Annotated in this window: 54 protein-coding genes and 2 tRNA genes (1 of these 56 cut by a window edge); 36 read left to right on the top strand and 20 right to left on the bottom strand. The window is 62.7% G+C overall.

Annotated features, from left to right (window positions below; genetic code table 11):
• Together CSQ92_RS10790 and CSQ92_RS10785 are read right to left on the bottom strand one after the other, a co-directional pair.
• On the bottom strand, positions 1 to 48 hold the 5' portion of the coding sequence (locus CSQ92_RS10790; RefSeq protein WP_092605777.1) for a hypothetical protein. 294 nt of this gene lie to the left of the window's left edge; 48 of the gene's 342 nt are visible here — the first part of the coding sequence; the start codon lies at positions 46 to 48; its stop codon lies beyond the left edge, outside the window.
• A 216-nt stretch (positions 49 to 264) separates the two neighbouring features.
• On the bottom strand, positions 265 to 573 hold the full coding sequence (locus CSQ92_RS10785; RefSeq protein ID WP_034783132.1) for a hypothetical protein: 309 nt from the start codon (positions 571 to 573) through the stop codon (positions 265 to 267).
• A gap of 213 nt (positions 574 to 786) precedes the next feature.
• Here CSQ92_RS10785 and ligD point away from each other — a divergent pair, with 213 nt between their 5' ends.
• Positions 787 to 3285 (top strand): DNA ligase D, encoded by a 2499-nt coding sequence (gene ligD, locus CSQ92_RS10780; protein WP_099394102.1) that lies wholly within the window; start codon positions 787 to 789, stop codon positions 3283 to 3285.
• Here the strand turns inward: ligD and CSQ92_RS10775 are convergent.
• The 3 genes from CSQ92_RS10775 to CSQ92_RS10765 form a co-directional block, all read right to left on the bottom strand.
• Positions 3269 to 5590, bottom strand: a complete 2322-nt coding sequence (locus CSQ92_RS10775; RefSeq protein ID WP_180276989.1) for a PAS domain S-box protein — start codon at positions 5588 to 5590, stop codon at positions 3269 to 3271. The two genes, ligD and CSQ92_RS10775, sit on opposite strands and share 17 nt — an antisense overlap.
• 105 nt (positions 5591 to 5695) lie before the next feature.
• Positions 5696 to 6571, bottom strand: coding sequence for a non-homologous end joining protein Ku (ku, locus tag CSQ92_RS10770; RefSeq protein ID WP_099394101.1), 876 nt, complete (start codon positions 6569 to 6571; stop codon positions 5696 to 5698).
• Positions 6572 to 6574: 3 nt separating this feature from the next.
• Positions 6575 to 7552, bottom strand: coding sequence for an SDR family oxidoreductase (locus CSQ92_RS10765; RefSeq protein WP_099394100.1), 978 nt, complete (start codon positions 7550 to 7552; stop codon positions 6575 to 6577).
• A 127-nt stretch (positions 7553 to 7679) separates the two neighbouring features.
• Here CSQ92_RS10765 and CSQ92_RS10760 point away from each other — a divergent pair, with 127 nt between their 5' ends.
• The 6 genes from CSQ92_RS10760 to CSQ92_RS28715 all read left to right on the top strand — a co-directional run bounded on the left by CSQ92_RS10760 (position 7680) and on the right by CSQ92_RS28715 (position 11150).
• Positions 7680 to 8249, top strand: coding sequence for a TetR/AcrR family transcriptional regulator (locus CSQ92_RS10760; RefSeq protein WP_099394669.1), 570 nt, complete (start codon positions 7680 to 7682; stop codon positions 8247 to 8249).
• Positions 8250 to 8316: 67 nt separating this feature from the next.
• Positions 8317 to 9957, top strand: a complete 1641-nt coding sequence (locus CSQ92_RS10755; protein WP_099394099.1) for a SulP family inorganic anion transporter — start codon at positions 8317 to 8319, stop codon at positions 9955 to 9957.
• Positions 9954 to 10343, top strand: coding sequence for an Imm1 family immunity protein (locus tag CSQ92_RS10750; protein WP_099394098.1), 390 nt, complete (start codon positions 9954 to 9956; stop codon positions 10341 to 10343). The genes CSQ92_RS10755 and CSQ92_RS10750 overlap by 4 nt, the downstream gene beginning before the upstream one ends.
• Before the next feature lies 1 nt (position 10344).
• Positions 10345 to 10617, top strand: a complete 273-nt coding sequence (locus tag CSQ92_RS10745; protein ID WP_099394097.1) for a hypothetical protein — start codon at positions 10345 to 10347, stop codon at positions 10615 to 10617.
• Positions 10607 to 10984, top strand: a complete 378-nt coding sequence (locus tag CSQ92_RS10740) for a DUF2750 domain-containing protein (RefSeq protein WP_099394096.1) — start codon at positions 10607 to 10609, stop codon at positions 10982 to 10984. Before CSQ92_RS10745 ends, CSQ92_RS10740 begins: the two co-directional genes overlap by 11 nt.
• Complete coding sequence (locus CSQ92_RS28715) at positions 10962 to 11150, top strand: hypothetical protein (RefSeq protein WP_143450341.1); 189 nt, start codon at positions 10962 to 10964, stop codon at positions 11148 to 11150. The genes CSQ92_RS10740 and CSQ92_RS28715 overlap by 23 nt, the downstream gene beginning before the upstream one ends.
• A 4-nt stretch (positions 11151 to 11154) precedes the next feature.
• On the opposite strand, the gene CSQ92_RS10735 is transcribed toward CSQ92_RS28715, so the two are convergent.
• The gene (locus CSQ92_RS10735; RefSeq protein ID WP_099394095.1) at positions 11155 to 11631 is read right to left on the bottom strand and encodes a GNAT family N-acetyltransferase; all 477 of its coding nucleotides are present in this window, start codon (positions 11629 to 11631) and stop codon (positions 11155 to 11157) included.
• Between the two features lie 287 nt (positions 11632 to 11918).
• Between CSQ92_RS10735 and CSQ92_RS10730 the strand changes: the two genes are divergently transcribed.
• The 11 genes from CSQ92_RS10730 to CSQ92_RS10680 all read left to right on the top strand — a co-directional run bounded on the left by CSQ92_RS10730 (position 11919) and on the right by CSQ92_RS10680 (position 25360).
• Positions 11919 to 14999, top strand: coding sequence for a sensor histidine kinase (locus tag CSQ92_RS10730; protein WP_099394094.1), 3081 nt, complete (start codon positions 11919 to 11921; stop codon positions 14997 to 14999).
• Positions 14996 to 17161, top strand: a complete 2166-nt coding sequence (locus CSQ92_RS10725; protein ID WP_099394093.1) for a sensor histidine kinase — start codon at positions 14996 to 14998, stop codon at positions 17159 to 17161. The genes CSQ92_RS10730 and CSQ92_RS10725 overlap by 4 nt, the downstream gene beginning before the upstream one ends.
• A 175-nt stretch (positions 17162 to 17336) precedes the next feature.
• Entirely contained in the window at positions 17337 to 19547 is a 2211-nt protein-coding gene (locus tag CSQ92_RS10720) for an EAL domain-containing response regulator (protein ID WP_099394092.1), read from the top strand.
• 130 nt (positions 19548 to 19677) lie between these two features.
• Positions 19678 to 20544 carry an urease accessory protein UreD gene (locus CSQ92_RS10715; protein ID WP_099394091.1) on the top strand — a complete coding sequence of 289 codons (867 nt, stop codon included), beginning with the start codon at positions 19678 to 19680 and terminating at the stop codon, positions 20542 to 20544.
• Positions 20545 to 20569: 25 nt separating this feature from the next.
• Positions 20570 to 20872 carry an urease subunit gamma gene (locus CSQ92_RS10710; protein WP_034751936.1) on the top strand — a complete coding sequence of 101 codons (303 nt, stop codon included), beginning with the start codon at positions 20570 to 20572 and terminating at the stop codon, positions 20870 to 20872.
• A 29-nt stretch (positions 20873 to 20901) separates the two neighbouring features.
• Positions 20902 to 21231, top strand: coding sequence for an urease subunit beta (locus CSQ92_RS10705; protein ID WP_092605741.1), 330 nt, complete (start codon positions 20902 to 20904; stop codon positions 21229 to 21231).
• 1 nt (position 21232) lies between these two features.
• A complete protein-coding gene (gene ureC, locus CSQ92_RS10700) occupies positions 21233 to 22933 on the top strand; it encodes an urease subunit alpha (RefSeq protein WP_099394090.1) in 1701 nt (566 codons plus the stop codon).
• 13 nt (positions 22934 to 22946) lie between these two features.
• Positions 22947 to 23462, top strand: coding sequence for an urease accessory protein UreE (ureE, locus tag CSQ92_RS10695; protein WP_099394089.1), 516 nt, complete (start codon positions 22947 to 22949; stop codon positions 23460 to 23462).
• Positions 23462 to 24142, top strand: coding sequence for an urease accessory protein UreF (locus tag CSQ92_RS10690; protein WP_099394668.1), 681 nt, complete (start codon positions 23462 to 23464; stop codon positions 24140 to 24142). Before ureE ends, CSQ92_RS10690 begins: the two co-directional genes overlap by 1 nt.
• A 22-nt stretch (positions 24143 to 24164) precedes the next feature.
• Entirely contained in the window at positions 24165 to 24803 is a 639-nt protein-coding gene (gene ureG / locus CSQ92_RS10685; protein ID WP_034783159.1) for an urease accessory protein UreG, read from the top strand.
• Positions 24800 to 25360, top strand: a complete 561-nt coding sequence (locus CSQ92_RS10680) for a HupE/UreJ family protein (protein WP_257219185.1) — start codon at positions 24800 to 24802, stop codon at positions 25358 to 25360. Before ureG ends, CSQ92_RS10680 begins: the two co-directional genes overlap by 4 nt.
• Here CSQ92_RS10680 and CSQ92_RS10675 read toward each other — a convergent pair.
• Positions 25357 to 25968 (bottom strand): 1-acyl-sn-glycerol-3-phosphate acyltransferase, encoded by a 612-nt coding sequence (locus CSQ92_RS10675; RefSeq protein WP_099394087.1) that lies wholly within the window; start codon positions 25966 to 25968, stop codon positions 25357 to 25359. The genes CSQ92_RS10680 and CSQ92_RS10675 overlap by 4 nt on opposite strands.
• Before the next feature lie 250 nt (positions 25969 to 26218).
• Here CSQ92_RS10675 and CSQ92_RS10670 point away from each other — a divergent pair, with 250 nt between their 5' ends.
• The gene (locus CSQ92_RS10670) at positions 26219 to 26440 is read left to right on the top strand and encodes a hypothetical protein (protein ID WP_034783165.1); all 222 of its coding nucleotides are present in this window, start codon (positions 26219 to 26221) and stop codon (positions 26438 to 26440) included.
• Positions 26441 to 26588: 148 nt separating this feature from the next.
• On the opposite strand, the gene CSQ92_RS10665 is transcribed toward CSQ92_RS10670, so the two are convergent.
• The 5 genes from CSQ92_RS10665 to CSQ92_RS10645 all read right to left on the bottom strand — a co-directional run bounded on the left by CSQ92_RS10665 (position 26589) and on the right by CSQ92_RS10645 (position 30513).
• Entirely contained in the window at positions 26589 to 27653 is a 1065-nt protein-coding gene (locus CSQ92_RS10665; protein ID WP_099394086.1) for an alkene reductase, read from the bottom strand.
• A gap of 68 nt (positions 27654 to 27721) precedes the next feature.
• Positions 27722 to 28018, bottom strand: a complete 297-nt coding sequence (locus tag CSQ92_RS10660; RefSeq protein WP_092605729.1) for an ArsR/SmtB family transcription factor — start codon at positions 28016 to 28018, stop codon at positions 27722 to 27724.
• A 140-nt stretch (positions 28019 to 28158) separates the two neighbouring features.
• Positions 28159 to 29331, bottom strand: a complete 1173-nt coding sequence (locus CSQ92_RS10655; protein ID WP_099394085.1) for a helix-turn-helix transcriptional regulator — start codon at positions 29329 to 29331, stop codon at positions 28159 to 28161.
• A 74-nt stretch (positions 29332 to 29405) separates the two neighbouring features.
• Entirely contained in the window at positions 29406 to 29987 is a 582-nt protein-coding gene (locus CSQ92_RS10650) for a hypothetical protein (RefSeq protein WP_099394084.1), read from the bottom strand.
• A 163-nt stretch (positions 29988 to 30150) separates the two neighbouring features.
• A complete protein-coding gene (locus tag CSQ92_RS10645; protein WP_035819959.1) occupies positions 30151 to 30513 on the bottom strand; it encodes a DUF1304 domain-containing protein in 363 nt (120 codons plus the stop codon).
• A gap of 208 nt (positions 30514 to 30721) precedes the next feature.
• On the opposite strand from CSQ92_RS10645, the gene sugE reads away from it, so the two are divergent.
• Both sugE and CSQ92_RS10635 read left to right on the top strand, forming a co-directional pair.
• The gene (sugE, locus tag CSQ92_RS10640; RefSeq protein ID WP_099394083.1) at positions 30722 to 31042 is read left to right on the top strand and encodes a quaternary ammonium compound efflux SMR transporter SugE; all 321 of its coding nucleotides are present in this window, start codon (positions 30722 to 30724) and stop codon (positions 31040 to 31042) included.
• A 23-nt stretch (positions 31043 to 31065) separates the two neighbouring features.
• Complete coding sequence (locus CSQ92_RS10635; RefSeq protein ID WP_070280339.1) at positions 31066 to 31395, top strand: SMR family transporter; 330 nt, start codon at positions 31066 to 31068, stop codon at positions 31393 to 31395.
• On the opposite strand, the gene CSQ92_RS10630 is transcribed toward CSQ92_RS10635, so the two are convergent.
• The gene (locus tag CSQ92_RS10630) at positions 31396 to 32358 is read right to left on the bottom strand and encodes a succinylglutamate desuccinylase/aspartoacylase domain-containing protein (RefSeq protein WP_080753417.1); all 963 of its coding nucleotides are present in this window, start codon (positions 32356 to 32358) and stop codon (positions 31396 to 31398) included.
• A gap of 138 nt (positions 32359 to 32496) precedes the next feature.
• Between CSQ92_RS10630 and CSQ92_RS10625 the strand changes: the two genes are divergently transcribed.
• On the top strand, positions 32497 to 33609 hold the full coding sequence (locus CSQ92_RS10625; RefSeq protein ID WP_180276988.1) for an acyltransferase family protein: 1113 nt from the start codon (positions 32497 to 32499) through the stop codon (positions 33607 to 33609).
• A gap of 3 nt (positions 33610 to 33612) precedes the next feature.
• Here CSQ92_RS10625 and CSQ92_RS10620 read toward each other — a convergent pair whose 3' ends face one another.
• Positions 33613 to 34077 carry a hypothetical protein gene (locus tag CSQ92_RS10620; protein WP_099394082.1) on the bottom strand — a complete coding sequence of 155 codons (465 nt, stop codon included), beginning with the start codon at positions 34075 to 34077 and terminating at the stop codon, positions 33613 to 33615.
• Between the two features lie 137 nt (positions 34078 to 34214).
• Here CSQ92_RS10620 and CSQ92_RS10615 point away from each other — a divergent pair.
• The 12 genes from CSQ92_RS10615 to CSQ92_RS10560 all read left to right on the top strand — a co-directional run bounded on the left by CSQ92_RS10615 (position 34215) and on the right by CSQ92_RS10560 (position 45078).
• Positions 34215 to 34291 (top strand) — tRNA-Val (locus tag CSQ92_RS10615).
• Between the two features lie 81 nt (positions 34292 to 34372).
• Positions 34373 to 34449 (top strand) — tRNA-Val (locus CSQ92_RS10610).
• A 210-nt stretch (positions 34450 to 34659) separates the two neighbouring features.
• Positions 34660 to 36567, top strand: a complete 1908-nt coding sequence (thrS, locus tag CSQ92_RS10605) for a threonine--tRNA ligase (protein ID WP_070280420.1) — start codon at positions 34660 to 34662, stop codon at positions 36565 to 36567.
• Between the two features lie 12 nt (positions 36568 to 36579).
• On the top strand, positions 36580 to 37140 hold the full coding sequence (infC, locus tag CSQ92_RS10600; RefSeq protein ID WP_205711303.1) for a translation initiation factor IF-3: 561 nt from the start codon (positions 36580 to 36582) through the stop codon (positions 37138 to 37140).
• Between the two features lie 227 nt (positions 37141 to 37367).
• A complete protein-coding gene (gene rpmI, locus CSQ92_RS10595) occupies positions 37368 to 37565 on the top strand; it encodes a 50S ribosomal protein L35 (protein ID WP_038493025.1) in 198 nt (65 codons plus the stop codon).
• 26 nt (positions 37566 to 37591) lie between these two features.
• Positions 37592 to 37951: a 50S ribosomal protein L20 gene (gene rplT, locus CSQ92_RS10590; protein WP_010399214.1), complete on the top strand. Its 360-nt coding sequence runs from the start codon at positions 37592 to 37594 to the stop codon at positions 37949 to 37951.
• 270 nt (positions 37952 to 38221) lie between these two features.
• Positions 38222 to 39238, top strand: a complete 1017-nt coding sequence (gene pheS, locus CSQ92_RS10585) for a phenylalanine--tRNA ligase subunit alpha (RefSeq protein ID WP_034751917.1) — start codon at positions 38222 to 38224, stop codon at positions 39236 to 39238.
• 78 nt (positions 39239 to 39316) lie between these two features.
• On the top strand, positions 39317 to 41743 hold the full coding sequence (gene pheT, locus CSQ92_RS10580) for a phenylalanine--tRNA ligase subunit beta (protein WP_099394081.1): 2427 nt from the start codon (positions 39317 to 39319) through the stop codon (positions 41741 to 41743).
• Positions 41744 to 41912: 169 nt separating this feature from the next.
• Entirely contained in the window at positions 41913 to 42260 is a 348-nt protein-coding gene (locus tag CSQ92_RS10575; protein ID WP_010399205.1) for an integration host factor subunit alpha, read from the top strand.
• A gap of 10 nt (positions 42261 to 42270) precedes the next feature.
• Positions 42271 to 42675 carry a MerR family transcriptional regulator gene (locus CSQ92_RS10570; RefSeq protein ID WP_034783182.1) on the top strand — a complete coding sequence of 135 codons (405 nt, stop codon included), beginning with the start codon at positions 42271 to 42273 and terminating at the stop codon, positions 42673 to 42675.
• 210 nt (positions 42676 to 42885) lie between these two features.
• On the top strand, positions 42886 to 43518 hold the full coding sequence (locus tag CSQ92_RS10565; RefSeq protein WP_034783185.1) for a response regulator: 633 nt from the start codon (positions 42886 to 42888) through the stop codon (positions 43516 to 43518).
• Positions 43519 to 43662: 144 nt separating this feature from the next.
• Positions 43663 to 45078, top strand: coding sequence for a sensor histidine kinase (locus CSQ92_RS10560; protein WP_034783186.1), 1416 nt, complete (start codon positions 43663 to 43665; stop codon positions 45076 to 45078).
• A gap of 83 nt (positions 45079 to 45161) precedes the next feature.
• Here CSQ92_RS10560 and CSQ92_RS10555 read toward each other — a convergent pair whose 3' ends face one another.
• A complete protein-coding gene (locus CSQ92_RS10555) occupies positions 45162 to 45971 on the bottom strand; it encodes a Crp/Fnr family transcriptional regulator (RefSeq protein ID WP_034783188.1) in 810 nt (269 codons plus the stop codon).
• A gap of 225 nt (positions 45972 to 46196) precedes the next feature.
• Entirely contained in the window at positions 46197 to 48254 is a 2058-nt protein-coding gene (locus tag CSQ92_RS29570) for a methyl-accepting chemotaxis protein (RefSeq protein ID WP_099394080.1), read from the bottom strand.
• A 174-nt stretch (positions 48255 to 48428) separates the two neighbouring features.
• Here CSQ92_RS29570 and CSQ92_RS10545 point away from each other — a divergent pair, with 174 nt between their 5' ends.
• Positions 48429 to 50108, top strand: a complete 1680-nt coding sequence (locus CSQ92_RS10545) for a peptide chain release factor 3 (RefSeq protein ID WP_099394665.1) — start codon at positions 48429 to 48431, stop codon at positions 50106 to 50108.
• Positions 50109 to 50226: 118 nt separating this feature from the next.
• Here the strand turns inward: CSQ92_RS10545 and CSQ92_RS10540 are convergent, their stop codons facing one another.
• Complete coding sequence (locus CSQ92_RS10540) at positions 50227 to 52119, bottom strand: putative bifunctional diguanylate cyclase/phosphodiesterase (protein ID WP_099394079.1); 1893 nt, start codon at positions 52117 to 52119, stop codon at positions 50227 to 50229.
• Between the two features lie 740 nt (positions 52120 to 52859).
• Here CSQ92_RS10540 and rnk point away from each other — a divergent pair.
• On the top strand, positions 52860 to 53267 hold the full coding sequence (rnk, locus tag CSQ92_RS10535) for a nucleoside diphosphate kinase regulator (RefSeq protein ID WP_162835757.1): 408 nt from the start codon (positions 52860 to 52862) through the stop codon (positions 53265 to 53267).
• Between the two features lie 65 nt (positions 53268 to 53332).
• On the opposite strand, the gene CSQ92_RS10530 is transcribed toward rnk, so the two are convergent.
• The 3 genes from CSQ92_RS10530 to CSQ92_RS10520 form a co-directional block, all read right to left on the bottom strand.
• Positions 53333 to 54361 (bottom strand): transporter, encoded by a 1029-nt coding sequence (locus tag CSQ92_RS10530; protein WP_170846295.1) that lies wholly within the window; start codon positions 54359 to 54361, stop codon positions 53333 to 53335.
• A gap of 116 nt (positions 54362 to 54477) precedes the next feature.
• Complete coding sequence (locus CSQ92_RS29565; RefSeq protein ID WP_306532424.1) at positions 54478 to 55176, bottom strand: YXWGXW repeat-containing protein; 699 nt, start codon at positions 55174 to 55176, stop codon at positions 54478 to 54480.
• 199 nt (positions 55177 to 55375) lie between these two features.
• On the bottom strand, positions 55376 to 55612 hold the full coding sequence (locus CSQ92_RS10520; RefSeq protein WP_099394078.1) for a hypothetical protein: 237 nt from the start codon (positions 55610 to 55612) through the stop codon (positions 55376 to 55378).
• Between the last annotated feature and the right edge of the window lie 150 nt (positions 55613 to 55762).

Raw genomic sequence — 55762 nt, 5'->3', positions numbered from 1 at the left:
TGCGGTAGCGAACAGGCCGGCGATCAGGGTAACAATTGCTTTTTTCATGGTGCAGTCCTCGGTGGTGGTTTGTCTGGTGTGCCGGGATGATTCCCGTGTCACTGAGCAGAAAACGCGGCCCGGAAGGTAATGGTTGACCTGGTTTACACTTTCTTACAATCAGGTGATTTGAGCGACGTTAATTGAAGAAGAAGGCGCGAAAATGCAAAAAGACAGCCGAAGCTGTCTTTTTGCATGGTGCCTCCCGCCATGGCGGGATGGCGATTACTTCGCTGCTGCGGTCGCTTCAGCTTTGTCTTCGGCGGCTTTTGCCTTGGCCTTGGTGGCTTTGTGATGGGCTTTGGCCTTGGTGGCTTTGGCGTCGGCCTTGGCGCTGGCCACATCGGCTTTCGCATCGGCGGCGACGGCGGCTTCTTTCGCATCGGCTTTCACGACGGCCTTGGTTTCCTTGGCTTCCGCTTTTGCCACTTCCTTGGTGTGCTTGGCTTCGGCCTTGGCAGGCACGGCTGGCGTTTGAGCAAAGGCTGCGGTAGCGAACAAGCCGGCGATCAGAGTAGCGATTACTTTTTTCATGGTGCAGTTCCTCGAGAAGTGGGGTTGTAGTTCAGGAGATGCATTTCCCCTGTCACTGAGGCAAAAACGCGCCGTACGGCAATAGCGTTGACAGCGATTCGGGCTAATTACAAACACTTACATTTGCCGGGGCAGGTACTCTGTTAGCTGGCGTACGGCGCCAGGGACGGCAGCGGCCTAGACTCGATGCCATCGTCACCACATGGGTCCGCCATGAAAGCCGCCTTGAAAACCTATCAAGCCAAGCGCAATTTCGCCGCCACGCCCGAGCCTGCGGATGGCGGCGAGGAAGCGGGCGAGGCGCTCACCTTCGTCATCCAGAAGCACTGGGCCAGTCGTTTGCACTATGACTTTCGCCTGGAACTGGACGGCACGATGAAAAGCTGGGCCGTGCCGAAAGGACCCAGCTACGACCCGCGCGACAAGCGCATGGCGGTGCAGGTGGAAGACCATCCGATTGCGTATGCCGGTTTTGAAGGCACGATCCCCGAAAAGCAGTATGGCGCGGGCAAGGTCATCATCTGGGACAAGGGGACGTGGCAAGCCCAGCCGGCCACGCCTGATGCGCGCAAGGCGCTGGCGGCCGGCGAACTGAAATTGACCCTGCATGGCCACAAGATGCATGGCAACTGGGTGCTGGTGCGCATGAAAGGCAAGGGCGATAAACGCAGCGCAAAGCAGCCTGCCTGGCTGCTGATCAAGGAAAAGGACGCATTTGCCCGGCCGGCACTGGAATTTTCTGTCGTGGACGAGTTTCCCGACAGCGTCAAGAACAAGGCCATGCCCAAGCGCAAGAAGAGCGCGGACCGCTCCGCAGCGCCGGATGCCGAATTGCCCGCCACCCTGTCGCCGCAGCTGGCTACCCTGGTCGATGCGCCGCCGCCAGACGCGCAGCAGTGGCTTTTCGAAGTGAAATTCGACGGTTACCGCATCCTCGCGCGTTGCGATGGCGAACGGATCAATTTGATCACGCGCAATGGCAATGACTGGACGGAAAAACTGCCGAAGCTGCGGCAGGCGCTGGAACAGTTGAGTTTGCCGCCGGGCTGGTATGACGGTGAAATCGTCGTCAACGACGCCAGCGGCCACCCGGATTTTGGCGCCTTGCAGCGCGCGTTCGATGCGGAAACGACCAGCGAGATCGTGTATTACCTGTTCGACGTGGCGTTTTTCGATGGCCACGATCTGCGGGGCCAGCCTGTCGAGGCGCGCAGGGCGTTGCTGGAACAACTGCTGCAGAGCTTGCCCGCATCGCCCCTGGTGCGCTTCAGCGCCGCGCTCGACGCGACGCCGCAGCAGATACTGGCCCACGCCTGCCGGCTGGGGCTGGAAGGCGTGATCGGCAAGCGGCGCGGTTCGCCCTACGTCACGCGGCGCTCGGGCGACTGGATCAAGCTCAAATGCGGGCTGCGCCAGGAATTCGTCATCGGCGGCTATACGGCGCCGCAGGGCGCGCGCGAAGGCATCGGTTCTCTGTTGCTGGGCGTGCATGATGACCAGGGCAGGCTGCTCTATGCGGGCAATGTGGGCAGCGGCTTCGGCGATGCCAGCCTGCGCGAATTGCGGCGCCGGCTTGACACCCTGGCAGCCGGGACGAGTCCGTTCGCGGGCAAGGCGGGCGGCGTGCGCCAGCCCATCTGGGTCAAGCCGCAACTGGTGGCCGAAGTGAGCTTTGCGCAATGGACCAGCGGTGGCGCCGTGCGCCATGCCGTGTTTCACGGCTTGCGCGAGGATAAACAGCCAGCCGCCATCGTGCGCGAGCGGGCGCAGCGAATCGACAGGGAGAAGACGATGCAGAGCAAATCCACGCCGGACGGCGTCTTGCCGGCCAGTTTCAAGGTCAGCCATGCGGACCGGGTGATCGACCGGGACAGTGGCGCGACGAAGATCGACCTGGTGCGCTACTACGCGCTGGTGGGCAAGCTGATGCTCGTGCACTTGCGCGGGCGGCCCGTGTCGCTGGTGCGCGCGCCGGCCGGCGTGGGCGGCGAGCTGTTTTTCCAGAAGCATGCGGACACGTCCAGCATGCCCGGCGTCAAACAGCTCGATCCCGGCCTCGATCCGGAGCATGCCGCCATGCTGGAAGTGGCCAGCACACAGGGCTTATTGTCTGCGGCGCAGTGGAATGTGGTGGAATTTCACACGCAAAACGCCCTGGCCAGCGCCTACGACACGCCGAACCGCCTGGTGTTCGACCTGGATCCGGGCAAGGGCGTGGCCTGGCCCGCCATCCACGAGGCGGCCGTATTGCTGCGTGCCTTCCTGACGGAGCTGGGACTGCCCGCCTGGTTGAAAACCAGCGGCGGCAAGGGCTTGCATGTGGTCGTGCCGATCCGCCCGAAACACGATTGGGATACGGTCAAGGTGTTTTCGCAAGCCATCGTGGCGCATATGGCGCAGCTCATTCCGCAGCGCTTCGTCCTGAAAAGCGGCCCCGCCAACCGCGTCGGCAAGATTTTCATCGATTATTTGCGCAATGGCCGGGGCGCCACCACCGTATGCGCGTGGTCTGCCCGCACGCGGTCGGGGCTGGGCATTTCCGTGCCGCTGGCCTGGGATGAACTCGACAAACTGAAGGCGGGCGATCAGTGGAACGTGGGTAATGTCCACAGCCGTCTCGACGTGGGCAACGCGCCATGGGACGGCTACGCGCGCAGTGCGAAGGGCATCGATGCGGCGATGAAAAAGCTGGCCTTTACTCCTCCGGCTTGAACGGCAGGATGGCGCGCGCCAGCTGCAGTGCTTCCTCGATCGCCGCGTTGAGCAGGGTGATCTCGACGGGCTTGGTCAGGTAGCGAAAAAAACCTGCGGCCAGGCCATGCCGGATATCGCCCTTCATGGCGTTGGCCGTCAAGGCGATGACGGGGATGTGCGCCGTGCGCGTATCGTTGCGCAGGATGCGCTGCGCCTGGTTGCCATTCATGCCGGGCAAATTGATATCCATCAAGATCACGTCGGGGCGGCGTTCCAGCGCCAGCGCGATACCCTGGCGGGCGTCGGTGGCCGAGATCATGCGCAGATGGGGCAGGAAGCTGACGATATCTTCCACCAGCCGCAGGCTGGCCGGATTGTCTTCCACGTACAGCAGCAGGGCCTGGCCGCCGGCATCGTCCCGGACGTCGCAGGCGGGCTCGGGCAGGTATTCCGGCTGCCGGTTGGCGGGCGGGGCGGTCATGGTGTCGAGTTCGATCCAGAACACGCTGCCCACGCCGACGCAGCTGTGCACGCCCATGCTGCCGCCCATCAGCTCAACCAGGCGCTTGGTGACGACCAGGCCGATGCCAGTGCCTTCCTCGCTGCCTGCCTCCTGTCCCAGGCGGTTGAACGGCTGGAACAGCTCGGCCATCTGTGCGTCGTCCAGTCCCTTGCCCGTGTCGCGGATGGCGATGCGCACGCGCTGCGCCCCGGGCTGCGACACTTCCAGCTCCACCTTGCCAGCCGGGCGGTTGTACTTGATGGCGTTTGACAGCAGGTTCAGCAGCACTTGCTTGAGGCGCGTATGGTCGGCCCTGAGCGTCAGCGCCTCGCAGGCTGGGAACACCAGGTGAATCTGGCGCTGCTGCGCCTGGTCTTCCACCATCACGCGCACTTCATCGAGCAGCACGGGCAGCGCCACCGGCTCGATCGACAGGCTCAGGCTGCCTGATTCGATCTTCGCCAGGTCGAGGATTTCATTGATCAGGGTGAGCAGGTGGCGGCCCGAGGTGACGATGTTTTGCACGAAAGCGCGTTTTTGCAGCACGGTCGCGGGCAGGGCTTCATTGGCCAGCAGCTGGGCAAAGCCGAGGATGGCGTTCAGCGGCGTGCGCAATTCATGCGACATGCTGGTGAGAAAGCGGTCCTTCGCCTGGCTGGCCCGTTCCAGTTCGATTTTCTGTTCGTTCAGCGTGCGCTCGATGCGCTTGCGCTCCGTGATGTCGCGGATGGCCGACGAGACCAGCACGCCTTCCTCCGTTTCCAGCGGCGACAGGCTGATTTCGACGGGAAATTCGGTGCCATCGCGGCGCAAGCCATACAGTTCCAGGCCCGCGCCCATGGAGCGGGCGCGCGGCGCCGCGGAAAAGGACTGGCGGTGATGCGGATGATCGTGTGCATAGCGGGCCGGGATCAGCACTTCCACATTGCGCCCGAGCAACTCCGCGCGCGAGTAACCGAACAGGCGTTCCGTTTGCGAGTTGACGAGCACGATCTCGCCATCGCCGTTGACGATGACGATGGCGTCCGGCGCCGATTCGAGCAAGCCGCGGAACTTTTGCTCGGCCCGGCGGCGGTCGCTGACGTCGCGGATGGCGCTGATGACGAAGGTGCCGATCTCCGTCTGGATCGGCGACAGGCTGATTTCCACTGGGAACTCGACGTTGTCCTTGCGTAAGCCCAGCAATTCCAGGTCGGCGCCCATGGTGCGCGTACGGGGCTGGTCGAAATAGCGCGCGCGGTGCCCCACGTGCGCATGGCGCAGGCGTTGCGGCAGCAGGCTATCGATTTGCCTGCCGCTCAATTCGCCTTCCGCATAGCCGAACAGGCGCTGCGCCTGCTGGTTGGCCAGCACGATGGCGCCCGTGGCATTGACCATGATGACGCTGTCCGGCGTGGACTCGAACAGCACGCGGTAGCGCACGTCGACGAACTGGGCGTCGCGCGCCGCCTTCAGCAAGGTCGTGTCCTTCATGGTGGAAATCAGGTAGCGCTGGCCATCCGGCGCCGCGTGGGCGGCCTGGCATGCCACGTCGACGTAGATGAGCTCGCCATCTTTGCGCCGCCGCAGCGATTCGCGGTCGTAGCTGCCGTGCAGGGTCAGCTGCTCGGCGATCAGCGGGCCAGCTTCGGCCTGTCCCGGCAAGGAGATCAGTTCCCACAGCGTGCGGCCCAGCGCTTCGTCGCTGGCATAGCCGAAAATGCGCTGCGCCCCCGCCGTCCAGCGCACGACGACATGCTCTTCGTTCGTGATGACAACGCCGCCAGGGGCGTTGCTGAGGATAAGCTGATCGAACTCGGCATCCATTTTTTCCGCACGCATGACAGGGCTTGCCGGGTGGCAGGCCTGTGCATAACGTAGCGAGAAGCCGGATCAAAGTCAATGCATTTATATGATGGCAGAGTCTCGCTAAGCGGGTGGGGTGGTTCAGGCCGCCTTGCGCCTGGCGGGCGGCGACTTGCGGGCGGCGGACGAGGCCGCGCGCTTGCGGGCCGGCGCGGCGGACGCTTTCTTGCCCAGGCTTTGCTGCAGCAGGGCGACCAGGTCGATCACGTTGTTGCCGTGCTCTTCTGCTGGCTCGGGCGCGGGCGGCGTGATGGTCTTGGTCTGCCTGGCCTTGACTTTTTTCTTGACCAGCGCCAGCACGTCTTCGCGGTAGCTGTCGTGGTATTGCCCGGGTTCCCACGCTTCGCTCATGCCTTCCACCAGCGACAGGGCCATCTTGAGTTCCTTGTCGGAAATGCCAGCCGATTTCAGGGTGCTGCCGGGCAAGTCCAGGTCGTCTGTGGGGCGGATTTCATCGGCGTAGCGCAGGGTGTTGAGGACGATGGCGTCGCCCACGCACACGAGTGCGCACAAATGCTGCTTGGTGCGCATGACCACGCTGGCGATACCCACTTTGTTCGCCTTGCGCAAGGTTTCGCGCAGCAGCGCATAGACTTTTTCGCCACCCTTGGCGGGCAGCAAATAATACGGGTGCTCGTAAAAGGTCAGCGGCACCTCAAGCGCATCGACAAAGGTCAGTATGTCGATGGTTTGCGTGGCTTTCACATTGGCTTGCCTTAAATCTTCCTCGGACAGCACCACGTACTCATCCGTCTTGTATTCATAGCCCTTGATGATGTCGTCCCACTCGACTTCCTTGCCCGTCTTCTTGTTGTAGCGCTTGTAGCCGATGGGTGAAAAGTCGCGCCGGTCCAGCATGGACAAGTCCAGTTCATGGTCGAGGCTGGCTGAAATCAGCTCGACGGGAATGTGCACAAGGCCGAAGCTGATGGCGCCTTTCCACAGTGCGCGCGCCATCGCCTAGTCCCCCACGCTGCCGGTGATGGGCAGGACGATGCCGCTGATATAGCTGGAACAGGCGGGCGAGGCCAGGAAGACGTAGGCGGGCGACAGCTCTTCCGGCTGGGCCGGGCGGCGCATGTCCGTGTCCTGGCCAAATTTCTGGATGTCTTCGGGCGACTTGTCGGCCGGGTTGAGAGGCGTCCAGACGGGCCCGGGCGCGATGGCGTTCACGCGTATGCCCTTGTCCAGCAAGTTGCCGGCCAGCGCCATCGTAAACGCATGGATGGCACCCTTGGTGGTGGAATAGTCGAGCAAGTGCTTCGAGCCTTGCAAACCCGTCACGGAGCCCGTGTTGATGATGGACGCGCCCCGCTGCAAGTGGGGCAGGACGGCCTTGGCCATATGAAAGTAGCCGTAGACATTGGTTTTCATGGTGAGGTCGAAGCGTTCCTCGCTCAGGTCCAGCAAGGATTCCGCATGTTCCTGGAAGGCTGCGTTGTTGACCAGCACGTCGATGTGCGTGAACTTGTCCAGCACCTGGCTGACGGCTTGTTGGCAAAAGCCCTGGTCGCGCACGTCGCCGGCAATCAGGAGGCAGCTCTGGCCTTCCGCTTCCACGTAGCGCTTGGTTTCGTGGGCGTCCGCGTGTTCGTTCAGGTAAATGATGGCGACATCCGCCCCTTCGCGCGCGTACAGCACGGCCACGGCGCGGCCGATGCCCGAATCGCCGCCCGTGATGATGGCGACCATGCCGGCCAGCTTGCCGCTGCCGCAGTAGTCGGGCGCCAGGAAGCGGGGTTTCAATGCCATCTGTGTTTCAAGGCCGGGCTTGTCCAGGTGCTGGGCGGGCAGGGGAGGCGTCGGCTGGTTGCGGTGGCCTGTCTGCACGGGAGGCTTGCTGTCCCGTTTGTCTGGCTTGGCGGCATCACGGCCATCCTGCTCCTGCTGTATGCTGCGCTGCAAGTTACCGGCGGACTGGTCCTTGTTCTCGTTCATGCTGGCCTCCCTGGAAACGAAGGTCCAGTATCGGCGCGGCAACCGCATCCAACGGTGCGCTTGCTAACAGAGTGGCGCAAACAGGCGTAAAGTTATATGATGGTTGACATAAATGTGGGAGGGCAGCATGAAGGTAAGCAGGGAACAGGCGGCGCTGAACCGCGAGCGCATCGTGGAGGTGGCGGCCAGGTTGTTCCGCGAAAAGGGCTATGACGGCATCGGCGTGGCTGATTTGATGAAGAACGCGGGCCTGACGCATGGCGGCTTCTATGGCCATTTCGCGTCCAAGGAAGACTTGATGATCGAGGCGTGCCAGCATGCCCTGGAGAAATCGCTGGCAGGCTGGCAAGCGAAGGTCGCCAGCGACCCGCAGCGGGCGTTGCCGGCCATTATCGACAATTATTTGACCACCCGGCACCGCGACCAGCCCGGCGGTGGTTGCCCTGCGGCGGCCATGGGCGTCGACGTGGCGCGCATGTCGCCCGGCGCGCGTCCCGCGTTTACGGCGGCCACGCAGCAGCAGTTCGCCTTGCTGCAGGGATTGCTGCCCGACGGCGTCCCGGAAGAGCGGCGCCAGCAGGCGATAGCCACGTTTGCCGCCATGGTGGGGGCCATGGTGCTGGCCCGTTCCGTCGATGACGAAGCCCTGTCGGTGGAAATCCTCGATGCCGTGAAGGCGCAATTGCTGCAAGAGTGAACGCGTTCCCCCTGTCAGCCGGCCTCGTCGCATGATAGGCTTCGGTTTTCAGATTTAGGGATCATCCATGCTGCTCTGGCTCAGGCAATACCGGCGTCCTCTGTTGGCCGGAGACATCACTGCCGGTATCGTTGTCGCCATGATGATGGTGCCGCAAGGCATGGCTTATGCGCTGGTGGCCGGCTTGCCGCCCGTGGTGGGCATCTATGCCAGCATCTTGCCGCCCGTGCTGTACGCCCTGTTCGGCAGCAGCATGACGCAATCGGTGGGCCCCATGGCCATCGTATCCCTGATGACGGCCGCCGCCCTGGCGCCGCTGGCCGACCCCGGCTCCTCCTTGTATATCGTCCTGGCCGCCCAGCTGGCCTTCATCAGCGGCCTCGTCCTGTTGCTGTGCGGCGTGCTGCGCCTGGGCTTCATGGCCAGTTTCCTGTCGCGCCCCGTGATCAGCGGTTTCAGCAATGGCGCCGCGATCCTGATCATCTGGGGCCAGATCACGCCCTTGCTGGGTGCCACCTGGCCCCACTGGCATACGCCCAGCCTCGTGCTTGGACTGTCCGGCCTGTTGTTCCTGTGGCTGGCCAAGCGTTATCTGTCGCGCCTGCTGCAGCGTTGTGGCCTGAACCAGGTGGCGGCCGACGTGGGCGCGCGTCTGGCGCCGATGGCGCTGGTGCTGGCCGGCATCGCGCTGGTCGCCTATGGCGGCCTGGAAGTGATGGGCGTGCAGACGACGGGTCACGTGCCCAGCGGCTTGCCGGGCCTGAACCTGGCTACCTCGAGCGCCCATTGGCGCACCCTGCTGTCGCCTGCGCTCCTGATCGCCTTCATCATCTTTTTGATGAGCATGTCCGCCGCCCAGACCCTGGCGCAAAAACGCGGTGAAAAGCTGCAGACCAACCGCGAACTGCTGGGGCTGGGCGCGGCCAATGTGGCCAGCGCGCTGTCGGGCGGCTTCCCCGTCACGGGCTCGATTTCCCGCTCGGCCGTCAATTTCCAGGCGGGCGCCAACACGCCCCTGGCCAGCATCATCACGGCCGGCCTGCTGGCGCTGGCGCTGGTGGCGCCCACGGGCTGGCTGGCCCTGCTGCCGCTGCCCGTTCTGGCGGCCACCATCATCTTTGCCGTCAGCAGCCTGCTGGACTGGGACACCTTGAAACTGTCGTGGCGCTACGACCGCAGCGATGCGCTGGCCCTGCTGGCGACGACGGCCGGCGTGCTGGTGCTGGGCGTGGAAGCAGGCGTGGTGATCGGCGTGCTGTTGTCGATGGGCACCCTGATCTGGCGCGCCAGCCGCCCGCACATCGCCGTGCTGGGGCGCATCCCGAATAGCGAACACTTCCGCAACGTGGAGCGCTATGAAGCGCAAACCTTGCCGGACGTCTTGCTGTTGCGCATCGATGCGGGCCTGTTCTTCGGCAACGTCGAAGCCGTGACGGAGCGCGTGGAAGACGAGTTGCGCGGCCACCCGACGGCCCGCCACCTGGTGCTGGTGCTGTCGGCAGTCAACCAGATCGACAGCACGGCCTTGCTGGGCTTGATCGAACTCAACAGCGCGCTGATCAAGCGCGGCATCAGCCTGAACCTGGCCGAAGTGAAAGGGCCCGTGATGGACCGCCTGCGCCAGAGCAGTCTATTGAAAGACCTGAGCGGCAAGCTGTACCTGAGCACGGCCCTGGCGACGGCCGATCTAAGTGGGGAAAAAGCATGACGATGGAACTGAATCTGCACGGCGAGCCGCGCGTGGTGGATAGCATCCTTGCGCTGGAGCAAGCGCTGCAAGAGGCGCGCGCGCTGGCGCAGTGCGAGCTGTGGCTGACCTTGGCCACGGACGCCGAGCAGGGGCCGGCCCTGTGCATGTTGCGCAATGGCGGCAATGCCTGGCTGATGTATCTGTCGGGCCAGGACGACCTGAGTTTTCACTCGCTGGGCGACGAGGAGGCAGACGGTGCCTGCAGCTATCTGCTGTCGAATGGCCAGGTGGACGAGTATCCCGAGGCATGGTGCGTGGAGGTGGAACAATGCCAGCGGGCATTTGCCGAGTTTTTCAGGACGGGCGGCGCGCGGCCGGCCGCCATCGCGTGGGAGGCGGATTGAGATGCCGCAAACCATCATCGCCGATATCGACCGGGACTTGCTGGCCGCGCTGGACGCCAGGGCAGGTTTGCTCACGCTGCGCGCCATCCTGCTGCGTTACAAGGCCAGCGGCGTGACGGCTGCGCAAGTGGCGGCCTTGCTGCAGGAATTGCGTTCAGCCACGCAGGAGGGGCCGCTGGAAGACGTGATACTGGACGCCCTCGACATGGTGACGGGCTGGTGCACGCCGCAGCTGCGGGTATGGGACGGGACAGGAGACGAGCATGCATCCTGACAAGTTCAAGCAGGTGGCGGGGCTGCCGTACGTCGAGCGCCATGCCTACTTTGTGCGCAAGGCAGCCGATACGCAAGAAGTGTGGGGCTTGTACCGCGATGGCTGGGCAACGGCGCAAGTCGACGGCAAGGTTGCCATCCCGTTCTGGCCGGAAGCCCCGTTTGCGCAGGCGTGCGCCAGCGGCGACTGGCAATATTTCCAGCCGCGCGCCATCGCGCTCGGCGATTTCCTGGCCAAGTGGCTGCCCGGTATGAACCAGAATGGCCAGCTGGCTTTCGTTTTCCCTGTGCCGCAAGGCAGCGCCAGCATCGCGGCGCCGGCTGATTTACTGAGGGATTTGCAACATGAATCAGAGCAATATGAATGAGGGCAAGGAACGCCTGGACGCCTGGTACGACGGCTCGGCCATCTGCCTGATCGCCGTCGGCGCACAAGGCGACCCGCTGGACCTGGGCGGCGACGAAGTACGCGCCCTGATCGCGAAGCTGCAGCACTGCCTGGCCGAGTCCGAAGCTGCTGCGACGGACGATTGACGGCTCAGGCGGCCGCCAACGCCTTTTCCATCGCCACGCTGGCCAGGCTGATGCCGCTCGGGTGCGCATATGCTTGCTCGCGCAAGGGAATAAACCCTGTGGCCCGGTAAAACGGCACGGCATTGAGCGATGCGGACAGGCGCAGACGCGCAATGCCGCGCCCGCGCGCCAGTTGCTCCAGCGCCGCCAGCAGGCGCTTGCCGATGCCGAATCCCGCATGCGCGGGATCGACAAAAACGGCGTCCACTTCCTGCTTGTCCGCATCGAGCATGGCGTAACCGGCAATGATCTCGCCCTGCATCGCCACGATGCCGCCACCCGCAGCCAGCATGGCGGCATACGTGTCCGGCACGGGCGAGGCCGTCCACACAGTAATTTGCTCCGCTGCATAGTGCGTAGCGCAACTGACGCGCACGGCCACCGTGCGCAGGGCCCACAGGGCGGCTATGTCGTCGGGCAGGGCGGGGCGAAGATGAATCATCGTTGAGTCCTGAGAAAAAGCGATGCTAGCGCAATGCCGCCACATGCACCAGCATGCTTTGCTGTTGCTGCGCTGGCTTATCTGGATCGATATAGCAGGAACCCGGCGGCGCACCCGGCACTACTGGATGGTGGACGTGGCGAGCGGATGTCTTGTCAAAAGATTGCCCTAAGGAATAGACTTGCCCCTGCAGTTGACGTTATCATGTTTTTGTAAGTATCGGTGGCTGAGCAGTCAGCGCATAGTTGAAACATGGTGACAGGCGGGAGTGAGCATGGGCATGGCGAATGATGCGTGATGTGCCTGGCGGCGGGATGGGCAGGGCAGCGGTGCGTCGCTGTGGCCGCGCATTGCTGCTGGCGTTCTGTGTCGCTGCAGCCCCGGCCGCCGTGCCGGCTGCGACGCCGGCCGCTGCGACGCCGGCCGCTGCGCCGCCGCACCAGGGCCAGCGCGTGCTGTTTCTCAACGCCTACGATTACGGCCGCGCCGGCGTGGAGTCGTACACGCGGACCTATGTGGCCGCCATGGCCGCCGCGGGCCTGGCCAGCGAAGACATCATGGTCGAGCACCTGAACCTGAATACCCAGGGCGACCCGGCGCTGCGCAACGAGATGCGTGATTTGTTGCTTTTAAGATACACCCAGATGATGGGCCGCAAGGCCGACCTGATCATCGCCATGCAGCAGCCTGCGCTCGATTTTTTATTGTCCGACCTGGCGCCGCTGGCGCGCGGCGTGCCCGTGCTGGCGATTAACACCTCGGGCAAGGCTTTGCCGGCCGGCAGCCCTGCATCCATCTGGCAGCAAAAGGCGAATGTCGATTTCCCCGGCACCCTGGCGCAAGCCATGGCGCTGTTCCCGGAGACCAAAACCATCGTCATGGCCGTCGGCGCCAGCGAGGCTGACCAGGCCTTGAAGCGCAACATGCAGCAGGCGGCGCAGGCGTGGCAGGGCAAGGTGGCCATGCGCTACCTCGATGACCTGACCCTGGAGCAGATGCGCGCGGCCGTGGCGCACCTGCCCGCCGATACCTTGCTGGTGGCGGGCAACGTCAACCGCGATGTGGCCGGCGCCATCGCCACGCCCGTGCAGTTTGCTGGTGAACTGGCGCGGCTGGCGAATGTGCCCGCGTTCGGCATGTACAACACGAACGTGGGCAAGGGGATCCTCGGCGGCTCCATCCTGCACATCGAAGGGGCCGCGCAGCAGGTGGCGCAGATGTCGCTGGCCGTGTTGGCCGGCAAGGCGCCTGCCGCGCCGGGCGCCTTGCTGCCGCCGGTCCGCCCGGTGCCCATGTATGACTGGGAACAGCTGCAGCGCTGGGATGCGGACTTCAGCCGGCTGCCGCCGCATACCCTGTTCTTCAACCGCCCGCCGCAGCTGTGGCACGAACACCGCGTCGCCGTGCTGTCGGCCGGCGCCGTGTTTCTCGCCATGGCATGCATGCTGAGCGCCTTGCTGCTGCAGCGCCGCCGCCTGCGCCGCGCCGAGAGCGATGCGCGCGAAAGCGAGCAGCGCTTCCGCATCCTCGTCGAGCATGCGCCCGAAGCCATCGTCGTGTATGACCTGGACCTGGACCGCTTCATCGACGCCAACAGCAGCGCGCAGCGCATGCTGGGGATGTCGCGCGAAGCGCTGCTGGCGCGCGGGCCGTTCGACCTGTATACCGGCGAGCAGCCCGATGGCCTGCCGCTGGGACTGATGATGGAAGAGCATCTGCGCCGCGCCATGCTCGGTGAGCCCATCCTGGTTGAACGCAATGTGCGGCGTGCCGACGGCAGCATCTTTCCCTGCGAAGTGCGGCTGGTGCGCTTGCCGATGGAAGGGCGGCGCCTGGTGCGCAGCGGCATCGTCGACATTTCCGAGCGCAAGCAAAGCGAGCAGGAGCTGCTCGGCTACCGCGACCATCTGGAAGAATTGGTGCAGCAGCGCACGGCGGCCCTGTCGGTGGCCGTCACCGAGGCCGAATCGGCGAACCGCGCGAAAAGCGTCTTCCTGGCCAACATGAGCCACGAATTGCGCACGCCCTTGAATTCCGTGATCGGCTTTTCGCAGATGATGGCCGATTCGAGCAGCATGTTCGAGGAAGAAAAGCATAACCTGGCCATCATCAACCGCGCCGGCCACCATTTGCTGACCTTGATCAACGATATCCTGGAATTGTCGAAAATCGAGGCGGGCCGCATGCAGCTGCAAGCGGGGCCCGTGGACTTGAATGGCTTGCTCGACGAGGTGCTCGAGATGGTGCGCATGCGCTCCGGCGACCAGGGCATCGCGCTGCGGCTCGAACGTGCCGGCGTGCCGCCGCTGGTGCGTCTCGATGGCGCCAAGCTGCGCCAGGTGCTGTTGAATTTGCTGTCGAACGCGCTCAAGTTCATCGAGCAGGGCAGCGTGACCCTGTCGCTGGCCTGCCAGGCGGACGGCGATGGACAGGTGGCGCTGGCGTTTGCCGTGCGCGATACGGGCAGCGGCATCGCGGAAGAGGATCTGGAGCGCATCTTTGAACCGTTCGTGCAGGCCGACAGCGCCGTGGCGCAGGCTGGCACGGGACTGGGGCTGACCATTTCGCGCGAATTCGTGCGTCTGATGGGCGGCGAGCTGCGCGTCGAATCGACCCTGGGGGCCGGGTCGCGCTTCAGTTTCGAGCTGCGCGCGCCGGTGCTGCAGCAGCCGGCCATCGCATCGCTGGCGCCGGGCCGCGTGGCGCGCCTGCCGCCGTCCCAGCGCGGGCGCATGGTGCTGCTGGTCGACGATGACGATAACTGCCGCAAGCTGCTGGCCGGCTTGCTGGCGCCGCTGGGCTTCCAGCTGCAGGAGGCGGCGGGCGGCGTGCAGGCGCAAGCCATGCTGGCGGCGCAGCGCTACGACATTGTGCTCAGCGACTGGCGCATGCCGGACATGGATGGCCTGGCGCTGACGCGCTGGCTGCGCGCGCAGTCGGCGCTGGTGCAGCCGCGCCTGGTGATCATGACCGCCTCCGCCTTCGAGGAGGAAAAACAGGAAGCGCTGGCGGCCGGCGCCGACGGTTTCCTGCGCAAGCCGATCGAGCAGGAGCACCTGTTCGCCATGCTGGAGCAGCAGCTGGGCGTGCGCTTCCAGCGTACTGCCGCCGCGCCGCCGCGCGTGCCGGTGGCTGTCTTTGACTTGCAGCAGGCGCTGGGCCAGCTGGGCGCTGCCGAGCGGCAGGCGCTGCTCGAATCCGTGCAAGCCCTCGATCTGCGCCGCAGCGCCATCGTGCTGGCCGGCGTGGCGACCAGCCTGCCGCAGCTGGCCGCGCATATCGCCGCCATGCTGGAACAGCATCAGTACCAGCCGCTGTGCGCCTTGCTGGCGCAGCTGGCGAGCGAGCCGCAGGGCGAGGACGCATGACTTTTCACTTGCCCAAAGACGCGCGCCTGGGCGGCGTCTCCATCGTGCTGGCCGTCAGCGTGGCGCTGACCTTTGTCGTTACCGCGCTGCTGCTGGTGTTTGCCGTGCTGTTTTACCAGTCCGAACGCGAGCAGCGCTGGCAGCAGCTGCATCGCAGCCTGGCCGTGAGCGCGGACCAGCTGGCCGTGGCCATCGAACTGCCATTGTGGAATCTCGATGAAAAGCAGATGCAGGCCATCATGCGCAGCATGCTGGGCAAGCGCGACCTGGTGGCCAGTTCCCTGACGCCGGGCATCGGCAAGGAGGCGCTGGTCTTGCGCCGCACTGCAAGCGGCGCCATCGACAGCTTTTCCTCGTTGTCCGCGGAGCCCGACTGGCTGGTGCAGCGGCGCCCCGTGACGATGGGCGGACAGGTCATCGGCAGCGTGGCCGTGTATGCGACGCCGGCGCTGCTGCACGCGCAGCTGCAGCAGCGCGCGCTGGGCATCGGCGCCATGATCGTGGCGCTCGACGTGATCCTGGTGGCCAGCGTCTGGCTGCTCATGTGGTGCCTGATGCTCAAGCCCCTGAAGGCGATCGGCCAGTATGCGGCCGGCATCAAGGCGGGGCAGGGCGAAGCATTCGGCACGCCGCCGAAAGCCTGGTTCCTGGGCGAACTGCGCACGCTGTACCGCTCCATCCGCGACATGGTGGCACTGCTCGACAGCCGCTACCGCGCCCTGCAGCGCAGCGAGGAGCGCGTGCAGATGGCCACCGGCGCGGCCAGCATCGGTATCTGGGACTGGAACGTCATCAACGATGCCTTGCAGTGGGATGAGCAGATGTACGCGCAGTTCAAGGCCGATGCGGACAGCAGGATGGCACCCGCGGCGATCTGGCGCGCGGCGCTGATGCCCGACGACGTGCCGGCCGCCAAGGAAGCCCTGCGTGCCGCGCTGGGAGCCGGCCAGGCGTTCACGCACGAGTACCGCATCCTGTGGCCCGATGGCGCCATCCGCTACATCAAGGCCGATGCCGTGATCTTCCGCGACGGGCAGGGCCAGCCCATGCGCCTGGTGGGCTCGAACTACGACATCACGGCGCACCGCGAGGCCGAACTGGAACTGCTGCGCCACCGCCATCACCTGGAAGAGCTGGTGGCCGAGCGCACGAGCGCCCTGTCGGTGGCCGTCAGCCAGGCGCAGGCGGCGAACCGCGCCAAGAGTACCTTCCTGGCGAACATGAGCCATGAACTGCGCACACCCTTGAATTCCGTGATCGGCTTTTCGCGCCTGATGGCCGCCTCGCCCAACATGCAGGACGATGAAAAGCGCAACCTGGCCATCATTCACCGCTCCGGCAATCATCTGCTTACCCTGATCAATGAAATCCTCGAACTGTCGAAGGGCGAGGCGGGACGCCTGCACGCGCAGACGGCCGTGGCGGCGCTGGCGCCCCTGTTGCAGGAAGTGATGGACATGCTGGGCATGCGCGCCGAGCAGCAGGGCCTGGCCCTGCGCCTCGATTGCGCGGACCTGCCGGCGGCCGTGGTGCTCGACGCGACGCGCTTGCGCCAGGTGCTGCTGAACCTGATGTCGAACGCCGTCAAATTTGCCGGCGGCGGCGAAGTGACCTTGCGCGTGCGCGCTGCGCGGCGCGATGGCGATCAATGGATGCTGTCGTTTGCCGTCAGCGACACGGGCATCGGCATCGCCCCGGAGGACCAGCAGCGCATTTTTGAACCCTTCGTGCAGGCCGACAGCGCGGGACCGAAGGATGGCACGGGCCTGGGCCTGGCCATTTCGCGCGAATTCGTGCAATTGATGAAAGGCGAACTGACAGTGGAATCGATGCCGGGGCAGGGCGCCACCTTCCGTTTCAGCATTCCCGCGCAGGCGGCGGAAGCGCCTGTGCAGGTGCCCGTGCCGCTGCCGGCGGCGCTGGTGCCCGAGGCGCCGCCGGCGCTGCGGGCGCGAGACTTGCAGTTGCTGCCAGGTGAAGAGCGAGCGGCCTTGCTGGTGGCGCTGCGCGAATTGAACTTGGCCAGGGTGGCGCTGCTGCTGGGTGACTTGCCGCCGGCGGCTGCGCCCGTGCTGGCGCCGCTGCAAGCCATGCTCGACCAGCATCAGTACCGCCAGCTGTGCGACTTGCTGGAGAGTGAGGGCGCGCTGGCGCACGCTTGAAAAGTGTGGGCTGACAACATCGGATTCAATGAAAAGACGGGCTAAGTGCCACCGATGGATGGTGCTAAATTGCAATAAAGATTATGATGATAGTACGTAGTTCATCGCAAAGAAATGTCTTGTCCAGCGCGGCAACGGATCGCCGCGCCTCATCCAAAGCTGAGAGAACTGCTACATGCACCGCGATTTTTCGGAAGTGAACTCGAAGGGCGAAGTACTGATCGTTGAAGATACGCCGGCTTCGCTGAAGCTGTTGAGCGATTTGCTGGGCGGCGCCGGCTATGCGGTGCGCCAGGCGCCGAACGGCGAACTGGCCCTGTGGACGGCCCAGGCGCGCCCGCCTGAGCTGATCCTGCTCGACGTGCGCATGCCGGGCCTCGACGGCTTTGAAGTGTGCCGCCGCCTGAAGGAAATACCGTCCCTGCGCCAGGTGCCGGTGATCTTCCTGTCGGCCCAGTACGATACGGACGACAAGGTGCGCGGCTTCGCGCTGGGCGCCGTCGATTTCATCGCCAAACCCTTCCAGGCCGAGGAAATCCTGGCCCGCACGGACGCCCACGTGCGCCTGGCGCGGGCGCAGCTGCAGCTGGCGCAGGAGCGCGCCAACCTGGAGCGGCGCGTGGCCGAACGCACTGCCGAACTGGAACAGGTGGCCAGCACGCTGGCGCGCGAAGTGCAGATCCGCCGCGCCAATGAAGAATTGCTGCGCTTGTCGGGCCAGGTCTTTGAAGCGACGCAGGACGCCATCCTGATCACCGATCCTGCCGGCGTCATCGTCACGGCCAATCCCGCCTTTACGCGCATCACCGGCTACGCGGCGCAGGAAGTGGTGGGCACGGACATCCTGCGCCTGCACGCCGAACACACGGGCGAGGCGGTGCTGCTGGCCCTGCGCCAGGGCTTGCGCAGCAGCGGCTGCTGGTCGGGCGAGGTGCAGACGCGGCGCAAGAGCGGCGACACCTATCCCTGCCTGCTCAGCGCCTCCACCGTGCACGGCCCCGATGGCGCTGTCGTCAACTACATCGGCGTCTTCCTCGACATCAGCGAGCGCAAGGCCGAGCAGCATCTGATCGATTTCCTTTCCTACCACGACGCGCTGACGGGCCTGCCGAACCGCGTGCTGCTGCGCGAGCGCTTCGAACAGGCGCGCGCGAACGCCCTGCGCGACAGCCAGCAAGTGGTGCTGATGTGCCTGGACCTGGACCGCTTCAAGAACATCAACGATTCGCACGGCCAGGCCGTGGGCGACAAGGCGCTGCAAGTGGTGGCGCGTTTCCTGTCCGGCTGCGTGCGCGAGGGCGACACGGTGGTGCGCCAGGGCGGCGACGAATTCCAGATCCTGCTGCAAGACGATGCCCTGCTGGGGCGCACCCTGGGGCTGGCGCAAACCATCCTGGCCGGCTTGCGCGAAGAACTCAGCGTCGATGGCGAGCGCCTGGCGCTGACCACCAGCATCGGCATCGCCATGTGCCCGGCCGACGGCGACAGCCTCGACGACGTGCTGCGCCACGCCGATACGGCCCTGGTGCGTGCCAAGGAAATGGGACGCGACCATTACGCCTTCTTCACGGAGCGCATGGGCAGCGATATCCGCGCCCGCCTGGCGATGCAGCAGCAGCTGCGCGGCGCCATTGGCCGCGATGAATTCGAAGTGCACTACCAGCCGCAGATGTGCTTGCGCACGGGCGCCTTGCTGGGCGCGGAAGCCTTGCTGCGCTGGGATAATCCGGTGCTGGGCAAGGTGCCGCCCGGCCTGTTCATCGCGCTGGCAGAGGAATACGGCTCCATCACGGCCATTGGCGAATGGGTGCTCGAAAGCGTGTGCGCGCAGATCCGCGCCTGGCACGACGCGGGCCTGGGCAGCATCAAGGTGGCCGTCAACCTGTCCGGCAAGCAGTTCGCGCAAGACCGCACGGTGCCGTTCGTCGAGGCGGCCTTGCGCAAATACGGCATCGCGCCCGCCTGCCTCGGCATCGAGATCACGGAAAGCACCGTCATGGGCGATCCGGACAAGGCCGTGGCGGCCCTCACGCGCCTGAAGGATATCGGCGTGGGCATTTCGCTCGACGACTTCGGCACCGGCTATTCCAGCCTGGGCTACCTGAAGCGCTTCCCCATCGACGTGCTGAAGATCGACAAATCGTTCGTCGACGATGTCACCACCAGCAGCAGCGATGCGGCCATCGCCCGTTCCGTCATCTCGCTGGCGCACAACCTGGACATGCGCGTCATCGCCGAGGGCGTGGAAACGCGCGAACAGGTCGACTTCCTGACGGAACACGGCTGCGACGAAATGCAGGGCTATTACTTCAGCCGCCCCCTGGCCGCAGAAGCCTTCACGGCCTTGCTGCGCGAACGGCGCACCCTGGCCGTGGCGGCGGCCTAAGCGCCGCGGTGCGGCCGATGCACCATGCCGGTGCGTTCGCTGCAGCGCGGTGCACGATTCTCACTTTTATTTCCCCTGACGCTGGCACATATCCTGCTTAGGTAATCGCTTATTTACGCGATTGCCCCGCATGCCAGACAGTACCCCTCCAGCCATGCTTTTGCAGGCCAGCGCGCACGGCGCCTGGCAGGCGCACTTGCGCCTGGGCTTTGCGCTGCACGATGGCGTCAGCCGCCTCGTCGAGCGTACGCACAGCGGCCCCCTGCGCGTGCAAAAGCCCCTGTATCCGGAGGGCGATCGCGTCTGCCACGCCATCATCATCCATCCGCCCGGCGGCGTGGTGGGCGGCGACCAGCTGGCCGTCGACGCCACGGTGGGCGAGGGTGCGCACGCCTTGCTCACGTCCCCGGGTGCCGCCAAGTGGTACCGCGCCAACGGCCATGTCTCGGGCCAGCACATCATGCTGCGCGCCGCCAGCGGCGCGGCCATCGAATGGCTGCCGCAGGAGAGCATTTTCTTCGACCAGGCTTGCGTGCGCCTGCGCCATGAAGTGGAACTGGCGGTCGACGCCAGCTACATCGGCTGCGACATCGTCTGCCTGGGCCGCAGCGCCTCGGGCGAAATGTTCAATACGGGCAGCATCAGCCAGCAGGTGCAGATCCGCCGTGGCGGCAAGCTGCTGTGGTGGGAGCAGGGCGTGCTGGCCGCCGGCGGCGCGCTGATGGTCAGCCCACTGGGCCTGGGAGGCCACACCGTGTGCGCCACCCTGATCGCCATCGGCACGCCGGTTTCTCCCGCCGTGCTGGCGGCCGTGCGCGAGATCGCCGTGCCGGACGGCGCCGCGTTTGGCGCCACGCACATGAAATCGCTGGTGGCGGTGCGCCTGCTGTGCGGCGACAGCGAGGCGGCGCGCCGCATCATGCTGGCCGCCTGGCAGCTGCTGCGTCCCGCCATGCTGGGGCGCGACGCCGTCGTGCCCCGCATCTGGAACACTTAATCAGGAAAGAAGCGCAAGGAAAACCATGGACCTGACTCCCCGCGAAAAAGACAAGCTGCTCATTTTTACGGCCGCGCTGCTGGCCGAACGGCGCCTGGCGCGCGGCTTGAAGTTGAATTATCCGGAAGCGGTGGCCCTGATCAGCGCGGCCATCATGGAAGGGGCGCGCGATGGCAAGTCGGTGGCGCAGCTGATGTCGGACGGTACGAAGATACTCTCGCGCGCCGACGTCATGGACGGCATCGCCGAGATGATCCCCGATATCCAGGTGGAGGCGACCTTCCCCGATGGCAGCAAGCTGGTCACCGTGCACCACCCGATACCTTAACCATACAAGCGACATTACAGGAGCCGGTCATGACCCCAGGCGAATACAAATTGGAAGAAGGCGAAATCAGCTTGAATGCGGGGCGCGCCACGGCCACCGTGGTAGTGGCCAACCGGGGCGACCGGCCGATCCAGGTGGGCTCGCATTTCCACTTTTTCGAAGTCAACCCGGCGTTGTCCTTCGAGCGCTGGCGCGCCTACGGCATGCGCCTCAATATCACTGCCGGTACGGCCGTGCGCTTCGAGCCGGGCCAGCAGCGCACGGTGGAACTGGTGGCGCTGGCGGGCGAGCGCAAGGTCTACGGCTTCAATGGCGCAGTGATGGGCGAACTGCAAGATACTCCACCGGGAAAGGATTGAGATGGCCAGCATTCCCCGCAGCGCATATGCCGAAATGTTCGGCCCCACCAAAGGGGACCGCATCCGCCTGGCCGACACGGAATTGTTCATCGAGGTCGAGCATGACTATGCGATCTACGGCGAAGAGGTGAAGTTCGGCGGCGGCAAGGTGATCCGCGACGGCATGGGCCAGTCGCAGCGCTGCGCGGCCGAGGTGATGGATACCGTCATCACGAATGCCGTCATCCTCGACCACTGGGGCATCGTGAAGGCCGATATCGGCTTGAAAAACGGGCTGATCTTCGGCATCGGCAAGGCAGGCAATCCGGACATCCAGCCCGGCGTGACCCTGGCTATTGGCGGCGCCACCGAGATCATCGCCGGCGAAGGCATGATCGTCACGGCCGGCGGCGTCGATACCCACATCCACTTCATCTGCCCGCAGCAGATCGAGGAAGCGCTGATGAGCGGCGTGACCACCATGCTGGGCGGCGGCACGGGACCGGCCGTGGGCACGGCCGCCACCACCTGCACGCCGGGGCCGTGGCACTTGCACGCCATGCTGGCGGCGGCCGACGCCTTCCCGATGAACCTGGGCTTCATGGGTAAAGGTAACGTCAGCCTGCCGCTGCCGCTGGAAGAGCAGGTGCGCGCGGGCGCCATCGGGCTGAAACTGCACGAAGACTGGGGCAGCACGCCGGCCGCCATCGACAACTGCCTTTCCGTCGCGGACCGCATGGATATCCAGGTGGCGCTGCACAGCGACACCCTCAACGAAGGCGGTTTTCTCGAACACACCTTGGCCGCCTTCAAGGACCGCACCATCCACACGTTTCACACGGAAGGGGCGGGCGGTGGCCATGCGCCCGACATCATCGCCGCCGTGGGCCAGGCCAACGTGCTGCCCTCGTCGACCAATCCCACGCGTCCCTTCACCGTCAACACGCTCGACGAGCACCTGGACATGCTGATGGTGTGCCACCACCTGGACCCGGCGATCGCCGAAGACGTGGCCTTTGCCGAGTCGCGCATCCGCCGCGAAACCATCGCCGCGGAAGACATCCTGCACGACATCGGCGCCATTTCCATGATGTCGTCCGATTCGCAAGCCATGGGGCGAGTCGGCGAAGTGATCATGCGCACCTGGCAGACGGCGCACAAGATGAAGGTGCAGCGGGGGCCGCTGGCGCCCGATACGGCGCGCAGCGACAATTTCCGCGCCAAGCGCTACATCGCCAAGTACACGATCAACCCGGCCATCACGCATGGGATATCGCACGTGGTGGGGTCCATCGAGGCGGGCAAGATCGCCGACATCGTGCTGTGGAAGCCGGCCTTCTTCGGCGTCAAGCCGTCGATGATTCTAAAAGGCGGCATGATCGCCGCCGCGCAGATGGGCGACCCGAACGCCTCGATTCCCACGCCGCAGCCCGTGCACTATCGCATGATGTTCGGCGCCTTCGGCGGCGGCCTGAAAAAGTCGTTTACGTTTGTCTCGCAGGCGGCCTACGACCTCGATATCGGCCACCAGCTGAAACTGAATAAATCCATCATCGCCGTGAAGAACATGCGCGGCTTGCGCAAGCACGACATGATCCACAACAGCGCCACGCCGCACATGGAAGTGGACCCGGAAACCTACGCCGTGCGCGCCGACGGCCAGCTGCTCGTGTGCGAGGCGGCCGCCGTGCTGCCGATGGCGCAGCGCTATTTTCTATTTTAAGCAGGAGACAATCATGCTCACATTGCATACCAAGCTGGCACCTGGCGATGAACGCGCGCCGTTTGCGCAACTGGTGCTGCCCTACGACCAGCGCGAAAAATGCCGGCTGCGCGCCGTGCTGTCGACTGGCGAGGACGTGGCCGTGTTTACCGTGCGCGGCACGGTGCTGCGCGACGGCGAGCGCATGACGGGGCCGGATGGCCAGGTGGTGCAGATCGTCGCCGCGCGCGAACCAACCTACCTGGTGCGCTGCGCGGATGCGCATACCCTGCTGCGCTGCGCTTTTCACCTGGGGAACCGCCACACGCAGGCGCAGGTGGGCGACGGCTTTTTGCGCATCCGCAAGGATGTCGTGCTGAAGGAGATGCTGGAAGGCTTGCAGGCGAGCGTGACGGAAGAAAGCGCGCCGTTCGAGCCGGAAGCGGGCGCGTATGGCGGCGGCCATGGCCACCACGACGGCCATGGCCAGCATTTGCTGGCGCCCGTGCCGCTGCGGCAGAAAATCCACCGCCCCGGTGACACTGCATGATGCAGGCGTCCGCCCTGCTGCATTTGCTGCAGTTCGCCAGTCCGGCCTTGCCGATTGGCGCCTACAGCTATTCGCAGGGACTGGAGGCGGCGCTCGAATCCGGCCTGGTAGTGGATGCGGCCACGGCGCGCGAGTGGATCGCCCAGCATCTGACGCACGTGGTGGCGCGTTGGGAAGCCCCGCTGTGCTGGCGCTTGATGCAAGCGTTCGAAGCGCAGGATTTGTGCGCCGTGCAGCGCTGGAGCGAGCGTTTCATCGCTTCGCGCGACACGGCGGAATTTCGCGCCGAAACCATCCAGATGGGCTATTCGCTGACCAAGTTGCTGGCCGAGCTGGGCGTGGCCGACGGCGTGCTGATCGACATGCTGCAGGGCCAGCCGGAGGTGGCCTTGCCCACGGCCTATGCCTGCGCCGTGGCGGCGCTGGCGATTCCGCGGGAGCAAGCGCTGCTGGCCATGCTGTTCGCGTGGGCGGAAAACCAGGTGCTCGTCTGCGTGAAATCCGTGCCGCTGGGACAGGTGGCGGGCCAGCGGCTATTGCTGTTGCTGCGGCCGGAGCTGGAAGCGGCGGCCCTCACGGCGCAGACGTTAGCAGACGACGAGATGGGCAACTGGGCGCCCGGCCTGTCGCTGCTGTCGATGCGGCACGAAGTGCAGTACAGCCGGCTGTACCGTTCCTGAAAATTTTATGAGAGAGCAAAAAATGACATCGATCACCTCCAATCCCCTGCGCGTGGGTATCGGCGGCCCCGTCGGATCGGGCAAGACGGCCCTGTGCGAAATGCTGTGCAAGGGCATGCGCGAACGCTACGACATGGCCGTCATCACGAATGACATCTACACCAAGGAAGACATGGAAATCCTGCTGCGCGCGGATGCCTTGCCGGCCGAGCGCCTGATGGGCGTGGAGACGGGCGGCTGCCCGCACACGGCCATCCGCGAAGACGCGTCCATCAACCTGGAAGCCATCGCGCGCATGCAGGCAGATTTTCCGAATCTCGACTTGATCCTGGTCGAATCGGGCGGGGACAATCTGGCCGCCACCTTCAGTCCGGAATTGTCGGACCTCACCATTTATGTGATCGACGTGGCCGGCGGCGAAAAAATTCCGCGCAAGGGCGGGCCCGGCATCACGCGTTCCGATTTGCTCATTATTAACAAGACGGACCTGGCGCCGTATGTTGGGGCCAATCTGGACATCATGGCGCAGGATGCCAAACGCATGCGCGGCGAGCGCCCCTTCGTGTTTACCAACCTGCGCAGCGGCGACGGCGTGCAGGTCGTCATTGATTTTATCCGCGAGCAAGGTTTGCTCGATCAACCAGGGAAGGAGCTGCAATGAGTGCAAGACTGATGAAGAATACGGCCGCCGTGGCGGCGCTGTGCCTGCTGGCCTTGCCCGCCATGGCCCACCCCGGCCATGGCGAGAGCGCCGGTTTCCTGGCCGGTTTCGCCCATCCGTTCACGGGCATCGACCATTTGCTGGCCATGCTGGGCGTGGGCATCTGGGGCGGCCAGCAGCGCCGCGGCTTGGCCCAGCCCGCCACTTTCCTCGGCATGATGCTGCTCGGTGCGCTGGCCGGCATGGCGGGCGTGGCGGTACCCGGGCTGGAAACAGGTATCGCCGCCACGGTGGCGCTGGTGGGACTGGCCATCGCGCTGGCGCTGGCCTTGCCGAACTGGCTGGGCATGGGATTGGTGGGCCTGTTTGCGCTGGCGCATGGCAATGCGCATGGCCAGGAATTGCCGGCCGCCTCGGCCGCGTGCGGCTTCCTGCTGGCTTCGGCCACCTTGCTGGGGGCGGGACGTTTCATCGGCCAGGTACTGGCCGAGCGCATGCTGCGCCTGGCCGGCGTGGCCATGACGGCCGTCGGCGTGGTGCTGATGGGAATGAATTAAGCGCCGGGGCGCTTCTCGGACAGCACGATGGGCGCCGCCTTTTCAGGATGCAAGCCCTGATGGCCCGCATACACGGCGGCGATGGCGGCCATGTCGGCGTCCTTGTCGCCCGTCAGATAGATATGGTCGACGACGCCCAGCACCTTGTTCGGATAGTCGATATACACCAGCAACAGCGGCACCTTGGCGGCCAGGGCCAGGTGATAAAAGCCGCTCTTCCAGTTCGGGCGGTAGCTGCGCGTCGCTTCCGGCGTGATGGCCAGCCAGTACCAGTCGGCGGCCAGCATGCGCTCAGCCTGGCGCTGGATCGTGCCGCTGGTGGTACTGCGGTCGACGGGTTCGCCGCCGAGGTAGCGCAGCACCTTGCCCATCGGGCCGCGGAACAGGGAATCCTTGGCCAGCCAGCGGAACGGCAGGGACAGCGCCCATTTGCCGAACAGGCCCACCATGAAATCCCAGTTGGACGTGTGCGGGTAGACGACGGCGATGCCGCGCGGTCCCGGCAGGGGACGGAAGCGCATGCGCCAGCCAAACAGGTGCAGCACGCGCAGCGCGCAGCGCTGGTGCCAGGTCGGCAAGTCGCCCGCTTTTACAAATAAATCGTCCATTGATACCCTTCAGTGACACTGTTCTTAATGGGATGGCGCTGGTGGCCATTTTCCTTGAAGCAAAAATTCTGCGCAGGCATTCTATACGGGGCTGGCGATGGCGACAAGCAGCCGAGGCCGCTATTCATGCGGTGTCGAGGCGGTTGCTGCCGCTATTTTAACGATGCTTGGTCACTGTGTCGGGCACTAAATGCGCACAATGTGGTCAAAACTTGACGCAGCGTTGATCCACCCGACATGGAGCCATGGCATGAAAAACAACATCGACGATGTAAATGGGGAGCATGTGCGAACGGACAAAGCGATGGCCGAGCTCGTCGAGCGGGGCGTCGCTTTTCATCACACCCTGGGACGGACGGTGGCGACAGCCTATTTGCGCGAGCACGCGGTACCGGTCGAGGTGATACGCCGGGTCTTCAGCAGCGTGCAGGCGCGTCGTCCGGCCCGGCCGGCACGGCGCCGATGGCGCTGACGATGGGGGAGCGGCGGCGTCATTAAAAAAGCGGCGAAAACGGCGGGCGCCGCGATCGTCACGCAGTGAGTTGCGTTGGTATCGTTGTGTCCGCCGCCAGTGGGGAGGAGCGGCGTATTGCCGCTCAGGGTGCTCTCAGGGGGGGCGTTCAGGCGTGTGCCGCCAGTGCCGGGTAGTCCGTGTAGCCGGCAGCGTCCGCTGCGTACAGGGTATCCGGGTTCAGGGGATTCAATGGCGCGTCGCTGTGCAGGCGGATGGGCAGGTCGGGGTTGGCGATGAACCACAGGCCAAAGGCCACGGCATCGGCTTCACCGTTGGCCAGCAGGGCTTCGGCCGCCGCCTTGTCCATTTTCTCATTGGCAATGTACACGCCGCCAAATTCCTGCTTCAGGTACGGGCCCAGGCGGTCGTCACCCAGCGCTTCGCGGGCGCAGATGAAGGCGATACCGCGCTTGCCCAGCTCGCGTGCCACATAGCCGAAGGTGGCGCGCGGGTCGGAATCTCCCATGTCGTGCGCATCGCGGCGCGGTGCCAGATGCATGCCGACCCGGTCGGCGCCCCACACGTCGATGCACGCGTCCGTCACTTCCAGCATCAAACGGGCGCGGTTTTCAACGGAGCCGCCATAGTTGTCGGTACGCAAGTTGGTGCTGTCTTGCAGGAACTGGTCGAGCAAATAACCATTCGCACCGTGGATTTCCACGCCGTCGAAACCGGCTTTTTTCGCATTCTCGGCGCCCAGGCGGTAGGCTGCCACGATGCCGGGGATCTCTTCCGTGTCCAGCGCGCGCGGCGTGACGAATTCCTGTTTCGGGCGCAGCAGGCTGACGTGGCCGGCCGGCTTGACGGCGCTGGGCGCCACGGGCAAGTCGCCATCGAGAAAGGCGGGGGCGGAAATGCGACCCACATGCCACAGTTGTAATACGATCAAGCCGCCTGCGTCATGCACGGCCTGGGTGATGTGTTTCCAGCCTTCCACCTGTTCTTCGGACCAGATGCCCGGCGTGTCGGCATAGCCCACGCCTTGGGGCGTGACGGCCGTCGCTTCCGAGATGATCATGCCGGCCGAAGCGCGCTGCGTGTAGTACTCGGTCATCAGGGCGTTGGGCACGCGGCCCGGGTTGCCGGCGCGCGAACGCGTCAGCGGCGCCATGATGATGCGGTTTTTCAGTTGCAAACTGCCAATGGTGATGGGGTCGAATAAAGTTGCCATGATTGTCATTTCCTTGTTGGGGCCGCTCGGGCGGCGTTGAGACGGAGTTATCGAGATGAAAGCTGTACTTACAAACCTTGCTGCATGTGATCGAGAAAGGCTTCGATGGTGGCTTCGTTGCGGCTGAAGAAACTCCATTGGCCAACCTTGGTTGCGGAAATCAGGCCCGCCTTCTGCAAGCTGGCCAGGTGCGCCGAGACCGTCGATTGCGACAGGTTCAGGCGGCGGTCGATCAGGCCGGCGCATACGCCCAGGTGCAGCGGGTGATCCTGCTCCTGGAAATACAGCTGCGGCTCTTTCAGCCATTGCAAAATCTGCCGGCGCACCGGATTGGCCAGCGCCTTGTGGATGGCGTCGATATCCATATTGTTTCTCCTGAATATACAATTCGCTTTTCAGCGATGTATATATCGTAGTTGTTCAATTCTAATATCGCTGTTTTACGATATAGCCATCTTACGATATAAATGAAAAGCGTGCTGGCGGCGCGCGTTTTTGAACGGATTCAGGCGGGAAGGGGATTGCGCTGCAGCACGGCCGGGCCCGTCAGCACGATGCGCACCAGATCCACCTGGCGCTGGGCGCCGGCCTTGGCGGTGGCGCTCTTGATCTGCGTGCGCGCCGTGTGGATGGAAATGCGCTGGCGTTCGGCGTATTCCTGCAAGGAATAGCCGTTGACGAGCGCTTCCGTCAGGCGCGCCTCGGCCACCGTCATGCCATAGAAATTGCGCAGGGTGGCGGCCAGGGAGGTGATCAGGTCGCTGCTATCGCTGAGGAAAACGGCGATGGCGCTGGCCGAGCCGAACGGGCTGTGCCAGGAAGGCAGGGGCGTGACGCGCAGGCGCAGCTGTTCGCCCGTCAATCCATTCAGGTTGAGCACGCCGCCGGGACCGCCTGCCGCCGTCGTGCCCGTTTGGGCCGCCTCGTGCAGCATGCGCCGCAGCGCGCCGTTGTCCGCTTCGCGCGGGCAATACAGGGGTGCGCCTTCGCGCAGCTGCAGCAGTCGCGTCGCGGCCGTCATGGCCAGTGCCCGCTCGTTGGCGTACAGCAGTTGCGACGTGGCATCGAGCAGCAGCACGCCAAACGGCAGCAATTCCAGCACCTGCGTGGAACTTTGGGACAGCACTTCCAGCCGGCGCAGCTTGCGCTGCAGGGCAAAGGCCGTTTGCAAATGCGGCAGCAGGCTGCGGACCAGCGCCAGTTCGCCCGCGTCATAGGCGCCCGCCTGTTCGCGGCGCACCACGGTAACATTGGTGGAACGCTCGGCGCGCAGTTCGACGATGGCCGCCGCCGTATAAAAGATGTCTTGCGGGCGCAGCCAGTCGTTCCAGTATTCGGTTTTCTTCAGGCAATGGTCGGGAAACAGCATGGAGCCGGTGACGACGGCGCCCTCGCGGTGCAGGGTGGCGTCTTCCAGCCAGACATTGCGCGCGCCGTAATAGCTGGCAAAGCTGGCCATGGCATCCGACTCGAAGCCATACGTGGCGGACAGGCCGCTGCCGGGCAGCTGGACGTCGACCGAGCGGTTGCTGAAATCATTGGCCCAGATCAAACCGGCGTGCGATTTCAGTTGTTGCGCAAAGGTGGCGAGGAATTGCGACCAGGCGCCATGCCGCGTGGCCGCTTCGTAGATCAGGGCAGTCAGTGCCTGGCTGGCGACGGCGAGCGATGGCGTCATTGGCGATCCTCATGGCGGCAAGCGGTGGACAAGACACATCTGGGGGCGGCCCTTGCTACGGCCGCCCGGCTTCCCTAGCGCGATTCCAGCCAGCTTTTGCCGCCGGATGTGCACGTGCTGAGGCTGGCATACTGGCTGACATAGTTATAGCCGCTGCCGCAGCCGCCTTCGCCCGATTTGACGGGGCCGTAGCAAGCGCCTTCATAGCTGAGCTTACCACTGACGGTGGTGCTCTTGACACAGAAATTGTAGTTGCTTGCCGTGGTGTTGTTGGGCAAGGTGGGGCCATTGTTTTGCCCGCAGCCGAGCTCCTTGCTCACGGAGCGCGCGTAGTCGACCATTTTCTGGTACGTGCCGCTGTAATAGGTATCGGCAACGGTTTTTTGCCCCTGTTTGCAGGCGGCGACCACGCTGTCGTATCCCGAGTCCGCCTGGGCGTAGTTGCCCGATACCTGGACGCCGCAGGCGCTGGCCTGCTTGCGTTCCGTATCGCTGATCAGGTTGCTGTACTGGCAGTTTGCCGAGGTGCCGCTGGTGCCGCTGGCGCTGGTGGAACCGCTGCCGGAGCCGCTGCCGTCGCTGCCGCCGCCACCGCAGGCGGACAGCATGAGGCAGCCGAGCAACGTGACGGCAAAGGTGGTTGGATGTGCTTGCATGATTTCCCCTGTGGACTGTGACTTGCCACCATGTGTCTGGTGGTATTTTTGCTACAAGGAATTGTATCGGGCATGTTTTTTGGAAACATCACCCATTTGGGGTATGCGCAGGCAGTGCGGAGCGGAGCGGGCCAGGGCGGCCGGCTGGCCGTCCTGGCAGGTATCAGGCGAAGTGGAACAGCAGCAAGGCGATGACGGCAGGCACGGTTTGCAGGTAGAGGATGCGCGTCATGACGGTCGCTGCGCCCCACACGCCGGCCACGGCGATGCACGCCAGGCCGAACACGGTGAACGCATGGGCGATGGCCGCGTCCGGGTGAAAAAAGCCCAGCGCCAGCGCGGCGACGAGAAAGCCGTTGTAGCAACCCTGATTCGACATGGCGGGACGCACGATCTCCGCCTTTTCCTTGGACAGGCCAAACACCTTGCGTCCGCGCGCATCGAACAGCACGGTTTCCAGCAGCACGATGTAGACGTGCAGCAGCAGGATGAGGGCGGTAAGGATTTGGGCCAGAAGTAGCATCATTGTTCCCGAAAGTGAATGGATACAGCAATTATGCTGCCATCAGCATGTTTTTTGGCAACTTTCGATTGGAGCGGCCGCACTAGAAAAAATGTGCTGGCGGCAAGAGTTTTCACCCAATGGTATACTTTTCCCTTTGCTCCAGTGGGGACGACCCTGCTCGATGACGGGGCTGTATGGCGGGGACGACCCTGCCGCCTCGGGAGAAGTTATGGCGTGGATCATTCTGGTATTGGCGGGCTTGCTGGAAATTGGCTGGGCCATCGGCCTCAAATACAGTGCCGGCTTTACCCGCCCCGTGCCATCCGTATTGACCGCCATTTCCATGCTGGGCAGCGTAGTGATGCTGGGCCTGGCCTTGCGCACCTTGCCGCTGGGCACAGCCTACGCCATCTGGACGGGCATCGGTACCGTCGGCACGGCGATCTTCGGCATCATGGTGCTGGGCGAGCCGGCCAGCGCCGCGCGCATCGCCTGCATCGCCCTGATCGTTTCGGGCATCCTGGGCTTGAAACTGCTCAGCCCACAATAAAGGATGCCAGCATGAGTCTCGCCATGACGTATTTCTACCTGGCTATCGCCATCATCGCCGAAGTCATCGCCACCAGCGCCTTGAAGGCGTCCGAGGGCTTCAGCCGCTTGTGGCCCAGTGTCATCACCGTGATTGGCTACAGCATCGCCTTCTGGTGCTTGTCCCTGACCTTGAAGGTCATTCCTACCGGCATCGTGTACGCCATCTGGTCGGGCGTGGGTATCGTGCTCATTTCCGCCGTCGGCTGGTTCTGGTTCAAGCAAAGCCTCGACACGCCAGCCTTGATCGGCCTGGGGCTGATCATTGCCGGCGTGCTCGTCATTAACTTGTTTTCCAAGTCGGTCGGGCACTGATCAAAAGCTGGCGGCGACCCTTGCCAGGTAATACCACTCCGCATTCGCCGCCGCATTGACGTCCGGGAACAGGATGTAGGCGTCGAATTCGGCCGTCACGGGCGTGCCGTCCGCGCGCACGCCAATCTGCTCGCCCTGTTTGACCTTGTCAAAGCTGGACCAGGTCTTGATGAAGCGGTCGCCCGCATCGAGCTTGTCGTGCACGACGACCATGTTCAGCGCTTCCATGTCGGCGTCGGCGATCGCTTCCGGCTGCGGCGCGTCGATGAAACCCAAAAAAGCCAAGGTGTTCATGATGGCGCGGTAAGCGACATCCGGCGCGGCCGGGTCCGCGTGCTGGCCGCATTCCAGGGTCAAGGCGTAGCCGCCCGTCGAGCGCATGTATTCCGTCGTGCCCACGCCGTAGCGCAAGACCAGGCCCACCTGGTCGCTATTGCCCAGGCGGCGCTGCACGCCCTGGCCGTACGCATGCAGCCAGCCATCGACGAAGCGGCGCACGCCCAGGCGGCGCGCCAGCGCGCGTTCCTTTTCTTCATGTTTAAACGGTTGCAGCGGGCCGTCGTTGTTGCGTGGTCCGACCATGACGAAGGGCTGGCTGTCGGCATTGAACGAGTGCAAGTCCAGCAGCACGTCATGCTGGCCCAACAGCGGGCACAGCCAATTGGCGATGCGGTCTTCGAAATCCTGCGGATTGTCGTTCGGGAACAGATTGCGGTTCAGGTTGCGGTCGCCGCTGCGCACGCCCTTGGCATAGGCCAGCGGATTGGTGATGGGCACGAAGGTGACGCTGCCGGCCACGATGGAGAGGGCGCCGCTGTCGAGTTCAGCCATCACGCGGTGAATGCCCTTGGTGCCGCAGGTTTCATTGCCGTGCACGGCGCCCGTGACGATCAGGCGCGGGCCGCTGCCCTGGCCCGTGTAGTTGATGGATTTGAAGTGGAGTGCGCTGCTCATGCTGGACATATCCTATGCTGTTGCGGGAAGGGAAAGCGGGGTCGGCATATTTTAGCGGGATTCGCCGTGGACGCCTGTAAAAAGTTGGCCATGGCGGCGTGCGGCGTGGCATGATCGGCGCCACCGTTGTTTTCCCTTGCCGATTCCATGTCCAGTACGTCCCATCCTTCCCGCCTGTACGGCCTCGATACCTTGCGCGCGCTGGCCATCGTGCTTGTCTTCATGAACCATTATTTGCTGTTCGTCAGCGAGGGTGGGGCGTTTGGTTTCTGGGGCGAAATCGGCTGGACGGGCGTGGACCTGTTCTTTGCCCTCAGCGGTTATCTGATCGGTAACCAGATTTTTGCGGCCTTGCGCAGCGAACATGGATTTTCCTTGCCGCATTTCTATGCGCGGCGCTTCCTGCGCACCTTGCCCAGTTTTTATGCCGTGCTGGCGCTGTATTACTTGTGGCCCGCGTTCCGCGGCGATAGCGCGCTGCTGCCCCTGTGGAAATTCCTGACCTTTACGCAAAACATCAATCTGACGCCGGGTACGGCGTTTTCGCATGCGTGGTCCTTGTGCGTGGAGGAGCAGTTCTATGTGCTGCTGCCGGCCGTGGCCCTGGTGATCGCCGCCTGCCGCAAGTCGCTGCTGTGGGCCTGGCTGGCCGTGGCCGCCAGCTTTATCGTCGGCATGCTGGTGCGCGCCTATTTGTGGGATGAATACGTGCAAGTGCCGCGCGGCGGCCTCGGGTATTACAAGTATATTTATTACGCGTCGTGGTGCCGCTTTGACGAGCTGGTGGCGGGCGTGGCGCTGGCGCTGCTGAAAAATCACCATCCGGTCGCCTGGGCGCGCCTGATCTCTTACGGCAACCGCAGCTTGCTGGCGGGAATCGCGGGCACGGCGCTGATGTTTTATGTGTTTCTCACCGATCACTATGGCTATTGGGTGACGGTGTTCGGCTATCCGGCCCTGGCGGCCAGTTTTACCCTGCTGCTGATCGCGGCGCTCAGTCCCGCCAGCGCACTCTATACACTGCGCGTGCCGGGCGCCGCCAGCCTGGCCTTGTGGTCGTATGCGATCTATCTGCTGCACAAGCAGCTGTGCATTTTGCTGCGACCCTTGTTGCAAGACTTTGGCTACGGGCCGGATGGCCTCACAGCGATACTGATCAGTATCGCTGTGAGCATCGTCACGGGCTGGCTCTTATATAGAGTGGTGGAAACGCCGTTCATGCGCTTGCGGGCGCGCTACGTTCCCGCGAATCATGCGTGACGACTACATGTCGATGACATCGAGTCCCCGTGGCGTGCCCACCAGCAATTCCAGGATGGCATGCACGCGCAGATTCGTGTCTTCATGCTCCGTGTTGCAGATCAGGGCGCGCAGGCCGGGCACGGCTTCCGTGATGTGGGCGCTGGCGTAGGCATTGATCAATAACAAGACCAGGTCCGTGGCGCCCGCGCCGGGCTGGCGCCGCAGCCGGTCGTGGATCACGTTCAGCAGCGCGCGCTGCATGCGCGGCGTGGGATTGGTGATGTAGGCGAAGACGCTCGGCGTGTTGGCGATGGCCGCGCAGATGCGCCGTTCGATCTCGTCGGGCTTCACGTCGGAGGCGATATCGAAATACGCGGCTTCCCAGCGCGTGCGCGCATATGGGTGGCCGGGCGGGAAGGAGTCGGCCGTTTCAAAACCGCAGATGCGGCTCAGGGTTTTCAGCCAGGCTAATATGGTGGAGTTCATGCCGCGATTCTAGCGGCATTCCGCGTGCGCCGGGCCATCTCCATATAAAGGGGACTGACGCCCCGGGAAATGATTAAAGTTTCCTGTAAAACAGCCCTTGTCATTCTGGGAAAGCCTCTCTATAATGCTGGTCTTCGGGGCGGTTAGTTCAGCTGGTTAGAATACTTGGTCGACATCCAAGGGGTCGGGGATTCGAATTCCTCACCGCCCACCAGAATTTTGCAGTAGATGGTTTTTTAAGCTGGCGCAAGCCGCAAGCGGTCATTTGAAATACAATGATCAACAAAAGTTTTACGGGCGGTTAGTTCAGCTGGTTAGAATACTTGGTCGACATCCAAGGGGTCGGGGATTCGAATTCCTCACCGCCCACCAGAATGCAGTTAGAGAGAAAGGTAAAACCGGTTATGACACCGCGAACTACTACCAAGCTTTGGGAGTGACGCTAGTCGAACGGGTTTCCTTTGTCTCAAGAAAGTGAAAAACGCGGCTAGTCCGCGTTTTTTTGCGTCTGCGTTTTCCTTTCAGTATTTTACCCATCACATTGCAGTTTTACCTGGCGCCAGCGCCGATATGGAGATCAATATGCTTACAATCCGACTTCCCGATGGTTCCGCCCGTCAATTCGACGGCCCGGTCACCGTGGCCCAGGTTGCGGCCAATATTGGTACCGGTCTGGCCAAGGCTGCGCTGGCCGGCAAGGTCGACGGCAAACTGGTCGATACTTCCTATCTGATCGAGCAGGATGCGGAACTGGCGATTGTCACGGACAAGGACGCCGACGGTCTGGAAGTGATCCGCCACTCGACGGCCCACTTGCTGGCGTATGCCGTCAAGGAATTGTTCCCTGACGCGCAAGTGACCATCGGTCCCGTGATCGACAACGGCTTTTACTATGATTTCGCCTACAAGCGTCCGTTCACGCCCGAAGATTTGACGGCGATCGAAAAGAAAATGGCGGAACTGGCCAAGAAGGATGAGCAAGTCACGCGCAAGGTTGTCGCGCGCGACGAAGCCATCGAATACTTCAAGGGTATCGGCGAGGCGTACAAGGCGGAGCTGATCGGTTCGATTCCCGCCGACCAGGAAGTGTCGCTGTATTCCGAAGGCAAGTTCACGGACTTGTGCCGCGGCCCTCACGTGCCATCGACGGGCAAGCTGAAAGTCTTCAAGCTGATGAAGCTGGCCGGCGCCTACTGGCGCGGCGACTCGAAAAACGAGATGCTGCAGCGTATCTATGGCACGGCCTGGGCCAAGAAGGAAGACCAGGAACTGTACCTGCACAATCTGGAAGAGGCGGAAAAGCGCGATCACCGCAAATTGGGCAAGCAGCTCGATTTCTTCCATTTCCAGGAAGAAGCGCCAGGCCTGATCTTCTGGCATCCGAAAGGCTGGTCGATCTGGCAGCAAGTCGAGCAATACATGCGCAATGTGTACCAGGTCAACGGCTACCAGGAAGTCAAGGCGCCGCAAATTCTGGACCGTGGCCTGTGGGAAAAAACCGGTCACTGGGACAATTACCGTGAAAACATGTTCATCACGGAATCGGAAAACCGCGCCTATGCGCTGAAGCCGATGAATTGCCCTGGTCATATCCAGATTTTCAACAATGGCATGCGCAGCTACCGCGACTTGCCATTGCGCTACGGCGAATTCGGTCAATGCCACCGCAATGAACCGTCGGGCGCCTTGCACGGCATGATGCGCGTGCGCGGCTTTACGCAGGACGATGGTCACATCTTCTGCCTGGAAGAGCAGATCGCCGGCGAAGTGACGGCGTTCCACCAGCAGGCGATGGATGTGTACACGGCTTTCGGCTTCACGAATATCGATGTGAAACTGGCTTTGCGCCCGGATAACCGCATCGGTACGGAAGAGTCGTGGGACTTCGCCGAGGAATCGCTGCGTTCGGCCTTGCGCGCCTGCGGCGTGGAATGGACGGAATTGCCGGGCGAGGGCGCGTTCTACGGTCCGAAGATCGAATACCACCTGAAAGACAGCCTGGGCCGCGCATGGCAAGTGGGTACCGTGCAGATCGATCCATCGATGCCGGGCCGCCTGGGTGCGGAATATGTGGCCGTGGACAATACGCGCCAGGTGCCCATCATGCTGCACCGTGCGATCGTCGGTTCGCTGGAACGTTTCATCGGCATCCTGATCGAACACTATGCGGGCGCCATGCCGCTGTGGTTGTCGCCGGTGCAAGTGTCGGTGTTGAATATTTCCGACGCTCAAGCCGACTATGTACAGGAAGTTACAACAAAACTGCGCAAAGCGGGGCTGCGCGTACAGGCTGATTTGCGTAACGAGAAGATTACCTATAAAATACGTGAACATTCCGTACAAAAATTGCCTTACATCTTAGTGATTGGCGACAAAGAGCGGGATGCGAATACAGTGGCCGTGCGGGCGCGGGGCAATGTCGATCTGGGCGTCATGTCCGTCGATGCCCTGATTGAGCGACTCAAACATGAAGTCGACACCAAGGCCTGACGAGGAAACTCGCTGCACGACCGTCTTACAAGATTTTTAAAGGAAATTACAATAGCTACTGACAAGTCACATCGCATCAATGGCGAAATCACTGCCCCTGAAATGCGTTTAAGCGGGGTCGATAACGAGCCACTCGGTATCGTAAGTTTGGCTGAAGCCTTCCGCCTGGCGGAAGAGGCAAACGTCGACCTGGTGGAAATTGCGCCTACCGCGCAGCCACCGGTGTGCCGTTTGATGGACTACGGCAAATTTAAGTATTCGGAGCAAAAGAAAGCTCACGAAGCCAAATTGAAGCAAAAGATCATCCTCGTGAAGGAAGTCAAATTCCGTCCGGGGACTGATGATGGTGACTACAATATCAAGTTGCGTAATCTCATCAAGTTCCTCGAAGATGGCGATAAAACCAAGATCACCTTGCGTTTCCGCGGTCGTGAGATGGCGCATCAGGATATTGGCTTCCGCATGCTGGAACGTCTGAAAGCCGACCTGGAGCCGTACGGCCAGGTCGAGCAGTTCCCGAAGATGGAAGGCCGCCAAATGATCATGGTTCTTTCGCCTAAGAAGAAGAAGTAAGCTACAATAGCGTTTTACTGTGGATCGACGTGGTTTGTGCCTGCATGGGCGCGACACCAGATTCCAGGCAGAATTTGCGCGGCCCGGTCAGCAATGCCCGGGCCGCGTGAACTGTAGTGGACTCGCATCCGCTGCACAACATGTGAAAGCAGGCATCTAAGCGCAGCGTCGTGTTGCCACCTGCAATCCTGTTATAAATGGAGCTGTCCGTAAGAGGACAGATTGCTATGCCTAAAATGAAGACCAAAAGCTCCGCGAAAAAACGTTTTCGCGTGCGTCCAGGTGGAACAGTCAAGTCGGGTCACGCGTTCAAACGCCACATCCTGACCAAGAAAACCACCAAAAACAAACGTCAGTTGCGCGGTACCCGTAACATCAACGCATCGGATGTCACATCCGTCATGCGCATGATGCCGACTGCTTAATCTCACACTCAATTTAAGGAGTTACTATGCCTAGAGTAAAACGTGGGGTTACAGCTCGTGCCCGTCATAAAAAGATTCTTGTTCAAGCTAAAGGCTACCGTGGTCGCCGCAGCCGTGTATACCGTGTTGCCAAGCAAGCAGTTATGCGCGCTGGCCAATACGCTTACCGCGATCGCCGCAACAAGAAACGCGTTTTCCGCCGCCTGTGGATCGCCCGTATCAACGCCGCTTCCCGTGAGCATGGCGTAACGTACAGCGTATTCATGAACGGCTTGAAAAAAGCAAATATCGAACTGGACCGTAAAGTCCTGGCCGATATGGCTGTGATGGACAAGCCAGCATTCGCTGCGATTGTCAACGCAGTTAAAGCAAAAATCGCTGCGTAAGCATCGGTCATTGCACAACGTCATCCGTAGGGTGACGTTAGAACGGCGACCGACAAAATCGTCGCGAGCGGAAGGGAGTTGCGGTCGAGAAGCGCAACCGTACGAAGGTACGGTGAGCATCGTACACCGTAAATCACGACGCGCAGCAGATTAGGTTGGTTGTCATAAAGAGCGGGGCAGGGGTGTGAACCTTATGCCCCGTTTCCGTTTTTGATTGTTGGACTTTAGATAAGCGAGTCCAGAATTGATGTCCAAAACAGGAAATGCCGCATGAACTCCCTAGAAGAACTCGTCGTCTCGGCCCAGGCTGACTTTATCGCCGCCGCAGACGCTGCCGCACTTGAAAACGCCAAAGCCCGCTACCTGGGCAAGACTGGCCAGATTACTGAAATGATGAAGGGCCTGGGCAAGCTGGACCCGGACGCGCGCAAGGCGCAAGGCGCCCTGATCAACGCCGTCAAAGTGCAGATCGAGGACGCGCTGACGGCGCGCCGGGATGCGCTGGCCGATGCTCAGATGCAAGGTCGTCTGAACGCCGAAGCGATCGACGTGACCTTGCCAGGCCGTGGCCGCATGCCCGGCGGCATCCATCCCGTGATGCGCACGTGGGAACGGGTCGAGGAAATCTTCCGCTCCATCGGTTTCGACGTGGCCGACGGCCCCGAAATCGAGAACGACTGGACCAACTTCACGGCGCTCAACAGCCCGGAAAACCACCCGGCCCGTTCCATGCAAGACACGTTCTACATCGACGGCAACGATACCGATGGCAAGCCCTTGCTGCTGCGCACGCACACGAGCCCGATGCAGGTGCGCTACGCGCGCACGCACACGCCGCCGATCAAGGTCATCGCGCCAGGCCGCACCTACCGCGTCGACAGCGACGCCACCCATTCGCCCATGTTTCACCAGGTCGAAGGCCTGTGGATCGCCGAAGACATCAGCTTTGCCGACCTGAAGGGTGTGTACCTGAATTTCGTCAAGGCGTTCTTCGAGACGGACGATTTGCAAGTGCGCTTCCGTCCATCGTACTTCCCGTTCACGGAACCGTCGGCCGAGATCGACATCGCCTTTGGCTCCGGTCCATTGAAAGGCCGTTGGCTGGAAGTGTCGGGCGCCGGCCAGGTGCATCCGACCGTGGTGAAGAACTTCGGCCTCGATCCCGAGAAATTCATCGGTTTTGCTTTCGGCTCCGGCCTGGAACGCTTGACGATGCTGCGTTACGGCATCAACGACCTGCGCCTGTTCTATGAAGGCGATTTAAGGTTCCTGAAGCAATTCAACTAAGCGTTGTTCCGTTTGATTCATGGCGCTTGAGCGCCTGTGCGCTCGCGCTGTGAGCTTTGACCCTTTGAAGGCTTGATTATGCAATTTTCCGAAAACTGGCTCCGTACCATGGTCGATCCGAAGATGACTTCGGACGAACTGGCCCATCTGCTGACCATGTCCGGTCTCGAAGTCGAGGACGTCGATCCTGTCGCCCCGCCGTTCTCGAACGTGGTGGTAGGCCTGGTCCTGGAGATGGAAAAACATCCGAATGCGGACCGCCTGAATGTGTGCCAGGTCGATGTCGGCACGGGCACCATGCTCAACATCGTCTGCGGCGCGCCGAACGTGCGCCCGGGCTTGAAAGTCGTGTGCGCGATGGCGGGCGCCGTGCTGCCGCCTGGCGCCGATGGCAAACCGTTTGAAATCAAGGTGGGCCAGCTGCGCGGCGTCGAGTCGCAAGGCATGCTGTGCTCCGCGCGCGAATTGAAATTGTCGGAAGAAAACGCCGGCTTGATGGAATTGCCGGACGACGCGCCGATCGGTCAGAATTTCCGCGATTACTTTGCGCTCAACGACTTGAAATTCACCATCAAGTTGACGCCGAACAAGGCGGACTGCCTGTCCGTGCTGGGCGTGGCGCGCGAAGTGTCGGCCTTGACGGGCGTGCCCCTGAATGCGCCGCAGTTCCGTACCGTGCCGGTTTCCAGCGACGAAATCCTGCCCGTGAAAGTCAGCGCGCCGGACCTGTGCGGCCGTTTCACGGGCCGCGTCATCCGCGGCTTGAACGCCAAGGCAGCCACGCCGGACTGGATGAAGCAGCGCCTCGAGCGCAGCGGCCAGCGTCCGCTGTCGGCCCTGGTCGACATTTCCAACTATGTCATGCTGGAACTGGGCCGTCCCAGCCACGTGTTTGACCTGGCAAAGATCCACGGCAGCCTCGACGTGCGTTGGGGCAAGGCGGGCGAATCCGTCAAGCTGTTGAATGGCAACACCATCGCCGTCGACGAGTGGGTCGGCGTCATTGCCGATGAGCAGGAAATCGAATCGCTGGCCGGCATCATGGGCGGCGACGCCAGCTCGGTGTCGGACGATACGGACAGCATCTACCTGGAAGCGGCATTCTGGTGGCCGAACGCCATTCAAGGCCGCGCGCGCCGCTTGAATTTCTCGACCGATGCGGCGCACCGCTTCGAGCGCGGCGTCGATTTCGCCACCACCGCCGAGCACATCGAGCGCATCACGGCCCTGATCGTGGAAATCTGCGGCACGCCGGCCACGACCGTCGGTCCTGTCGACGACCACGTGGTGAATTTGCCGCAGCGCCAGCCCGTGTCGATGCGCACGGCGCGCGCGCAAAAAGTCATCGGCGTGCCGCTCAACGATGAGCTGATCGCCGATATCTTCACGCGCCTGGCCCTGCCATACACCCTGGCGGACGGCGTGTTTTCCGTGACGTCGCCCAGCTACCGTTTCGACATCGAGATCGAGGAAGACCTGATCGAGGAAGTGGCGCGCGTGTACGGCTTTGAAAACATCCCGACCTTGCCGCCCGTGGCCGCGAACGTGATGCAGATTGCACCGGAAAATACCCGCTCGCTGTTTGCGGTACGTCATGAGCTGGCCGACCTGGGCTTCCAGGAAGTGGTTAACATGAGCTTTGTCGATACGGCATGGGAGCGCGATTTCTCGGGCAATACGAACCCGATCAAATTGCAGAACCCGATCGCCAGCCAGATGAGCGTGATGCGTTCCTCGCTGATCGGCAGCCTGATCGCCAATGTGCGCTACAACCTGAACCGCAAGACGAACCGCGTGCGCATCTTCGAAGTGGGCGCCATCTACCAGCGCGACGACAGCGTGGAAAACGGCCCCTTGTCGGTGGCTGGCTACGCCCAGCCGAAGCGCGTGGCGGCCATGGCCTACGGCGCGGTTGCCGACGAGCAGTGGGGCCAGGCTGCGCGCACGGTCGACTTCTTCGACGTGAAGGCGGACCTGGAAGCGCTGTTTGCACCGCTGGTCTTGCGTTTCACCAAGGCGGAGCATCCTGCCCTGCATCCGGGCCGTTCGGCCAATGTGGAGCTCGATGGCAAGGTCATCGGTTTCATCGGCGAATTGCACCCGCGCTGGATGCAAAAGTACGACTTGCCGCTGGCGCCCGTGCTGTTCGAAGTCGACGCCGCTGCCTTGACGCAACGAGTCGTGCCGGCATACCAGGAAATCTCGAAATTCCCTGGTGCCAGCCGCGACTTGGCCGTGGTCGTCAAGCAATCGGTAGCCGTGCAGGATCTGCTCGACAGCTTCCATGCCGCCGCCAAGTCGAGCCCGGCAGCGCGTATCGTGCAAGCCATTGTTTTATTTGATGAATATCGTGGAAAAGGGCTGGAAGTGGATGAAAAAAGCCTTGCTTTCCGGATTAGCTTGCAAGATACTCAAAACACCCTGCAAGACGATGTCGTCGACGGCCTAATGGCTGTCCTGATCGATGCGGCCAAGCAGGGCCACGACGCGAAACTGCGTTCGTAATTACCGGACGGCCGTCGCCTTGCGTGACGGCCTTTCCGTCGTCAACCGTAGACGAGCTTGCCATGTGGCAGGCTCGGGCGCACAGAAAAGGCAGGGCAGGAAAATTAATAACAGCGACGTTGATTCCGCCGTACTGCAATCCGCACTGGCCGCCGATTTGCATCGGGCCATGCTGGTTGCCAAAGTGCGCCAGGAAGCGGAAAAAGATTTACCCACCTTGACCAAGGCGGAACTGGCCGAACTGTTGTTCGAGCAAGTGGGCCTGAACAAGCGCGAAGCGAAGGATATGGTCGAGACCTTTTTCGACGAGATCCGCAATGCGCTCGAGCGTGGCGAGGCCGTCAAGCTGTCCGGTTTCGGCAATTTCCAGTTGCGCGACAAGCCGCAGCGGCCCGGCCGCAATCCGAAGACGGGCGAAGAGATTCCCATCACGGCACGCCGTGTCGTGACCTTTCATGCGAGCCAGAAGCTGAAAAGCATGGTCGAAGAGACCAGTCCGCTGGCACGTGCTGCCTGAGTGAGTGGCGATGAACGAGCGCATCAGTAAAACCGAGTTGATCGCCTTGCCGCCCATTCCGGCGAAACGCTATTTCACGATCGGCGAAGTGAGCGAATTGTGCGGCGTCAAACCGCACGTGTTGCGCTACTGGGAGCAGGAGTTTTCCCAGCTCAAGCCGGTCAAACGACGTGGCAACCGCCGTTATTATCAGCACCATGAGGTGCTGCTGATACGCCGCATCCGCGAATTGCTGTACGAGCAAGGCTTTACCATCAGCGGCGCGCGAAACAAGCTCGACAGCCGTGGCGCATCGCATGCGATCCTTGACGAGTTGCCAGTGCTGCCGGCCATGCCCGTTGTGCCGCAGGAAGCGCCGCTGGACCGCGTGTGGATACGCAATGAATTAATTGCGATTTTAAACTTGCTAAAATAAGATTTGTACCAATATAGGTGGGGTTGTCCGGTAGCAGTTGACTAAGTTGACTATACTGCATGGGCGCTCCGTCTTGGCGTTGACGCTACCGTACGGCGCGCCATATTTTGAATATAATGTTAATGTTGCGTTTTTGTTAGTGACGCTAAGCCGGAGCAGCGTTCAGGTTCCGGTAGTCTTTCCCAGGCCAGGAAAATTTAAGGGGAAACAATGATACGCGTTGCCATTTGTGATGATCACCAAATAGTACGAGCTGGATTCAAACAGATTTTTTCGTCGTCAAGCGATTTCAGTGTGGTGGCGGAAGCCGGTACGGGGCGTGAAGCCCTCGATATCGCCCGCCGCGAAATTTGCGATGTATTGTTGCTCGATATAGCCATGCCCGATCAGAGCGGCATCGATACCTTGCGCACGATCCGCCAGGGCCAGCCTGAATTGCCCGTGCTGATCCTCAGCGGCTATCCCGCGCAGCAATACGCGCTGAACCTGTTCAAGATGGGCGCGAATGGCTATCTGAACAAGGAGTGCGAAGCAGACGAGCTGATGACGGCCGTGCGCACCGTTTTCCAGGGGCGCCGCTACGTCAGCTCCACCGTCGGTGAATTGCTGGCGCAGTCGTTCGACCGCGACACGAATGCCGCCCTGCATACGGAATTGTCGGACCGCGAGTTCCAGGTCTTCCTGCGCCTGGCGCGTGGCGCCACCGTGTCCGATATCGGTGTGGCCTTGTCGCTGAGCATCAAGACGGTGAGTACCTACCGCACGCGCATCATGGAAAAAATGGGCTTGCAATCGAACAGCGACTTGACCTATTACGCAATGAAAAACAATTTGCTTGACTAGCGCTGCGGTGCGATCATGGAAACATGATCGCTCAGCCAGCTGGCCAGCACGACTTGTGCAGTGCAGCAGTTTGTGGCGAGGACTATAATTGGCCGGCGCCGGCGCTCTCTCCCACGCCGAACCTTGCTAAGGATGCACATCAGGATGTATTTCACCGCTGAACCGGCCCCGAATCACCGCCTGCCCCTGTACAAGACGATCCTGTGCGTGACGTGCGCCTTGTTGCTTGTACTTAATGGTTTCAGTCTCTTTCATAACCTGCAGTCGCTGAAGGGCACGAATGCCTTGCTCAGCCAGAGCGCCCGCGTGGCGGACCGCCTGCAGTATTTGAACGTGCTCGTGCTCGATGCGGAAAGCAGCTTGCGCGGCTATTTCATTTCCGGCTCCGAAACCTATCTGGGGCCGTCGAAGACGGCTACCACCGAAATTGAAAACGAATTCAACGAGCTGCAGACTTTGCTCGCGGGCAGTCCCACCCAGCTGAAAAACCTGGGCCAGCTGAAAAGCTTGATCCGCCGCAAGATGTCGATGCTGCAAGAGTCGATCGAGGTCTACAGGCAGGGCGGGCTGGCCGAGATCGTCAACATTTCCCGCGTGACCGATGACCGCGCCACCATGGACGAGATCCGCCTGCAGGTGGTGATCATGACGCGCGAGCAGAATGAAGCGCTGTCGTCCGGCAGCGCCGCGTTTTACCATGAGTACCAGAAAGCCGTGCTGCTCGGCATCGGCATCAATGCCCTGGCCATCCTCGTGCTGATCATGTTTTACCAGCTGGTGCGGCGCAGCTTCCAGAACCGCGCGGCCGTCGAGTATGCATTGCAAAATGCCAACGACAATCTGGAATCGACGGTCAGCAAGCGCACGGAGCAGCTATCCGTGCTGTCGCGCCATTTGATCAGCGTCAACGAAGTGGAAAAAGCGCGCCTGGCGCGCGAATTGCATGATGAGCTGGGCGCCAACTTGACCTCGATCAGCATGGACCTGGGCGCCGTTACGCAGCAACTGGCGCACACGCAGCCGGAACTGGCCGCGCAATTACGGCGCGCCAAGGCAACCTTGCTGGAAACGGTGGAACTGAAGCGCCGCATCGTCGAAGATTTGCGTCCGAGCCTGCTGGACAATCTGGGCCTGTGCGCCGCCATCGAAAGCTATTGCGAGGATTTTACGCGCATGAGTTCCGTGCGCTGCGAAACGGACGTGGCCATCAATATCGACAACCGCGAAGCCACCCTGACGATTGCCCTGTTCCGCATCGTGCAGGAATCGCTGACGAACATCCTGAAATATGCGCGCGCCGGCATGGTCAGCGTGACATTGAAACGCAACGAGCATGGCCTGGTGCTGCGCGTGATCGACGATGGCATCGGCATCACGGAAGATGCCTTGCAAAAACCCATGTCGCACGGCTTGCTGGGCATGCGCGAACGGGCTTTGTTGCTGGGCGGCACTCTCACCGTGCGCCAGGGGCCGGAAGGCAAGGGGACATGTGTGGAAGCCGTGATTCCCCTGCCGCTGACGCCGGAGCCGGAAGACATCGATGCGGATGCCGAAGCGTAATTGAGATTGCGGCAAAAAAAATGGCCGGGCATGCAGCCCGGCCATTTTTTTATCCATGCTGCCGGATCCGCGGCAGCTTCTCATCAGCAGCGCGATACGTCGCGCAGCAAACGGTCGTATTCCGTCTTGGCCACTTTGTAGCACTCGCCCGCATAGCATTCCAGGCCGGCGCGGTCCAGCACCGTGATATTGCCGCGGCGATAGTGGATCAAGCCTTCTTCCTGCAGCTTGCCGGCGGCGGCCGTGATGCTTTCGCGGCGCACACCCAGCATGATGGAGATCAGCTCTTGCGTGACTTTCAATTCATTCGATGGCGAACGGTCCAGGCGGTCCAGCAGCCAGCGGCACAGCTTTTGCTCGATCGAGCTGTGGCGGCCGCCGACGGCGTTCTGCGCCATTTGCGCAAACAGGGCGTTGGTATAGCGCATCAGCAACTGGGGCAGGGCGCCGCCTTGATTGAAGGCATCGCGCAAGCTTTGCGTTTTCAGGCGGTAGCCGTAGCCGGCGCTTTGCACGACAGCCGTGCACATGGCGCGCTCGCCTGCCAGCAGCGAGGCACCGGCCACGCCTTCATGGCCGACCACGGCGATTTCCGTCGTGGCGCCGTCTTCCATTACATACAGCAAGGAAATGATGGCGGTGGTAGGGAAGTAGCTGTATTCCAGGTTGTTACCGTAGGCATACAGTTCCTTGCCGAAAGGCAGTTCGACCAGTTCCAGGTCTTCGAACAGCGATTCGAGCGCGGCGCGCGGCAGGGCGGCCAGCAATTCATTCTGTTGGGCACTGCTGAGGCTAACCCGCGACGCAAGCTTGATTTCCCGACCGGCCGCCGGCATGGCGCGCGGCAGCAACTGGTTCTTCTGGACCGGGGCGATAAGTTGAGTATGGCTCATAGTATTCCTCACAGGCTTTTTACATCGGAGTGCGACTGCCGCGTTGCTGGTCAAAAAAACTGCCGTACTCATCTGGTAACGGCGTTTTTGTCGACCGCGCGGTGCAGATCGCGATGTAGCTACTTTAAAAGCTTATGTAAGTGGCGAACATAAGATTAGCAGTCGCCACTTTGTAGTCTCCATTGAGGCGAAATTGTAGTCCTTGTCCTACGTGCACACTTTTGACTAGCTAGCCTTGCGCCGTTCCGCGCGATTTTGTGATATGACGCGCGGTTTGTTGGCGCTCCACAGGCCGGCCGGACGCACGCTGGGCAGGCCGTCGCGCACGGTTGCGGCAGGGGTCTGGCGCACGTTTGGCGCCTCGTGTTCCCCCAGGCGGAAGCGGCTGACGGCCTGCGTCAGCGCTTCGCCTTCCTGGTGCAGGCGCTGCGAACCGGCGCGCGCCTCGTCGACGAGGCCCGCGTTCTGGCGCGTCATGTCGTCGATTTGCGCCAGCGCGCCGTTGATGCGGGCGATTTCGCCATTCTGCTCGGCGCCGGCGCTGCTGATGCGCCCGATGACGACAGACACCTGCTGCACGGCATCGACGACCTGGCGCATGGTGCTGCCGGCCGCATTGACCAGGTCGCCGCCCGCATCCACCGTGGCGACGGAATCGCCGATCAGGCGCTTGATCTGCTGCGCCGCCTCGCTGGAGCGCTGCGCCAGGCTGCGCACCTCGGACGCGACGACGGCAAAACCGCGTCCCTGCTCGCCCGCGCGGGCCGCTTCGACGGCAGCGTTCAGGGCCAGGATATTCGTCTGGAAGGCGATGCCGTTGATGACGCCGATGATGTCGACGATCTTGTGCGAGCTGGCCTTGATCGAGGCCATGGTCTCGACCACGGCGCTGACGGTCTCGCCGCCGCGCAGGGCCACCTCGGCGGCCGAGGCCACCAGGGTGCGCCCCTGTCCTACGTGGGCTTCGTTGCGGCCCACGGTGGCCGTCAGCTCGCGCATCGAGTCCACGGTGGCGCCCAGCGCATCCGCTTGCGTGGCCGTATGGCCGGACAGGGCGGCGTTACCCTGCGCGATATCGGCGCCGGCCGCGGCGATGACGGCCGCGCCGCCGCGGATTTCCTGCACCAGGGTGGCCAGGCCGTGCGTCATGGCGCCGAAGTCGCGCACCAGGTCGCCGATCTCATCGTGCGCCTGCGAGGTAATGCGCTGCGACAGGTCGCCCGCCGCCGCGGCGCCAACGGCCACGCGCAATTGCGTCACGTCGCGCACGAAGGCGGCATAGAAGCCTGCGCACAGGTAGGCGGCGGCCAGCAGCACCAGCAGCATGGCCGCCAGGATCAGGCCGCGGCGCGCCTCGTCGCGGGCGATGCGCTGCGCCAGCAAGCCGTCCAGGGCGGTGGCCGAGGCGATCGAGAGCGCCTGCAGGGCATCGATCGCCTGCATGCCGGCCGCATGGAATTGCGCGCCCGAGGTCTGGTCGTAGGAATTCGTCACTTCATTCTTCGTGCGTTCGAGGAAGGCCAGCGCGGCCGGCACGGCTTTCAGGGCTGGCTGCAGGCTGGCGCGCAATTCCGGCTTGGCGGTGATGATTTCGTCGAAGCGGGCCGGCAGGCGTTCCAGTTCGTGGCGCGCGATCAGGGCGTTGGCGTTGACCAGCTGATCTTCATTCGCCTCGAACAGGCCCGTGTCGATATAGGCGGCGCCGCGCCCGGCGATGTCCGACAGGCTTTCGGCCAGGTCGGGCAGGGTGGCGGTGAAAACGGCGCTCAGGTGGTTGGCGCCCGCGTCCGGGTCCAGGCTCAGGTGCGAACGGTCGGCCACCAGCTGGCCCAGTTTGGCCGCCTGGCGCAGCAGCGCCGTGTGCGCCGCGTAGCTGTCGCGCGCCGCAAGGCCCGCTTGGCGGCCCAGCAGGGCTTGCCACTGCTTCGTCAGTTCGGCCGCCTGGGGCAGGCCTGCGCCAGCCGGCAAGCGCGCCAGGGCGGCCAGCGTGGCCGTGATGCGCGCGTTCAGGGCCGTGTTGTCCATCCCCGCCTTGCCGCTCAGGCGCAAATGTTCGAGGCCGCGCCGCTGCTGCAGCAGCCGCGTGCCTTCCTGCAGCTGGCGCACATAGGCCACGCCCCGCTGCGCATCCTGCGCCTGGGCCAGCGATTTGCCCAGTTCCGAGATCAGCAGAGTGGTCGCCAGCGCCAGCGGCAGCAGGAAGACCAGGCAGACAAGCATGAATTTGGGCAGCAGGCGCAGGCGCTGCATGAGTCGGATGGCGGGGGTGAGGAGCATTTTCATCGGGTTTCCAGGAAAGAGTGGCAACATTTCTGCAGTGCAATGTTGCCTGCGGATTGTGACCCCTTGATGAAGTGGGCGATTTTGCCGTTCGCCAGAGTGAAGCAGTTCACACGGAAGGCCGATCCTTCTGTAAAATCGAGGGTTTTTTGCGAGGGCCATATTATGGTCACCAATATGGCCAACGAGAACGACATCAACACTCCCGATTCCAGCGACAGCGCAGCCGATTCCGCCAGCACTGTCGTCAGCAGCAAGGCGCCGGCCGTGATCGCGCGCGAAGTGCAGCGCCGCCGCACCTTCGGCATCATTTCCCACCCGGATGCGGGTAAAACCACGCTGACGGAAAAACTGCTGCTGTTCTCGGGCGCGATCCAGATGGCCGGTACCGTCAAGGCCCGCAAATCGGGCCGCCACGCGACGTCGGACTGGATGGAGATCGAGAAGCAGCGCGGCATTTCCGTCGCTTCCTCGGTGATGCAGTTCGAATTCCGCGACCACGTCGTCAACCTGCTCGACACCCCGGGCCACCAAGATTTCTCGGAAGATACCTACCGCGTGCTGACGGCCGTCGACTCGGCGCTGATGGTGATCGATGCGGCCAAGGGCGTGGAAGCGCAGACGATCAAGCTGCTGGCAGTCTGCCGCATGCGCAATACGCCGATCGTCACCTTCATGAACAAGATGGACCGCGAGACGCGCGATCCGCTGGACCTGCTCGACGAACTCGAGTCGGTGCTGAAGATCCAGTGCGCGCCCGTCACCTGGCCTATCGGCATGGGCAAGAACTTCCGCGGCGTGTACCACCTGCTGAACGACGAGATCATGCTGTTCAAGGCCGGTGAAGAAAAGGCCGATGGCGCCTTTGAAATCATCAAGGGCATCGACAACCCGCGCCTGCAGGAGATGTTCCCGCTGGAGATGGACCAGTTGCGCATGGAAGTGGAACTGGTGCACGGCGCGTCGAATCCGTTCAACCTGGAGGAATTCCTCTCCGGCGTGCAGACGCCCGTGTTCTTCGGTTCGGCCATCAACAACTTCGGCGTGCGCGAGATTCTCTCCGCGCTGGTCGACTGGGCGCCGGCGCCGCGCGAGCGCGACGCGACCGTGCGTTCGGTGGCCCCGTCCGAGCAGCCGTTTACCGGTTTCGTCTTCAAGATCCAGGCGAACATGGACCCGGCCCACCGCGACCGCATCGCCTTTTTGCGCGTGTGCTCGGGACGTTTCGAACGCGGCATGAAGGTCAAGCATTTGCGCCTGGGGCGCGAGATCAAGGTGTCGAACGTGGTGACCTTCATGGCCTCCTCGCGCGAACAGGTGGAAGAAGCGTACGCGGGCGACATCATCGGCTTGCCGAACCACGGCAACATGCAGATCGGCGACAGTTTTTCCGAAGGCGAGATGCTGACCTTTACGGGCATCCCGTACTTCGCGCCGGACTTCTTCCGCTCCGTGCGCATCCGTAATCCGCTGAAGATCAAGCAGCTGCACAAGGGCTTGCAGCAGCTGGGCGAAGAGGGCGCGGTGCAGGTCTTCAAGCCGGTACAGGGCGGCGAACTGGTACTGGGCGCCGTCGGCGTGCTGCAGTTCGAAGTGGTGGCCAGCCGTTTGCTCAACGAGTATGGCGTTGACGCCGTGTTTGAAGGCACCAGCATCAGCAGCGCCCGCTGGGTCAGCTGCGACGACAAGCGCATCCTGCAGGATTTCGAAAACGCGCTGGGCCACAACGTGGCCTACGATGCGGCCGGCAACATGGCCTACCTGGCCACGTCGGGCGTGAACCTGCGCCTGACGGAAGAGCGCTGGCCGAAATTGACATTCCACGCCACGCGCGAGCATTCGGCCAAGCTGGCTTGATGTAGCGCTGGCGGCGTCGGCTTACGCGCTTTGCGCTAACCCGACCTACTGATTCCTGGCGTAGGTCGGATTAGCGCGGCCACGCCGTGCGTAATCCGACACCCTTGTTGGCAGCAATTCAAGCCGGCAGGATCGTGCGCGTACTCCAGTCGCGCCGTTCCAGCAGCAGCGCCGTCAACTGCGCCGCCGTCATCGGACGCGCGAAGAAAAAGCCCTGCACGTTGTCGCAGCCGGCTTTTCTCAAAAACTCCACCTGCCGCAAGGTTTCCACCCCTTCTGCCACCACTTTCAAGTGCAGGCTGTGCGCCATGGCGATGATGGCCGTGACGATGGCTTCTCCCTCGCCGGGCAGGTCGTGCACGAAGCTGCGGTCGATCTTCAGCTGGTCGATGGGCAGGCGCTTCAGGTACGACATCGACGAATAGCCGGTGCCGAAATCGTCGATCGACAGGTGGATGCCCGTTTCCTGCAGGCGTCGCATCAGTTCCACGTTGGCGTGGACATTGTCCATCAGGACGCCTTCCGTGATTTCCAGTTCCAGCAAGCCATGCGGCAGCTGCGTTTCATCCAGGATGGCGCGGATATCGTCCATCAGGCCCGGGTCGCGCGCCTGGCAGGCCGACAGGTTGACGGCCACGTGCTCGAGCGAATCGAGCAGGCCTGCCTTGCACCACAGGGCCGCCTGGCGGCAAGCGCTTTGCAGCACCCAGCGTCCGAGGTCGACGATGATGCCGCTTTCCTCGGCCACGGGGATGAATTCGGCGGGGCTCAGCTGGCCCATGTCGCGGCAGTTCCAGCGTATCAGCGCTTCCACGCCGACGATGCGCCCGCTGCGCAAGTCGATCTGCGGCTGGTAGTGCAGATACAGTTCCTCGTTCTGCAGAGCCTTGCGCAGGTTCGCTTCCATGCGCAGGCGGCGCTGGGCGCGCAATTCCATTTCGGCCTTGAACACGGCGTAGCGGTTCTTGCCCTGGTGCTTGGCGTGGTACATGGCCGTATCGGCATTGCGCGTCAGGGTGGCCACGTCCTGCGCGTCGAACGGATACAGGCTCACGCCGATGCTGGCGCTGACATATAGCTGGTGGCCTTCGAGGTCGAACGGCGCGGCCAGCACGGCCAGGATCTTGCGCGCCACGCTGGCCATTTCTGAGGCGTCGTCGGCCGGTTCGACGATGACGACGAATTCATCGCCGCCGATGCGGCAGATGATGTCGGTGCCGCGCAGGATGGCCACCAGGCGCTCGGACACGAGCTTGAGCAGCTGGTCGCCGCAGTGGTGGCCCAGCGTATCGTTGACGATCTTGAAGTTGTCCAGGTCCAGCAGCAGCAGGCCCACGCTGCTGTCCTGGCGGTCGGCGCGCGCCAGCGCGTAGGCCAGGGCATCGTTGAATTCATGGCGGTTCGGCAGTTGCGTGACCGGGTCGACATGGGCCAGGTAGTGCAAATGGCTTTCCGCATGCTGGGCGGCCGTGCGCGTGCGGCGCACCATCAGGAACGTCAGGCCGAACGCGCACAGGCAGACGAGCAGGGTGAAGGCGGCAAATTGCGCCAGGCTGGCGTACAGCGGCGCCAGGCTGGCGCGCAGGTACAGCGCGCCGCCGCCGGGCAAGGTCTTCAGGATGGCGGCGCTGCCGTCCAGATAATCGATGTGCAGGCCGTTGCGCGGCGCCGCGGGCGCGGCATCGCTGGCGCTGCGCGCGTAGCTGGCAAACGGCGCGCCATAGGGGCTGTAGAGCAGTGCTTGCCGGACATGCGGGGCGGCGGCCAGGGAGGCGAGGAGTTGTTGCGCTGCAAGTCGATTGTCCTGGCGCACGGCCTGGGTGGCGGCAGGCGCCAGCATGTCGGCCTGGATGCGCAGCGTGCGCTGGAAGGATGTTTGGAGGGAAAACAACTGGAAGAGGATCAGCAGCATGCTGGCCATCGCCAGCATGGCCGCTGCGGCCAGCAAGTTCAAGCGGGCAATCCGGTCGCCGCGCAATTGCGCCGACGGCAGCATCAATGGCGCCATCATGACGCGCCCTCCTGCCGGCCCCGCTTGCCGCCGCCCCGTGTGATCCCGCCTCGCCCTGCCATACTTTACGTTCCAGTCTGATGAAAACCGAAGTGAGCCGGAACTCTCAACGTGTTGTTAAGGCCGACATATTGTCATTTTGCAGCGTGAAAGTACAGGGCGCGCGGCAATTTAGTGTCCATACCGCAGGCCGGTGGCAGCAGGCTAAGTAGGTCGTAATAAATTATTGTGATTTCTGACTTCCATAACCGGCGCTCTGCGGCGTTACCCGCTGCTAGCAGTGCCTGCACTGCGTCGCAACGGGCGCCTTGCAGCGCATCCGGTTCTGTTCGTCATAACTTCACAATAATTTCCCACGACCTACTTAGGCGACAAGTCAGGCGGAAAAGGCAGGGCGTGTCTTTCTAATAATAATTCCAGATGAATTTTAATCCTTTTTTTGCCCGCCGGTTTTTTTCTTTAAAAACATGCTGACGGTAAACAAAATACCATCAAGAATAACTTCAATACCTGCGACCATCCCGGCATGGATTAATTTCTTGTCCGTATGGTCGATTGCAAGTCATTGATTTTAATAAATTTTAATGAAGAATGCGCGAACGCTATGGCCTTGCTCCGCGACTTCGTCCATAATCCGCTGATGATGGACGTTCTGATGCTGTTTGTTTTGTCTGCCGCGGCCAAGCAAGCTGCCGCCAGTAAAACCGGACGTCGCCCTAATGATCAATAGTGAGGATATCTTGGAAAAAAAACCAAAAATTATTTTGTCGTCACAAGACCTGGAACGACTGGAAGCGTTGTTGTATGCCTTGGGTAATAATCTGTCGCCGGACAAGGCCGCCTTGCTCGATGAGCTGGGCCGCGCCGAGGTGCTCGAGCCGCAAGAGATTCCACCGACCGTCGTGACGATGAATTCCACCGTGCGCTTCACGGTGGAAAACAAGGAGGAATTCTGCCTGACGCTCGTGTATCCGAAGGATGTGGAAGGCCAGGCCGACCGCATTTCCGTGCTGGCGCCCGTCGGCAGCGCGCTGCTGGGCCTGTCCGTCGGCGACAGCATCGCCTGGCCCATGCCGGGCGGCGTGGTGAAGGTCAAGATCGAGGAAATCGTCTATCAGCCTGAACGGGCTGGCGAATACCACCGTTAAGCGCAGCAAGCAGTAATGGCGGACGGCGCCTGCCGTTCGCCTGCCAGGCCGTGCCGGGACGGGAATTAACTGTTTCGCTGCACGCGCACCACCAGCCATCCCGCCACGACCGTAAACGTGACGATGATGGCAACGATGATCCAGAAGCCCTGCGGGTGCTGGGCCAGCGGAATTCCCCCCACATTCATGCCCAGCATGCCGGCGATGATATTGATCGGCAAGGCCAGCACGGTGACAATGGTCAGCACGAACAGGCTGCGGCTGTTTTCCTCGTTGACGCTGGCGGCGATCTCTTCCTGCAGCAGCTTGATGCGTTCCTGTAGCGAGGACATATCGCTGAGCACCACGGAAAATTCCTCCGTCGACTGGCGCAGTTCCAGGCTGTCCAGCTCCGACACCCACGCAGGTGGGCGTTGCAGCAGGCGGAACAGGGCCGCCGGTTCCGGCGCCAGCAGGCGCTGCAGCCGCACCAGCACGCGCCGCATGGCGCCCAGGTCTTCGCGTTTCGGCACCAGGCGTCCGGCCAGCAAGTGATCCTCGATATCGTCGACCCGCGCCACGGCATCGCGCACGATGTTGACCAGCACGTCCGCCTGGTCGCGCAGCAAATGAATCAGCAGCTCCACCGACGAGCGGATCGGCTCGTGGTTCTTGATGACGGCCTGGCGCAGGCGCTCGATCGACTGCAGCGGCGCGCGACGCGCCGTGATGACGAGGTTTTGCGCCACGCTGGCCCACATGGTGGAAATATCGGATGCCTCGAACGAGAAATTGTGCACCACATCGTTGACCACGGCGATCAGGGTGTTTTCCGCCTGTTCGATGCGCGTCGAGCGCGACCCCTGGTGCAGGGTTTCATAGAATTCGTCGGCCAGCTGCGTATGCGTCATCAGCCATTTTTCGCTGGCCGCATGCGACAGGTTGAAATGCAGCCAGACGAATTCCTGCGCCGGACGCGCCGCGCCATCGGCCAGCCAGGCCAGTGCCGCCGTCGAGTCGAGCGCCAGCGGTGGCCCGTCGCGGCCAAACAGGAAGCCCCAGACCAGGCCCGAGGTGTCCGAGCCATAGGTAAAACCGGCAGTTTCCATCGCCATCGTGAATCTTTCTCGCGCAGTGTGATTGATCGTCGCGCGATTCTAATACACGGATATGTCGGGAAAATGACAAGGCCACCGCGAACGGTGGCCTTGGTCCTAATTACAGCCGCATATCAGCTGCGGTTCGGGTTATCCGGACGCCGGTCGTCGCGGTTCGGCACGCCGTCATGGTCGCGGTCATGGCGGTTGCCATTGTCTCGGTCATAGCGGTTGGGGATGCCGTCGCGGTCGCGGTCGCCGTTCGGGCCGCGTGGCGACCAGCGGCCTTGCTCCATCTGCCAGCGGCCATCGCGCTGGTTCCAGGCGGGCGGCGCATACACGTAGCCGGGACGTTCGGCGATCCATACGCCTGGCGTCCAGGCGTAGCGCTGGCCGCGCCATTCCCAGTGGCCTGGCGCCCAGGTGTAGCCGTGGCGCGCGCGCGGGATGGCTTCGCGGCGCGGCGGCGGCGGGGCGATGCGGATGTCGTCATAGCGCACGGGCTGCACTTGCGCGGCGACCCAGCCGCCACGGTCCAGGCGCCAGCGGTTGTTCTCTTGTATCCAGGCGGCGCGGCGGTACTGGTTGCCGCTGCGTTCACGCAGCCATTCACCGTTGTTCCAGACATGGCGCTGGCCATCCCAGTTCCAGTAGCCGGGTGCCCAGACATAGCCGGCGCGCGGCGCGGGTGCGCTTTCAAACCGTGGCGGAGGCGGGGCGTTGCCGACGACAATGCTGACGCCGAGCTGATTCTGTGCCATGGCCTGCACGGGCAAGAAAGCCGCGGTGCTGATGGCAAGCATGGCTGCTGCGTAGAGTGTGATGGGTTTCATGGTGTACTCCATTTCGGTGATTGCGTGAAATGGACTATAGGCGCTTGCTGGCGGTTTTTCGCCTTTGATTCAACTTATTACAATTGACACAATGCTGTGTGTCCGTGTATCCGTTGCGGATACATTTGCGATGCAAATGGCGGCCTGGCGCGGCGGTATTCAAGCGGGCGCCAGGCGGCGTGGTGTCAGCATCGGTGGCTCACAGGGTGCTGGCGGTGGCGTTGCCCAGCAAGGCTTGCCTTTCCTCGATCAGCGAGATTTTCTTTTCCTGTTCCGTCATGCGCTTGGCGCTGACCGTCACGACGGGGATGGCGCTCGCTTGCGCCACATCGGCAGCCTTGGCGGCCGATGGCTGCATGAAGCTGGCATAGCTGGCACCGCAGGCGATGGCGACGGCGACGGTGAAGATGGCTTCCATGTTTTTCAAGGCTTTCATGATGTTTCCTTTCGGGTGGCGGGTGGGTATGCATGCACTGTAGCCATGCGCGCTCCTCTGCGCCATGCGGATGCGACCAGCCGTGGTTTTGGCGGGATGGCCTGCAAAAAAACGGCGCTGAAATGCCTGCGCGCGGGGCTGGCAAGCCGA

The sequence above is a fragment of the Janthinobacterium sp. BJB446 genome (assembly GCF_002735655.1).
Lineage (GTDB): Bacteria > Pseudomonadota > Gammaproteobacteria > Burkholderiales > Burkholderiaceae_D > Janthinobacterium > Janthinobacterium lividum.
The sequence above is the reverse complement of the archived record's forward strand: the minus strand, read 5'-3'. Positions and strand labels throughout refer to the sequence as shown.

Excerpts from the sequence above, each read along its gene's own strand:
- CSQ92_RS10785 (WP_034783132.1), bottom strand. The coding sequence starts at position 573 with ATGAAAAAAGTAATCGCTACTCTGATCGCCGGCTTGTTCGCTACCGCA.
- ligD (WP_099394102.1), top strand. The coding sequence starts at position 787 with ATGAAAGCCGCCTTGAAAACCTATCAAGCCAAGCGCAATTTCGCCGCC.
- CSQ92_RS10775 (WP_180276989.1), bottom strand. The coding sequence starts at position 5,590 with ATGCGTGCGGAAAAAATGGATGCCGAGTTCGATCAGCTTATCCTCAGC.
- ku (WP_099394101.1), bottom strand. The coding sequence starts at position 6,571 with ATGGCGCGCGCACTGTGGAAAGGCGCCATCAGCTTCGGCCTTGTGCAC.
- CSQ92_RS10765 (WP_099394100.1), bottom strand. The coding sequence starts at position 7,552 with ATGAACGAGAACAAGGACCAGTCCGCCGGTAACTTGCAGCGCAGCATA.
- CSQ92_RS10760 (WP_099394669.1), top strand. The coding sequence starts at position 7,680 with ATGAAGGTAAGCAGGGAACAGGCGGCGCTGAACCGCGAGCGCATCGTG.
- CSQ92_RS10755 (WP_099394099.1), top strand. The coding sequence starts at position 8,317 with ATGCTGCTCTGGCTCAGGCAATACCGGCGTCCTCTGTTGGCCGGAGAC.
- CSQ92_RS10750 (WP_099394098.1), top strand. The coding sequence starts at position 9,954 with ATGACGATGGAACTGAATCTGCACGGCGAGCCGCGCGTGGTGGATAGC.
- CSQ92_RS10745 (WP_099394097.1), top strand. The coding sequence starts at position 10,345 with ATGCCGCAAACCATCATCGCCGATATCGACCGGGACTTGCTGGCCGCG.
- CSQ92_RS10740 (WP_099394096.1), top strand. The coding sequence starts at position 10,607 with ATGCATCCTGACAAGTTCAAGCAGGTGGCGGGGCTGCCGTACGTCGAG.
- CSQ92_RS28715 (WP_143450341.1), top strand. The coding sequence starts at position 10,962 with ATGAATCAGAGCAATATGAATGAGGGCAAGGAACGCCTGGACGCCTGG.
- CSQ92_RS10735 (WP_099394095.1), bottom strand. The coding sequence starts at position 11,631 with ATGATTCATCTTCGCCCCGCCCTGCCCGACGACATAGCCGCCCTGTGG.
- CSQ92_RS10730 (WP_099394094.1), top strand. The coding sequence starts at position 11,919 with ATGATGCGTGATGTGCCTGGCGGCGGGATGGGCAGGGCAGCGGTGCGT.
- CSQ92_RS10725 (WP_099394093.1), top strand. The coding sequence starts at position 14,996 with ATGACTTTTCACTTGCCCAAAGACGCGCGCCTGGGCGGCGTCTCCATC.
- CSQ92_RS10720 (WP_099394092.1), top strand. The coding sequence starts at position 17,337 with ATGCACCGCGATTTTTCGGAAGTGAACTCGAAGGGCGAAGTACTGATC.
- CSQ92_RS10715 (WP_099394091.1), top strand. The coding sequence starts at position 19,678 with ATGCCAGACAGTACCCCTCCAGCCATGCTTTTGCAGGCCAGCGCGCAC.
- CSQ92_RS10710 (WP_034751936.1), top strand. The coding sequence starts at position 20,570 with ATGGACCTGACTCCCCGCGAAAAAGACAAGCTGCTCATTTTTACGGCC.
- CSQ92_RS10705 (WP_092605741.1), top strand. The coding sequence starts at position 20,902 with ATGACCCCAGGCGAATACAAATTGGAAGAAGGCGAAATCAGCTTGAAT.
- ureC (WP_099394090.1), top strand. The coding sequence starts at position 21,233 with ATGGCCAGCATTCCCCGCAGCGCATATGCCGAAATGTTCGGCCCCACC.
- ureE (WP_099394089.1), top strand. The coding sequence starts at position 22,947 with ATGCTCACATTGCATACCAAGCTGGCACCTGGCGATGAACGCGCGCCG.
- CSQ92_RS10690 (WP_099394668.1), top strand. The coding sequence starts at position 23,462 with ATGCAGGCGTCCGCCCTGCTGCATTTGCTGCAGTTCGCCAGTCCGGCC.
- ureG (WP_034783159.1), top strand. The coding sequence starts at position 24,165 with ATGACATCGATCACCTCCAATCCCCTGCGCGTGGGTATCGGCGGCCCC.
- CSQ92_RS10680 (WP_257219185.1), top strand. The coding sequence starts at position 24,800 with ATGAGTGCAAGACTGATGAAGAATACGGCCGCCGTGGCGGCGCTGTGC.
- CSQ92_RS10675 (WP_099394087.1), bottom strand. The coding sequence starts at position 25,968 with ATGGACGATTTATTTGTAAAAGCGGGCGACTTGCCGACCTGGCACCAG.
- CSQ92_RS10670 (WP_034783165.1), top strand. The coding sequence starts at position 26,219 with ATGAAAAACAACATCGACGATGTAAATGGGGAGCATGTGCGAACGGAC.
- CSQ92_RS10665 (WP_099394086.1), bottom strand. The coding sequence starts at position 27,653 with ATGGCAACTTTATTCGACCCCATCACCATTGGCAGTTTGCAACTGAAA.
- CSQ92_RS10660 (WP_092605729.1), bottom strand. The coding sequence starts at position 28,018 with ATGGATATCGACGCCATCCACAAGGCGCTGGCCAATCCGGTGCGCCGG.
- CSQ92_RS10655 (WP_099394085.1), bottom strand. The coding sequence starts at position 29,331 with ATGACGCCATCGCTCGCCGTCGCCAGCCAGGCACTGACTGCCCTGATC.
- CSQ92_RS10650 (WP_099394084.1), bottom strand. The coding sequence starts at position 29,987 with ATGCAAGCACATCCAACCACCTTTGCCGTCACGTTGCTCGGCTGCCTC.
- CSQ92_RS10645 (WP_035819959.1), bottom strand. The coding sequence starts at position 30,513 with ATGATGCTACTTCTGGCCCAAATCCTTACCGCCCTCATCCTGCTGCTG.
- sugE (WP_099394083.1), top strand. The coding sequence starts at position 30,722 with ATGGCGTGGATCATTCTGGTATTGGCGGGCTTGCTGGAAATTGGCTGG.
- CSQ92_RS10635 (WP_070280339.1), top strand. The coding sequence starts at position 31,066 with ATGACGTATTTCTACCTGGCTATCGCCATCATCGCCGAAGTCATCGCC.
- CSQ92_RS10630 (WP_080753417.1), bottom strand. The coding sequence starts at position 32,358 with ATGTCCAGCATGAGCAGCGCACTCCACTTCAAATCCATCAACTACACG.
- CSQ92_RS10625 (WP_180276988.1), top strand. The coding sequence starts at position 32,497 with ATGTCCAGTACGTCCCATCCTTCCCGCCTGTACGGCCTCGATACCTTG.
- CSQ92_RS10620 (WP_099394082.1), bottom strand. The coding sequence starts at position 34,077 with ATGAACTCCACCATATTAGCCTGGCTGAAAACCCTGAGCCGCATCTGC.
- thrS (WP_070280420.1), top strand. The coding sequence starts at position 34,660 with ATGCTTACAATCCGACTTCCCGATGGTTCCGCCCGTCAATTCGACGGC.
- rpmI (WP_038493025.1), top strand. The coding sequence starts at position 37,368 with ATGCCTAAAATGAAGACCAAAAGCTCCGCGAAAAAACGTTTTCGCGTG.
- rplT (WP_010399214.1), top strand. The coding sequence starts at position 37,592 with ATGCCTAGAGTAAAACGTGGGGTTACAGCTCGTGCCCGTCATAAAAAG.
- pheS (WP_034751917.1), top strand. The coding sequence starts at position 38,222 with ATGAACTCCCTAGAAGAACTCGTCGTCTCGGCCCAGGCTGACTTTATC.
- pheT (WP_099394081.1), top strand. The coding sequence starts at position 39,317 with ATGCAATTTTCCGAAAACTGGCTCCGTACCATGGTCGATCCGAAGATG.
- CSQ92_RS10575 (WP_010399205.1), top strand. The coding sequence starts at position 41,913 with ATGCTGGTTGCCAAAGTGCGCCAGGAAGCGGAAAAAGATTTACCCACC.
- CSQ92_RS10570 (WP_034783182.1), top strand. The coding sequence starts at position 42,271 with ATGAACGAGCGCATCAGTAAAACCGAGTTGATCGCCTTGCCGCCCATT.
- CSQ92_RS10565 (WP_034783185.1), top strand. The coding sequence starts at position 42,886 with ATGATACGCGTTGCCATTTGTGATGATCACCAAATAGTACGAGCTGGA.
- CSQ92_RS10560 (WP_034783186.1), top strand. The coding sequence starts at position 43,663 with ATGTATTTCACCGCTGAACCGGCCCCGAATCACCGCCTGCCCCTGTAC.
- CSQ92_RS10555 (WP_034783188.1), bottom strand. The coding sequence starts at position 45,971 with ATGAGCCATACTCAACTTATCGCCCCGGTCCAGAAGAACCAGTTGCTG.
- CSQ92_RS29570 (WP_099394080.1), bottom strand. The coding sequence starts at position 48,254 with ATGAAAATGCTCCTCACCCCCGCCATCCGACTCATGCAGCGCCTGCGC.
- CSQ92_RS10545 (WP_099394665.1), top strand. The coding sequence starts at position 48,429 with ATGGCCAACGAGAACGACATCAACACTCCCGATTCCAGCGACAGCGCA.
- CSQ92_RS10540 (WP_099394079.1), bottom strand. The coding sequence starts at position 52,119 with ATGATGGCGCCATTGATGCTGCCGTCGGCGCAATTGCGCGGCGACCGG.
- CSQ92_RS10530 (WP_170846295.1), bottom strand. The coding sequence starts at position 54,361 with ATGGCGATGGAAACTGCCGGTTTTACCTATGGCTCGGACACCTCGGGC.
- CSQ92_RS29565 (WP_306532424.1), bottom strand. The coding sequence starts at position 55,176 with ATGAAACCCATCACACTCTACGCAGCAGCCATGCTTGCCATCAGCACC.
- CSQ92_RS10520 (WP_099394078.1), bottom strand. The coding sequence starts at position 55,612 with ATGAAAGCCTTGAAAAACATGGAAGCCATCTTCACCGTCGCCGTCGCC.